General features: G+C 52.7%; 53 protein-coding genes and 1 riboswitch (1 of these 54 running past the window's edge). Of the genes, 44 read left to right on the top strand and 9 right to left on the bottom strand.

The genetic code is table 11. The features are described 5' to 3' along the window. Positions 1-1,444, top strand: a 1,444-nt coding sequence (locus IAE55_RS31025; protein WP_200634769.1) for a hypothetical protein, incomplete at its 5' end; no start/stop codon positions are given. A 130-nt stretch (positions 1,445-1,574) separates the two neighbouring features. Here the strand turns inward: IAE55_RS31025 and IAE55_RS31030 are convergent. After that, positions 1,575-1,961 carry a cupredoxin domain-containing protein gene (locus IAE55_RS31030; protein ID WP_076170696.1) on the bottom strand — a complete coding sequence of 129 codons (387 nt, stop codon included), beginning with the start codon at positions 1,959-1,961 and terminating at the stop codon, positions 1,575-1,577. Between the two features lie 254 nt (positions 1,962-2,215). Between IAE55_RS31030 and IAE55_RS31035 the strand changes: the two genes are divergently transcribed. Then, complete coding sequence (locus IAE55_RS31035) at positions 2,216-3,331, top strand: GGDEF domain-containing protein (RefSeq protein ID WP_200634770.1); 1,116 nt, start codon at positions 2,216-2,218, stop codon at positions 3,329-3,331. A 50-nt stretch (positions 3,332-3,381) separates the two neighbouring features. On the opposite strand, the gene IAE55_RS31040 is transcribed toward IAE55_RS31035, so the two are convergent. Further along, positions 3,382-3,735, bottom strand: a complete 354-nt coding sequence (locus tag IAE55_RS31040; protein WP_076170692.1) for a phage holin family protein — start codon at positions 3,733-3,735, stop codon at positions 3,382-3,384. A 159-nt stretch (positions 3,736-3,894) separates the two neighbouring features. Here IAE55_RS31040 and IAE55_RS31045 point away from each other — a divergent pair, with 159 nt between their 5' ends. From IAE55_RS31045 to IAE55_RS31060, 4 genes are all read left to right on the top strand, one after another. After that, positions 3,895-6,261 carry an endonuclease MutS2 gene (locus IAE55_RS31045; protein WP_145160308.1) on the top strand — a complete coding sequence of 789 codons (2,367 nt, stop codon included), beginning with the start codon at positions 3,895-3,897 and terminating at the stop codon, positions 6,259-6,261. A 38-nt stretch (positions 6,262-6,299) separates the two neighbouring features. Then, on the top strand, positions 6,300-6,728 hold the full coding sequence (locus IAE55_RS31050; RefSeq protein ID WP_145160306.1) for a DUF350 domain-containing protein: 429 nt from the start codon (positions 6,300-6,302) through the stop codon (positions 6,726-6,728). A gap of 103 nt (positions 6,729-6,831) precedes the next feature. After that, positions 6,832-7,410 carry a hypothetical protein gene (locus tag IAE55_RS31055; protein ID WP_200634771.1) on the top strand — a complete coding sequence of 193 codons (579 nt, stop codon included), beginning with the start codon at positions 6,832-6,834 and terminating at the stop codon, positions 7,408-7,410. Positions 7,411-7,488: 78 nt separating this feature from the next. Next, the gene (locus tag IAE55_RS31060; RefSeq protein WP_076170684.1) at positions 7,489-8,709 is read left to right on the top strand and encodes an MFS transporter; all 1,221 of its coding nucleotides are present in this window, start codon (positions 7,489-7,491) and stop codon (positions 8,707-8,709) included. Positions 8,710-8,832: 123 nt separating this feature from the next. Here the strand turns inward: IAE55_RS31060 and IAE55_RS31065 are convergent, their stop codons facing one another. Then, positions 8,833-10,074: an NAD(P)/FAD-dependent oxidoreductase gene (locus IAE55_RS31065; protein WP_200634772.1), complete on the bottom strand. Its 1,242-nt coding sequence runs from the start codon at positions 10,072-10,074 to the stop codon at positions 8,833-8,835. Between the two features lie 171 nt (positions 10,075-10,245). Here IAE55_RS31065 and IAE55_RS31070 point away from each other — a divergent pair, with 171 nt between their 5' ends. The 9 genes from IAE55_RS31070 to IAE55_RS31110 all read left to right on the top strand — a co-directional run bounded on the left by IAE55_RS31070 (position 10,246) and on the right by IAE55_RS31110 (position 15,920). Beyond that, positions 10,246-10,482, top strand: a complete 237-nt coding sequence (locus IAE55_RS31070; protein WP_076170680.1) for a hypothetical protein — start codon at positions 10,246-10,248, stop codon at positions 10,480-10,482. 22 nt (positions 10,483-10,504) lie between these two features. Next, positions 10,505-10,897, top strand: coding sequence for a spore coat protein (locus tag IAE55_RS31075; RefSeq protein WP_076170678.1), 393 nt, complete (start codon positions 10,505-10,507; stop codon positions 10,895-10,897). 248 nt (positions 10,898-11,145) lie between these two features. Then, positions 11,146-11,646, top strand: coding sequence for an Lrp/AsnC family transcriptional regulator (locus tag IAE55_RS31080; protein WP_076170676.1), 501 nt, complete (start codon positions 11,146-11,148; stop codon positions 11,644-11,646). A 13-nt stretch (positions 11,647-11,659) separates the two neighbouring features. Continuing rightward, positions 11,660-12,871 carry an aminotransferase class I/II-fold pyridoxal phosphate-dependent enzyme gene (locus IAE55_RS31085; RefSeq protein ID WP_105441848.1) on the top strand — a complete coding sequence of 404 codons (1,212 nt, stop codon included), beginning with the start codon at positions 11,660-11,662 and terminating at the stop codon, positions 12,869-12,871. A 114-nt stretch (positions 12,872-12,985) separates the two neighbouring features. Next, entirely contained in the window at positions 12,986-13,249 is a 264-nt protein-coding gene (locus IAE55_RS31090; protein WP_076170672.1) for an aspartyl-phosphate phosphatase Spo0E family protein, read from the top strand. Between the two features lie 93 nt (positions 13,250-13,342). Then, positions 13,343-13,885, top strand: coding sequence for a hypothetical protein (locus tag IAE55_RS31095; RefSeq protein ID WP_200634773.1), 543 nt, complete (start codon positions 13,343-13,345; stop codon positions 13,883-13,885). A 77-nt stretch (positions 13,886-13,962) separates the two neighbouring features. Continuing rightward, the gene (locus IAE55_RS31100; protein WP_200634774.1) at positions 13,963-14,532 is read left to right on the top strand and encodes a cob(I)yrinic acid a,c-diamide adenosyltransferase; all 570 of its coding nucleotides are present in this window, start codon (positions 13,963-13,965) and stop codon (positions 14,530-14,532) included. Then, positions 14,529-15,545, top strand: coding sequence for an RluA family pseudouridine synthase (locus tag IAE55_RS31105; RefSeq protein ID WP_200634775.1), 1,017 nt, complete (start codon positions 14,529-14,531; stop codon positions 15,543-15,545). Before IAE55_RS31100 ends, IAE55_RS31105 begins: the two co-directional genes overlap by 4 nt. 15 nt (positions 15,546-15,560) lie before the next feature. After that, entirely contained in the window at positions 15,561-15,920 is a 360-nt protein-coding gene (locus tag IAE55_RS31110) for an arsenate reductase family protein (protein ID WP_116232167.1), read from the top strand. Positions 15,921-16,015: 95 nt separating this feature from the next. Here IAE55_RS31110 and IAE55_RS31115 read toward each other — a convergent pair whose 3' ends face one another. Continuing rightward, on the bottom strand, positions 16,016-16,858 hold the full coding sequence (locus IAE55_RS31115) for a hypothetical protein (protein ID WP_200634776.1): 843 nt from the start codon (positions 16,856-16,858) through the stop codon (positions 16,016-16,018). Between the two features lie 24 nt (positions 16,859-16,882). After that, positions 16,883-17,944 (bottom strand): Gfo/Idh/MocA family protein, encoded by a 1,062-nt coding sequence (locus IAE55_RS31120; RefSeq protein ID WP_200634777.1) that lies wholly within the window; start codon positions 17,942-17,944, stop codon positions 16,883-16,885. Positions 17,945-18,258: 314 nt separating this feature from the next. Here IAE55_RS31120 and IAE55_RS31125 point away from each other — a divergent pair, with 314 nt between their 5' ends. The 6 genes from IAE55_RS31125 (at position 18,259) to IAE55_RS31150 (ending at position 26,447) form a co-directional block, all read left to right on the top strand. After that, positions 18,259-19,119 (top strand): 5'-3' exonuclease, encoded by an 861-nt coding sequence (locus IAE55_RS31125; RefSeq protein ID WP_200634792.1) that lies wholly within the window; start codon positions 18,259-18,261, stop codon positions 19,117-19,119. 171 nt (positions 19,120-19,290) lie between these two features. Continuing rightward, on the top strand, positions 19,291-20,172 hold the full coding sequence (locus IAE55_RS31130) for an ROK family protein (protein WP_192716477.1): 882 nt from the start codon (positions 19,291-19,293) through the stop codon (positions 20,170-20,172). Between the two features lie 601 nt (positions 20,173-20,773). Continuing rightward, on the top strand, positions 20,774-22,240 hold the full coding sequence (locus IAE55_RS31135) for an MFS transporter (protein ID WP_200634778.1): 1,467 nt from the start codon (positions 20,774-20,776) through the stop codon (positions 22,238-22,240). A 61-nt stretch (positions 22,241-22,301) separates the two neighbouring features. Then, positions 22,302-23,930, top strand: coding sequence for a glycoside hydrolase family 43 protein (locus IAE55_RS31140; RefSeq protein ID WP_200634779.1), 1,629 nt, complete (start codon positions 22,302-22,304; stop codon positions 23,928-23,930). Positions 23,931-24,043: 113 nt separating this feature from the next. Continuing rightward, complete coding sequence (locus IAE55_RS31145) at positions 24,044-25,210, top strand: ROK family transcriptional regulator (RefSeq protein ID WP_105441843.1); 1,167 nt, start codon at positions 24,044-24,046, stop codon at positions 25,208-25,210. A 229-nt stretch (positions 25,211-25,439) separates the two neighbouring features. Then, complete coding sequence (locus tag IAE55_RS31150; RefSeq protein ID WP_145160294.1) at positions 25,440-26,447, top strand: HRDC domain-containing protein; 1,008 nt, start codon at positions 25,440-25,442, stop codon at positions 26,445-26,447. Positions 26,448-26,572: 125 nt separating this feature from the next. Here the strand turns inward: IAE55_RS31150 and corA are convergent, their stop codons facing one another. Then, a complete protein-coding gene (corA, locus tag IAE55_RS31155) occupies positions 26,573-27,508 on the bottom strand; it encodes a magnesium/cobalt transporter CorA (protein ID WP_105441841.1) in 936 nt (311 codons plus the stop codon). A 424-nt stretch (positions 27,509-27,932) separates the two neighbouring features. After that, positions 27,933-28,059, top strand: a riboswitch (SAM riboswitch). 122 nt (positions 28,060-28,181) lie between these two features. On the opposite strand from corA, the gene metA reads away from it, so the two are divergent. From metA to IAE55_RS31255, 20 genes are all read left to right on the top strand, one after another. After that, a complete protein-coding gene (gene metA / locus IAE55_RS31160; protein ID WP_145025454.1) occupies positions 28,182-29,117 on the top strand; it encodes a homoserine O-acetyltransferase MetA in 936 nt (311 codons plus the stop codon). Between the two features lie 24 nt (positions 29,118-29,141). Then, positions 29,142-30,326: a PLP-dependent transferase gene (locus IAE55_RS31165; protein WP_076170649.1), complete on the top strand. Its 1,185-nt coding sequence runs from the start codon at positions 29,142-29,144 to the stop codon at positions 30,324-30,326. After that, positions 30,323-31,504, top strand: a complete 1,182-nt coding sequence (locus IAE55_RS31170; protein WP_200634780.1) for an aminotransferase class I/II-fold pyridoxal phosphate-dependent enzyme — start codon at positions 30,323-30,325, stop codon at positions 31,502-31,504. Before IAE55_RS31165 ends, IAE55_RS31170 begins: the two co-directional genes overlap by 4 nt. Before the next feature lie 187 nt (positions 31,505-31,691). Beyond that, positions 31,692-32,825 (top strand): cyclic dehypoxanthinyl futalosine synthase, encoded by a 1,134-nt coding sequence (gene mqnC / locus IAE55_RS31175; protein WP_089545734.1) that lies wholly within the window; start codon positions 31,692-31,694, stop codon positions 32,823-32,825. Between the two features lie 383 nt (positions 32,826-33,208). Beyond that, complete coding sequence (locus IAE55_RS31180; protein ID WP_200634781.1) at positions 33,209-34,108, top strand: putative sporulation protein YtxC; 900 nt, start codon at positions 33,209-33,211, stop codon at positions 34,106-34,108. Positions 34,109-34,518: 410 nt separating this feature from the next. Then, the gene (gene thrS / locus IAE55_RS31185) at positions 34,519-36,459 is read left to right on the top strand and encodes a threonine--tRNA ligase (RefSeq protein WP_145946908.1); all 1,941 of its coding nucleotides are present in this window, start codon (positions 34,519-34,521) and stop codon (positions 36,457-36,459) included. Positions 36,460-36,854: 395 nt separating this feature from the next. Next, on the top strand, positions 36,855-37,400 hold the full coding sequence (locus IAE55_RS31190) for a 3D domain-containing protein (RefSeq protein WP_145161002.1): 546 nt from the start codon (positions 36,855-36,857) through the stop codon (positions 37,398-37,400). A gap of 196 nt (positions 37,401-37,596) precedes the next feature. After that, positions 37,597-37,773 (top strand): hypothetical protein, encoded by a 177-nt coding sequence (locus IAE55_RS31195; protein ID WP_167527201.1) that lies wholly within the window; start codon positions 37,597-37,599, stop codon positions 37,771-37,773. Positions 37,774-37,988: 215 nt separating this feature from the next. Then, the gene (liaF, locus tag IAE55_RS31200; RefSeq protein ID WP_105441834.1) at positions 37,989-39,095 is read left to right on the top strand and encodes a cell wall-active antibiotics response protein LiaF; all 1,107 of its coding nucleotides are present in this window, start codon (positions 37,989-37,991) and stop codon (positions 39,093-39,095) included. Positions 39,096-39,099: 4 nt separating this feature from the next. After that, positions 39,100-40,113 (top strand): sensor histidine kinase, encoded by a 1,014-nt coding sequence (locus IAE55_RS31205; RefSeq protein WP_105441833.1) that lies wholly within the window; start codon positions 39,100-39,102, stop codon positions 40,111-40,113. 44 nt (positions 40,114-40,157) lie between these two features. Then, positions 40,158-40,814 (top strand): response regulator, encoded by a 657-nt coding sequence (locus IAE55_RS31210; protein WP_145946910.1) that lies wholly within the window; start codon positions 40,158-40,160, stop codon positions 40,812-40,814. 135 nt (positions 40,815-40,949) lie between these two features. After that, a complete protein-coding gene (locus IAE55_RS31215) occupies positions 40,950-42,620 on the top strand; it encodes a S1C family serine protease (RefSeq protein WP_200634783.1) in 1,671 nt (556 codons plus the stop codon). Positions 42,621-42,764: 144 nt separating this feature from the next. Beyond that, a complete protein-coding gene (locus IAE55_RS31220; RefSeq protein ID WP_076170639.1) occupies positions 42,765-43,454 on the top strand; it encodes a response regulator transcription factor in 690 nt (229 codons plus the stop codon). 3 nt (positions 43,455-43,457) lie between these two features. Beyond that, positions 43,458-44,918, top strand: coding sequence for a sensor histidine kinase (locus IAE55_RS31225; RefSeq protein ID WP_105441831.1), 1,461 nt, complete (start codon positions 43,458-43,460; stop codon positions 44,916-44,918). A gap of 47 nt (positions 44,919-44,965) precedes the next feature. Beyond that, positions 44,966-45,922, top strand: coding sequence for a 4-hydroxy-3-methylbut-2-enyl diphosphate reductase (locus IAE55_RS31230; protein ID WP_200634784.1), 957 nt, complete (start codon positions 44,966-44,968; stop codon positions 45,920-45,922). Positions 45,923-46,258: 336 nt separating this feature from the next. Next, positions 46,259-47,317, top strand: a complete 1,059-nt coding sequence (aroF, locus tag IAE55_RS31235) for a 3-deoxy-7-phosphoheptulonate synthase (protein WP_145946913.1) — start codon at positions 46,259-46,261, stop codon at positions 47,315-47,317. 260 nt (positions 47,318-47,577) lie between these two features. Continuing rightward, a complete protein-coding gene (gene glnA / locus IAE55_RS31240) occupies positions 47,578-49,002 on the top strand; it encodes a type I glutamate--ammonia ligase (RefSeq protein ID WP_076170635.1) in 1,425 nt (474 codons plus the stop codon). An 813-nt stretch (positions 49,003-49,815) separates the two neighbouring features. Beyond that, positions 49,816-50,904 (top strand): 3-phosphoserine/phosphohydroxythreonine transaminase, encoded by a 1,089-nt coding sequence (gene serC / locus IAE55_RS31245; RefSeq protein ID WP_200634785.1) that lies wholly within the window; start codon positions 49,816-49,818, stop codon positions 50,902-50,904. A 158-nt stretch (positions 50,905-51,062) separates the two neighbouring features. Next, positions 51,063-51,527, top strand: coding sequence for a tRNA (uridine(34)/cytosine(34)/5-carboxymethylaminomethyluridine(34)-2'-O)-methyltransferase TrmL (trmL, locus tag IAE55_RS31250; protein ID WP_076170633.1), 465 nt, complete (start codon positions 51,063-51,065; stop codon positions 51,525-51,527). Between the two features lie 203 nt (positions 51,528-51,730). Beyond that, a complete protein-coding gene (locus IAE55_RS31255) occupies positions 51,731-51,985 on the top strand; it encodes an AbrB/MazE/SpoVT family DNA-binding domain-containing protein (protein WP_076170632.1) in 255 nt (84 codons plus the stop codon). 348 nt (positions 51,986-52,333) lie between these two features. Here IAE55_RS31255 and IAE55_RS31260 read toward each other — a convergent pair whose 3' ends face one another. Both IAE55_RS31260 and IAE55_RS31265 read right to left on the bottom strand, forming a co-directional pair. After that, on the bottom strand, positions 52,334-53,401 hold the full coding sequence (locus IAE55_RS31260) for a phosphodiester glycosidase family protein (protein ID WP_200634786.1): 1,068 nt from the start codon (positions 53,399-53,401) through the stop codon (positions 52,334-52,336). Then, positions 53,398-53,805 (bottom strand): hypothetical protein, encoded by a 408-nt coding sequence (locus IAE55_RS31265; protein WP_234490003.1) that lies wholly within the window; start codon positions 53,803-53,805, stop codon positions 53,398-53,400. Before IAE55_RS31265 ends, IAE55_RS31260 begins: the two co-directional genes overlap by 4 nt. 297 nt (positions 53,806-54,102) lie before the next feature. Here IAE55_RS31265 and IAE55_RS31270 point away from each other — a divergent pair, with 297 nt between their 5' ends. Together IAE55_RS31270 and IAE55_RS31275 are read left to right on the top strand one after the other, a co-directional pair. Further along, positions 54,103-54,759 (top strand): response regulator transcription factor, encoded by a 657-nt coding sequence (locus IAE55_RS31270; RefSeq protein WP_076170630.1) that lies wholly within the window; start codon positions 54,103-54,105, stop codon positions 54,757-54,759. 97 nt (positions 54,760-54,856) lie between these two features. Then, a complete protein-coding gene (locus tag IAE55_RS31275; protein ID WP_200634787.1) occupies positions 54,857-56,080 on the top strand; it encodes an aminotransferase-like domain-containing protein in 1,224 nt (407 codons plus the stop codon). Here IAE55_RS31275 and IAE55_RS31280 read toward each other — a convergent pair. Continuing rightward, positions 56,077-56,853, bottom strand: a complete 777-nt coding sequence (locus IAE55_RS31280) for a DUF2161 domain-containing phosphodiesterase (protein ID WP_200634788.1) — start codon at positions 56,851-56,853, stop codon at positions 56,077-56,079. The two genes, IAE55_RS31275 and IAE55_RS31280, sit on opposite strands and share 4 nt — an antisense overlap. A 288-nt stretch (positions 56,854-57,141) precedes the next feature. On the opposite strand from IAE55_RS31280, the gene IAE55_RS31285 reads away from it, so the two are divergent. Next, positions 57,142-57,671, top strand: the 5' end (the start) of a protein-coding gene (locus tag IAE55_RS31285; protein WP_145160279.1) for a PrkA family serine protein kinase. The gene runs 1,366 nt beyond the window's last position; the window shows 530 of its 1,896 coding nt (coding positions 1-530); its start codon is at positions 57,142-57,144; the stop codon falls past the right edge of the window.

Below are 57,671 nucleotides of genomic sequence, written 5' to 3' on the forward strand. Positions count from 1 at the left end.
GGAGCGCGAAGAGCAGTACGCATTGCTGCAGCAGGAGCTGGAAGAGCAGCGGAAGCAGCAGCAGACGGCCGCTCGGGCGCTAAAGGAACGCGAAGAGCAGTACGTAATGCTGCAGCGGGAGCTGGAAGAGCAGCGTGAGCAGCAGCAGACAGCTGCCCAGGCGCTGAAGGAGCGCGAAGAGCAGTACGCATTGCTGCAGCAGGAGCTGGAAGAGCAGCGTGAGCAGCAGCAGACGATTGCCCAGGCGCTGAAGGAGCGCGAAGAGCAGCATCGAGCCGTACAGCGGCAGCTGGAGGAGCAACGGCAGGAGCACCAAACGACCCGCCAGGCGCTGGAAGACCTCGAGAATCAGTACCTGGAGGTTCAGGAACAGCTCGAGGAACAGCAGGCGGAGCATCGAACGGCCCGCCGGGCGCTGGAAGATCTCGAAGAGCAATATTTAACCTTGCAGCAGCAGAGCGAAGGTCATCAAGAGCAGTATCGTGCGCTGCAGCTCCGGCTGGAAGAACGGCAGGAGCAGTATCACGAGCTTCGGATGGAATATGATGACCACCAGGAGCTGTATCAGGAACTGCAGCAGGCGCATGACGCCAGAGCAGAGCAGCTGGCGGATTTGGAGCAGCAGCTGGAGGACAGCCGGGAAATGATCGGGCGCCTGCGGCTGCAGTCCGAGGAATACGCCCGCGACAACGGCACATTGCGCCAGCAGCAGGAGCAAGCTGAAGCACGGTTTGAAGAGCTGGAGCTTCAAGCCAAGGACGTTCAGGCTCAGTACGAAGAGCTGCAGCGGGTGAACCGGGCAGCTCAGGAGCAAAATGAACAGCTGCGGAGCCAAACCGAAGCCCAGCGCGAACAGTACAACAGCTTGAACCAGCAGTATCAGGGCTTGCAGCGGCAGTATGAGGAGCTGCAGCGCCAGGTGAAGGAGGCGCAGAGCCGCCAGGAGGATACCGAAATCGAATACCTGCTTCTGCTGGAGGAGAAAGAGGCCGCGGTGAAGAAGCTGGAGGAAGCATCGCTGCAGCTGGATGAAGCGGCCGACCGGGAGACCGAGCTGCGCGGACTGCTGCGCAGTGCCGAGCAATCCATGCAGTCTTATCAGGATAAGCTGAAGGATATGATGGACCAGCAGGAAGCCTGGGGCAGCCGGGAGCTGGAGCTGCAAGAGGAGCTTGAGGCTTGGCAGCAGCAGATCGCTGCCGGCGAGCAGCAGCTTACCCGGATCCAGAGCGAGAAGGAGTCAGTCGCGGATGAGCTTCGCCAGGTGGGCGAAAGCTTTGAGCTGGTGACGCATCAATATCGCCTGCTGCAGGCAGAGCATGAGATTCAGCTGGAGAAGACCGGCAAGCTGGAGGAAGAGTACCGCTTGCTCAAGGACGAGTATTCCAAGCTGCAGACCGAATATAACGAGTGGATCGAGCTGATCGAACAGGATCAGAGCTGACTTCTATAGTCCACCCACATTTCACACCTAAAAGAAAATCCCCTCGGAGTAAGCGGCAGGACGGATCATGCATCATCCTGAAGCATACTTCGAGGGGATTTTAACTTTTGGGTTCAAGTCTGCCTAACTTTTATTCCACAATGACTTTGGCAATCATGCCGGAATGTCCCGCTCCGCAGAACACTGAGCACGCCATTTCGAACGTGCCGGCTTTTTCCGGCGTGACGACCGCGGACTTGTTTTTACCGTCAAGCTGAAGCTCAAGACCCGGAATGAGAACGCCGTGGTTTCCCTCATCGTTTTCAAGCGTAATTTTGACTGGTACGCCCTTTTTGAGATGATATTCTTTTTGATCGAATGCATAGTTTGTCGCCTTGATCACCAATTCCTCGCTCGGGGCTACACCGGTTTCGGTGACTCCGCTGCCCGATGCGGAATCGCCGCTCTTGGATTGTCCGCAAGCAGCCAGCACCAGAAGCAGCACGCAGGAAAGGACGACAGCCAGGGTCTTCTTCACTTGTGATCCTCCTTTATGTATACCTTCATCATTTTAATTGGTTCCATGCCTTATCATACCTTAAATTGGATATGTCTGGGCGAGGCTCATTTGAAAAATTGGTGAACGCAGCAGCCGTTGATTTTGCCGCGCCCAGGAAAAGGATCAGCTGGAAAAAAGATAGTTCTTATCTTGGATTTAAGATATAATGAGCATTGACGATGTACGAAACCCGCAAATATTCTTGTTTAGAAGATTAGGGGAATGACATTCCAATGAATCGCACGGGGTTGATTTTGGAAGATTTATGGCATCGCAAAATATTGAACGCCTATTGGATTGTGACGCTGATGTTTTTCGCGGCAGAGGTGGTTCTGCTGCTGCTGGGCTGCATTCCTTCCGTGACCGCCGGGGGCGGGCCGGAGGACTGGCTGCGTCTGGGCATCCCGGACGGCTGCATCCTGCTGCTCATGCTGGCGGCACAGACCTGGCTGCGATTCGAACCTAAATACCGGAAGCAGGTTGTGGTCGGCTGCGGATTTTTGCTCTCCTACCTGTTCTATTTCATCATTCAGCCGATCGTGGACGGGGCACAGATGGCGCTCCTTCTGCCCGTTCTGATTTCCGTCGTTTATTTTGACCGCAAACTTCTATATGGCTTTGGCTCGTTAACGATCCTCCTGTACTGTCTCATCTATCTCACCGAACGCTCCCTTTATCAGAAACCCATTCAGGAATTCATCCAAATCCAAAGCGTGTTTATTGTCAGCATCATGATTGGTCATACGATTTTGGTCCGGGTCAAGGAATTTATGCGCCATCTGGAATCGGTCATGAAGTCGGAGCAGCAGCTCCTGGTGGAAAGAACGATATCGGACAAGCTGCTCAAAATCGATGCACTGACCGGGCTATACAATCACAAGGCGTTTCACGAATACCTGGAGGCTCTGCTGGAGCAATGCGAGAAATATCAGCTTCCGCTGCAGCTGGCAATTATCGATATCGATAATTTTAAAAAGGTCAACGATAATTACGGGCATCGGGTGGGCGATGTCGTGCTGAAAGAGGTTGCTTCGAAGGTGATGTCGACGATGACGCCGAATGATTTTGCCGCCCGTTATGGCGGAGAAGAATTTGCCATTATAATGGCGGATAAGACATTGGAAGAAGCAGAACGCATGGCTGAGCAGCTGCGTGAACGGATCGCCAGAACCGAGCTGCCGCATACGGTGAAGCCGGTTACGGTGAGCATCGGACTTTGCAATTTTCAGCAGGGGGACGACAAGGAATCATTATTTCGAAAAGCGGACATGGCGCTGTATCAGGCCAAACGTACGGGAAAAAATAAAGTGGTGACCGCGAGTGAAGACGCAGCCGATTATGCCGGATAAAAAAGGAAAGACCCCTGTCCTTAGGCAGGGGTTTTCATTCGGGAAACGGTTTACCGCTTGTCCCTTCCGGCATTAAATGCGGACACCGGGATAAACAGGTCGATAATACCGATGACGAGGGCGGCGAGAATGGCGCCAAGGATGGTAACTTCTACGCCGCTGACAATAAATTGGGCGATGTATATGACGAGGGCACTGACGATGAAGCCGACGATCCCGCGTCCAAAGGGAGTAACCCTTTTGCCGAAGATTCCTTCAATAATCCACCCCAGCAGTGCGATAACCAAAGCGAGCAGCAGAGCGCTCCAGAACCCTCCGACGGAAAACTGGGGAACGATCCAGCCTACGATCAGCAGGACGATGGCAGACACGATAAAGCGAACGACATGACCCAGAAAATGCATGCAACTGGCCTCCTTTACACATGGTTACTGTGTTATGCAAACCTTATTGTATTCAATTTTCGCCATGTTATGTATGGAATGATTTAGGGCTGCAAATGGCGAAGCGGCAAACATTTCGTATATAATAAAGGCATTGCACGAGAGGAGTAGTGAATACTGTTGGACGACAAGATTTTGCATACGCTCGAATACCGCAAGATTTTAGATAAATGCGCTGCCTATACCCAAACCTCGATGGGGAGGGGAGCGGCCGAGTCCTTGAAGCCCGATACCGATCTGGAATCGGTAAAGCGTTTGCTTCAGGCAACCGACGAAGCGTATACCGTGGACCGTCTGAAGGGAAATCCGTCCTTCGGCGGCATCACAGACATCGCCGCTCCGCTGAAGCGCGCCAGAATCGGCGGCACCTTAAGCCCGCATGAGCTGCTGGCCATCGGCAACACCGTGAACGGATCGAGACGGATCAAGCGGTTCATCGCGAATGTTCACGAAGACGAGCCGATTCCCCTGCTGGAGGGGATCAGTGAAAATTTATCCGAGCAGAAGCCCCTGGAAGATGCCATTAAAGCATGCATCGACGAAAGCGCCGAAGTGCTTGATTCTGCCAGTCCCGGGCTTGCCCAGGTTCGGCGGGAGCTGAGATCCGGCGAAGTGCGGATCCGGGAGAAGCTCGATTCGATGATCCGTTCCTCCAGCGTGGCCAAAATGCTGCAGGACCAGCTCATAACGATCCGGGGGGACCGGTTTGTCATTCCGGTTAAAGCGGAATACCGTTCGTATTTCGGCGGGATCGTGCATGATCAGTCCGGTTCGGGAGCGACGCTCTTTATTGAGCCGGAATCGATTGTGGCGATGAACAACAAGCTGCGTGAAACCCGGATGAAGGAAGAACGCGAAATTGAAATTATTTTGCAAAAGCTGACGGCGCTCGTCGGTGAACAAGCGGATCTTCTTCTGCTCGATATCGACCTGCTGGGACAGCTCGACTTTATTTTTGCCAAGGGGCGTCTGGCGCATGTCATGAAGGCCAGTCAGCCGAGAATGAACGACCGTGGATACTTGAAGCTGAAGAAAGGACGCCATCCGCTGATCGACATGGAGAAGGTTGTGCCGATCGACGTGGAATTGGGCAACTCGTACACTTCCATTATCGTGACCGGGCCGAATACCGGCGGCAAGACCGTCACGCTGAAGACGATCGGATTGCTGAGCCTGATGGCGATGTCCGGCCTGTTCGTTCCCGCGGAGGAAGGAAGCCAGCTCTGCGTGTTCGACGCCATTTACGCCGATATCGGGGACGAGCAGAGCATCGAACAGAGCTTGAGTACGTTCTCCAGCCATATGACCAATATTATCCGTATTTTGAACCATATGACGCCGAAGAGCCTGGTGCTGCTTGACGAAGTGGGGGCCGGGACCGACCCGGCGGAAGGCTCAGCGCTTGCTATTTCCATTCTGGAGCATATCCACAGCCTGGGCTGCCGGATGGTGGCTACTACCCACTACAGCGAACTCAAGGCTTATGCCTATGAACGCAAAGGCGTCATCAACGCCAGCATGGAATTTGACGTGAACACGCTGAGTCCGACTTACCGGCTCCTCGTCGGCGTTCCCGGACGAAGCAACGCGTTTGCGATTGCGGAGCGGCTCGGACTTCCGCATGTGATCCTGGATTATGCCCGCGGGGAAGTGAAAGAAGAAGATCAGCGCGTCGAGCATATGATCGCCTCCCTCGAGGAAAATCGGCTGGGCGCCGAAAGCGAGCGAGAAAAGGCCGAGAAACTGCGCCAGGAAATGGAGCAGCTCCGGAGCCGGCATCAGCAGGAGCTCGAGAAGCTCGAGGAGCAGCGCGACCGGCTGATCGAGAAGGCCCGGGCCGACGCCAAGGAAGTCATTGCCAAAGCCCGCCGCGAAGCGGAGCAGATCATCGCCGATCTGCGGCAGCTGGCCAAAGAGGAAGGGGCTTCGGTCAAGGAGCATAAGCTGATCGCCGCCCGCCGACAGCTGGATGAGGCTGAACCGCAGCAGCGCAAGAAGGGAGCGGCCAAACCGAAGGCCAAGGCCCCGCGCCAAATCGAGCCCGGCGATGAAGTCATGGTCTACAGCCTGAACCAGAAGGGCCATGTCGTGGAGCTGTCCGGCGCGAAGGAGGCTGTGGTTCAGCTTGGTATCATGAAGATGAAGGTCAGCCTGGACGACCTCGAGCTGGTGAATGCGAACAAACCGGCCGAGAAGCAGGTGCAGCGGCATGCGACTACGGTCAAGCGCACGCGGGATGACAACATCCGCAGCGAGCTGGATCTGCGGGGCGCGAATCTGGAAGAGGCGCTGATCGAAGTCGACCGTTTTATCGACGAAGCGTTTTTGGGCAACCTCGGCCAAGTATACCTGATTCACGGGAAAGGCACGGGAATTTTGAGACAGGGAATCTCGGAATATCTCCGCAAGCACAAGCATATTAAAAGTTACCGTCTGGGAAATTACGGCGAAGGCGGAACCGGCGTGACGGTGGTTGAGCTTAAATAATATGGGTGTGAGCCTGAATTTCGGCCGGGAACAGGGGGATGTTGGGAGTGAAGAACGGGGCTGATTTGCTGTTGGCCTATCCGATCGGTACGCTGATTGGTTATTTTTCGGTAGCGATTCTGGGCTTGATCGTCTTTCTGTACTGTTTTGAAATCTTGGCGAGGTACAAGTGCTGGGATGAAATCGGACGAGGCAATATTGCCGCCGCTTTGGCTACCGGAGGCAAAATATTCGGCCTTTGCAATGTGCTGAGGTACAGCATCGAGTCCAAAACGTCGATCTATGACATGATGAAGTGGGCCTTCTACGGCTTTCTGCTGCTGTTTATCGCCTACCTGCTGTACGAATTTTTAACCCCGGTGTTTTCCGTGGACGAAGAAATTAAACGGGATAACCGGGCGGTCGGCCTGATCTCTATGCTGATCCCGGTGTCCCTTTCATATGTGATTGGAGCCTGTTTAATGTAGGAGGAACACATGAAAAATTTGGCGAGGATTTTGTTCGTCGCTGCGGTCGCCTTCTTTGTTGTGGGCGTCGTATATTTGATGAAACATTAAGGAGATGGATCATATGGAAACCACGGTTTGCCCTTGGTGCCAGACGGAAATCGTATGGGACGAGGAACTGGGCCCCGAGGATGAATGCCCTTACTGCCACAATGAGCTGAAAGGTTACCGGACGCTGAGCATCCAGCTGGGTGCGGATGAAGAGGAAGCGGACGTAGACGAAGAGCATGAGGGAATCGAAGGTACGGATTGGGAGCTTCCTGAGGATGACGATAAAGCCGTTCCTTTTTGGAATGAGGAAGACATGCAGCAGCTGCCGCCGTCGATCCGGACGCTCGATAAGTATGAGGACAGCCACGACCTCATGAACTACGAGGAGACAGTGGAGCAAATTCTGGATGAGCAGGAGGAAGTGCCGGAATGCCCGAAATGCCGGGATTACATGGTGCTTGCCGGCACGCATCAGGTGGCCGACCAATTTCAGCCCGCAGCTTTCGGCGTGCTCCAAGGTCCGGTATTGACTCCGCCTTTTCAAGTTCAAATGTATATTTGCACGGGATGCTTCCATGTCGAATACAGTCTGGCTGAGGAAGACCGGCTGCGGATGGTCGACCACTTGAGCCAAGAGAAGAAGAATTCGTAAAAAAAGCAAACCGATCGATGATTTACCCCCTTTTAGGGAATTACTAATGAGGTAGACCCGGATATGAAGGGGGTAATTATGAAATCAAAATCATCTGCGCGGCTGAATCGGCAAACGATACTGCTGCTTGCCGTTAACGGGCTGATCGTTTTATCCGGCGCCTTGTCGGGCACGTTTCTCAACGTATATTTATGGAAAAGCAAGCAGGATTACGCGATGATCGGATGGTTTACCGTCGCCCAGCAGCTGGCCGTCGGGCTCACCTTTTGGCTGGCAGGCAAATGGGTGAAGGAGTATAACAAAATGAACGCCCTCAGGCTGGGGATCGGGCTGACGGGCCTTTTTTATTTGCTGGTTCTGTGGGTTGGGGAAAAGGCAATTTATTATATATGGCCGCTCGGGATACTGCTTGGGATTGCGATCGGGCTGTTCTGGATTGCTTTTAACGTGGTGTATTTCGAAGTCACCGATCCTGAGAACCGGGACCTGTTTAACGGGTGGGTCGGCCTGCTCGGCTCCATTACGGGCATTGTCGGGCCCTGGTTTTCCGGCCTGCTGATTTCCATGCTGAAGGGCGACAGGGGATATCGGATCATTTTTACGACGTCCCTGATCATTTATGCGCTCGGCGTGGTGCTGAGCTTCTTTTTGAAAAAGAGGAAAAAGGGCGGAACCTATGCCTGGCTCGAGCCTGTGAAGCAGCTGAAGGACAAAGGCAGCCCCTGGCGGCTTATGGCCCCCGGTCTGGCGGCGCAGGGGATTCGGGAAGGGGTGTTCGCCTTTCTGATCAATCTCCTTGTGTTTGTTGCCACGAAACAGGAGTCGAAGCTGGGGCAGTTCTCGCTCATTACGTCCGCGGTATCGCTGGCGACGTACTGGCTGGCTGGCAAATGGTTTAAACCGGCTTACCGGAGCGCGGGCATGCTGGTGGGCGCCCTGCTGCTGTGGGTGGTCATGGTGCCGCTTATCTGGAAGGTCAATTATTTCACCCTGCTGCTGCTCGGCATAGGTACGGCTATCTTTATGCCGCTGTACATCCTGCCGATGGTCTCATCCGGCTTCGACTTGATGGGGACCAGCGACGAAAACGTGGAAAAGCGGGTCGAGCTGGTTGTTCTGCGTGAGCTCAGTCTGATGGTCGGCCGCCTTCTCGGTACGATAATATTCATCATCGTGCTGTCCTTCAGCAAAGACCAGAGCACCATTACCGTGCTGATGCTCGTGCTCGGCGCATCACCGATCCTCAGCTGGATCTGCGTGAGACGGCTGCTTAAGCCGGGGAAATCGGCACGCACTTGAACAATCGCGTTACACAACAAATCCCCTGATTCCTTCATTCGGAGTCAGGGGATTTTTCTGTAGGGAAGAGATTGAACTTACGGAAGCCCAACCTGGCTGCAAGGTTTAAGGTTTATCTGCCAATCAGGAGCCGGGAACCTGAGCATTGGGGGACGGTTTGGAGGTCCGCTCCAATGAGAAAATTTCCAGCTCGGGGCGCGTTTTCCCGCAAAGAACATCGCTTAGTAGATCCGCCGCAATCATGCAGTAGACGGTCCCGTTGCCGCCATAGGCTTCAATAAAATAACTATGAGGAAACCGGGAATGAGGACCGATCATGGGCAGTCCGTCGTGGGTGAGCCCGAAAAGGGAAGCCCATGCATAGTCGGCTTGGATGCCGGCGTAACGGGGAAAAAGGGCTTTAATCTCGTTTAGCAGCATTTCGCTTTTATGCCGGATCCGGCCTTCCCTCTCCTCCGGAGCGACCGGGTGCTCGTCCAGGCCCCCTGCTACGATGCGGTTGTCCACGGTGGTCCGCATGTAGAGATACGGCCGGGCCGTCTCCCAGATCAGGCAGCGCTCGTGCCATCCGGTAAAATCGGGTACAGGGCTCGTGACGATCGCATAGGTCGTCTGAAGCAGCGCATTGCGGTCCGGTTTCTCTTCCTGTGTTTCATAGCCGCTCGCATGGACGACTTTACGGGCGAAAATCCGGCCGGTGCGCGTATAACAAACCACGCCGTCTTCTTCATATTCCAAATGAATGACCGGGCTGTTTTCGTACACCCGTACCCCATGATCCGCCGCGTATTGAACGAGGCCATGAACGAACCGGAACGGGTTGACTTCAGCATCGCCGGTCGTATACAACGCCGCGGGTTTGGAGAAGGGGAACCGCGATGCGATATCGGCCTGATCCCAATATGACGTTTCAAAACCGTGCTCGCGAAGGGTTTCATATTCCTCTTTCAGGTAAGGCACGTCCTCGACGCTGCTGGCAAAATATAGGCTGCTGCGCGGAATTAGCTCGGGTTCCAGCTTGAGCCCGCCGGCTGCTTCCTTGAGCTTACGCATCGCGTCCCTGCACATTTGGTAAAAGGTGATGCCGGTCTGTTCGCCAAACGTATGGATAATGGAGGTCAGCGATTTATCGTTGGAGCTTTGAAGCAGTCCGGTGTTGGCTGAAGAGCTTCCTTCAGCGATCCGTCCCTTCTCGAGCAGAACGGTTTGAAGATTGGCCCCGGACAGCTTGTGGGCGAGAAGGGCTCCACCCATGCCGCCGCCAATGATCAGTACGTCGCAGGAGAGATCCTCCGCAAGCTCCGGATAAGCGGGTGCCGGCTTCAATGTAGACGGCCATGCCAAGTTCCCTTTATTCAGAATCATATGTGTGTTTCGCCCCTTATCGGTAGTATTCAAAGTATTTGCTCCGCATGCACAATTTATAGCTGTTCCGGCAGATCGGCCGGTGGAAGAGACCATGCCTGACAATACATAGAAAACCTTCCCCGGGACATAATACGGATGGAGTTAGAGATATCCAGAGGAGGAATACCGATGCAGTCCAATCAAATGCAGGCGATTACCGGCAAGGAGCTGGAATATATCGTCGATTCGATTTCCAATGAGGATCTGCTGATCAAGCAGTGTGCGGCAACAGCCGCTGCTACGCAGAACCCGACGATTCAGCAGGCGTGCCAGCAATACATCCGGTCGCTGGACCACCATATCGATTTGCTCGTACAGGCCATTCAGCAGCACCAGCCGCTGGCGCCGACGAGTCCCCAACAATGATAGCTTAGGAGGCATTTGCGCAATGTATTATCAAACTTCCAATAACTCGCAATTCATGCAGGACGAGGACCTCTTGTACACAATCCTGGCCGATCTGAAAAGAACGGTCCGCGAATACACCACGGCAACGACGGAATCCTCCTGTCCGACCGTGCGGCAATTGTTTACGCAGCTGACGAACGATACGCTCCGCATGCAGGGAGAACTGTACAATCTGATGAAGCAGCTGAATATGTACTCCACGTCATCCAAGGCGCTTCGCCAAGATGTGGACAAGTCGATTCAGGATGCGCGAAATTTGCAGCAAAAGAACCGTCAGTTCGTGCAGCAAAAAACAAGCAGCATGGGCCAATATGCCCAGGCATCCAATCCGTACCAGCAGCAGCAAAGCTCCCAAAACCCATATTACATGTAATTTGCCGGAGTTGCAGGCGCCGTTTAGTTCTCATGTGTGGCGTCACCAAGCGGATAACAATAAGTACCCAAAATCCTGCTTCTATGAAGCATGGACCCATTTTGCCGTCTCCATTTCGGCCCACGCCGGGGAGACGGTTTTGCTTTGCATGCATGATAATTTCATGTAATATTAGTATTAATCTCGAACCCGGGTCCTTTGTCGTAATAGTGAAGAAGGCCCGTGGAACAAGCGCTGGAGGATGCTGTATGAAACAACTGACGGATTTGAAACTGAAGGTCCTCGACCTGTTGAACGAAGACGCGAGACGGTCCCCGGCCCTGCTGGCAACGCTCATCGGCGTTGAAGAGGAAGCGGTCAAGGAAGCGATCGCGGAGCTGGAACAAGACCATGTCATCGTAAAATATGCGGCGGTCGTGAACTGGAGCAAGATTGAAGACGAGACGGTAACCGCCTTGATCGAAGTGCAGATTACGCCCGAGCGCGGGCGGGGCTTTGAAGGGATCGCGGAGCGGATCTATTTGTATCCGCAGGTCAAATCCGTGTATCTCATGTCGGGAGCCTACGACCTTCTTGTGGAAGTGGAAGGGCGCAACCTGCGGGAAGTGGCCAACTTCGTTTCCGAGAAGCTGTCGCCGATTGACTCGGTATTGTCGACGAAGACGAATTTCATTTTGAAGAAATATAAGCAGGACGGAATTATTTTTGAAGACCGTGAAGAAGATAACCGTCTCATGATCTCACCGTAAAGGAAGATGTGTCATGATCGTGAATGAAGAAACGAAGAAACAGCAGAATTCGAAATCGATGCAATCGTATTTGGCTCCTTTGGTCCGCGATATTCCGCCATCCGGAATCCGCCGATTTTTTGACCTGGCCGAAGGAAGCAAGGACATTATTACACTGGGCGTAGGGGAACCGGACTTCACGACTCCATGGCATGTGAGAGAAGCCTGCGTATATTCCCTTGAGCGGGGGCGCACGGCCTACACCTCCAACGCCGGGATGATCGAGCTCCGGGAAGCTATCGCCCAGTATTTGTATGACAGCTTTCAGGTCTCCTATCAGCCGTCCAATCAGATTCTAGTGACCGTTGGCGGCAGCGAGGCGATCGATCTGGCGCTGCGTGCGCTGATCGTGCCTGGGGACGAAATTCTCATTCCCGAGCCCTGTTACGTATCCTATTCCCCGATCACCTCGATCGGCGGCGGGGTCCCGGTTGGCATCGAGACGTTCGCAGAGAACGACTTCAAGCTGACGGCAGAGGCGCTTGAGGCCAAAATCACGCCGAAGTCCAAGGTGCTGATTTTATGCTACCCGAGCAATCCGACCGGCGCCATCATGACGTATGAGGACTGGCTGCCGATCGCCAAAGTGGTGGAGAAGCATGATTTGATCGTCATTTCCGACGAGATCTATGCCGAACTGACGTATACGCAAAAGCATGTCAGCTTTGCCTCGATCCCGGGCATGATGGACCGGACGGTTCTGGTCAGCGGCTTTTCCAAGGCGTTCGCAATGACCGGCTGGCGTATGGGCTATGCCTGTGCCCATCCCGACCTGATCGCCGCCATGCTGAAGATTCACCAATACACAGTGATGTGTGCACCGGTGATGGGGCAGGTGGCCGCGCTGGAGGCGCTGACCAACGGGCTGGAAGAGAAGGACCGGATGATCGATTCCTACAACCAGCGGCGCCGTTTGATCGTGCAGGGCTTCGTCGATATCGGACTGCCGTGTCATGAGCCGCAAGGTGCCTTTTATGCCTTCCCTAGCATCGCTGAGACCGGGCTGTCCTCGGATGAGTTCGCCCAGCGCCTGCTGATGGAAGCAAAGGTTGCCGCAGTGCCTGGAACGGCCTTCGGACAAGGGGGAGAAGGCTTTCTCCGCTGCTCGTACGCTACCTCCGTCGCCCAGCTGACTGAGGCTCTGGAGCGCATTGGAGAATTTGTCCACAAACTGAAAACCAGCTGAACAATAATTCCCTGTTTCTAGTAGAATTTAACATAAATTTCACTTTTATTTATTTATTTGTATGTTATAATTCTATTTTGGGAGCAAAAATTGACTTGCCAAGGAGGGATGACCTTGTTTTGCGCTGAATACGATTTGCCTGCATTCCGCGGACATTACGCAGCTGAAGGCAGCAATAATGTAAAATGGTCAACCAAAACGACAGATCAGACGAAAACTTTATCCTTGGAAGACGAAATCATGATGCTCCGCAAAAAAATGGAACAGATCTTTATGCAGGAACAGTCTTTTACATCGGAAATCGTAATCGAAATCAGCAGTTTGCTGGATTTGAAAATAAACGAATATATGAAAAGCTGCCCGAAGAAGAAGTCTTAATCGGCAGGCGGAAGACCCCGGAACGGGGTCTTCTTTTTTTCTCTCATCAGGTTGTGATATATTGAACCTATCGGAGAAAAGGGGGAGCAGGAGTTGAAGGTATACGGGAAGCTGGCGCTGCTGGTTGTCTTTGCCGTTTTATTGCTGACGGGCTGCGGCAAGGGAGATAAAAACGCGTTATCGGTCTTTATGATTGACAATCAATCCGATCCGTCTCAGGTGTATGAGAAGGTGCAGGACAAGCTTCAGGAAGTGATGGGGCCCGACCTGAAGGTCAAAGTATCGGCAAGTCCGATTTATAACCCGGAGAAGCTGATGGTTGAATATGCTGCCGGCGGGCATGACATCATTTTTCTGCCGGAAGACGATATGAAGAATTACGCCAAAATGGGCGGTCATACCGTGCTGGATTCGTATTTTGACCCGAAAAAATATCCGGATGGCGTGTTCGCGAGCAACGAGGAAAAAGAAGACGGTACGACGGATACGACCGAGCATCTGTACGGCATACCCGTTCGTGAAATGAAATTTTTCAAGGACCAGAAATACGTTCCGGAGAAGCTGTATGCCACGATTCCGATCTCGACCAAGTCGGTCGACAACGCGGTAAAGGCGCTCAAGGCATTGACGGAGTAGAGAAGCCAGCACAGGGGACGCGGCTTCCGCGATTCCTTTGATGAATGATAATACGCGATAAAGGGGAGAAGAAGCCCGTGAGAATCTACACACGCACAGGCGATGAAGGCGAAACGTCGGTCATTGGCGGGCGCGTTCTGAAGGACGACCTGCAGGTCGAGGCCTACGGCACGATTGACGAGCTGAACTGCTTTGTGGGCCAGGCGATCAGCCTGATGGAAGCGGAGTCATTGCAGGACCTGAAAGAAAATATGATCGAGATTCAGCATGAGTTGTTTGACTGCGGCTCCGATCTGGCATTTGTGAAGCTGAGCGAGAGCAAATACAAGGTCGGTCCCGACAAAGTGATGCGGCTCGAGCAGTGGATGGATGCTTACATGGAGGAGACACCGGAGCTGGAGCGCTTTATTCTGCCTGGAGGCACCCTGCTCGCATCCACGCTGCATGTATGCCGCACGGTCTGTCGCCGCGCAGAGCGCAGAGTCGTGACGCTGGGGCGGGAGAAAGAAATTAATCCCGACGTGCGCAGGTATTTGAACCGTCTGTCGGACTACTTCTTCGTGGTGGCCCGGACGGCCAACGCCCGCAGCGGCGTGGCGGATATCGAATACGTGCGCAGCAAAAAGGTATTCGGACGAAAAAAATGAGCGAATACTATCCCCCGATTTCATATACCGTCCCGCCTTCGGAAGACGGATGGCTGCTGAAGACGATTCTGCAGAAGAGACTCCACGTATCCCGCAAGCTGCAGTCCCGCCTGAAGCTGACGGAACAGGGGATCACCGTGAATGGCCAAAGAGTGTACATCAGCGTTCCGGTCAGGGATGGGGATGTGGTGGAAATCCGGATGGAGAAAGAAATTTCGGATGATATTCTGCCAGAGCCCATTCCTTTTCGCATTTTGTACGAGGATGAGCACCTGCTGATCGTGAACAAGGAGGCCGGCATCATCGTGCATCCGACGCACGGACACTATACGGGAACCTTGGCGAACGGCGTGGTTCACTATTGGCGGGACAAGAGCGAGGCGTTCCGCTTCCGAGCCGTGCACCGGCTGGACCAGGAAACGTCGGGCGTCATCGCTATCGCCAAAAATCCGTATGTCCACCAGCATATTTCGGAGCAAATGATCGCAAACGAGGTGGACAAAAGGTACCTGGCCCTCGTTCATGGTGTTCCGTCTCCGGAAGAAGGGGAGGTGGACGGACCGATCGACCGCGACCCGGAGGAGCCGCATCGGCGTATCGTCACGCCTGACGGGTATCCGTCGCTGACGCGGTATAAGGTCGTTGAGGCGTACGGCTCGTCTTCTTCGCTCGTCCAGCTGAAGCTGGAAACAGGCAGAACCCACCAGATCCGCGTCCATATGACCAGCATCGGCTGCCCGCTGATCGGCGATAAGCTGTACCGGCATCCGGTTTACCAGGTGCTTCCGCCTGAGGAACAGGGGGCCCCGGAGACCGTTCTGCCGCAGGGATTAACCCCATCCGAGCGGACCGTGGTGCTGCTGGATCACAGCATTTCGCGGCAGGCGCTCCACGCCTGGGAGCTGTCCTTCCAGCATCCCGTTACCCGGGAGCGGATGACCTTTCAGGCACCGCTGCCGCCCGACATGACCCACCTGATTGCCGAGGCGAAGCAACATGAACTTGATCAATGAAAAGAGTGAGTAACGATGAGCAAATTGAAAGTATACCATTATCCCAAATGCGGTACGTGCCGCAGTGCGGTTAAATGGCTGGAAGCGCACGGTCACGAGCTGGAGCTCCAGCATTTATGGGAGGAGCCGCCGGCTCCGGACGAGCTGTCCCGCTTGGTCGAGAAGAGCGGGCTTGATTTGAAGAAGTTTTTTAACACCAGCGGAGAGGCGTACAAGGAGCTGGGTCTGAAGGACAAGCTGCCGGCCATGAGCCGGGAAGAGCAGATCAAGCTGCTGTCCAGTAACGGCCGGTTGATCAAACGTCCGATCGTAACCGACGGAAGCAAGGTGACGGTCGGCTTTAAAGAGGACATGTACGAGGAGAACTGGGCGTAGCCTGGGATTCCGTAAAAAACGGTGGCATGACCGACAGGGGAGGGGCCTAGCATTTCCCTGCGGCTATGTCACCGTTTTGTTTTGCGTTCGAGGATCTATTCCGAAGGAAGCTCTACCCATTGATAGGGCGTTTCCATCGCCTTGAAGCCCTGTTCGATGATCGTGATGATTGCTACGGTCTCGGCCGGATCGACAGGCGGAACGCCGGTTTCGAAGAAGCGGACGAGCGCCCCAGCGAACAGCCCGAAATAATCGGAGTCCGCTTTCAGCATGTTCGTCTCACCGGATGTATAGCTGACCGTCAGCGAAAAGGGACATCCCCCGCCGAGATGATGGATCTCGGCCTGGCGGCCCCCGCTGAATCCGATCAGCCACGATGGGGCGTGAGGCGTTCCGGTATACATCATCCGGCGGACGCCGGGGCCCAGCAGCGAGACGATCGGTTCGATCTGGTGGATCGAATAGTTGTCGTACCGCCCCGGCCCGAAGCTGATGATGTTCTCGATGCCGGCGCGCTCGGCCCCGGCGTACTCCGCGGCGAAGCGAAGCGCCGAGCTGGAGAACAGCGGCGTCCCGTGCTGCTCAGCTAGGTTGAACAGGCGACGAGCGGTCTGGCGGTCCGGGGCAAAGGTTTTGTCAATATAGGTAGGCTTGCCGGATTGAAGCGGAAGCTGGGCGAGCGGCTCGTGGTACTGCGGATGGTCGGGCGAAAGGACAATGATGTAATCGCTTCGATCCACGACCTCGGCAATCGAAGGGAGCAGCTCGATCCCTTTGTCTTGACTCCACTGTACGTTGGTGCGCCCAGAAGGCGAATCGGCTATTCCATAGGCATAGGCCACCTTCATGGTGCCGCCTGATGCCTGTTCAATCCACTTCGGATAATGCTCGGCATGCCATTCATCGAGGTAATAATCGATAAAACCGATCGTTTTCAACTAGCAATCCCCCTCAGTCGCTTATTACAGCTCGATTTCCCTGCGCTGCTCGGAAGAGTCGTAGATCGCCTGAATCATCTTGGAGGTGACGATGACGGTATCGATATGGGACGGCAGCTTTACGCCGGTCTGGATGCATTCGAGAAAGCCGTTGATTTCGTTTTCGAAATGGTCGCTCGATGAATACTTGGGCTTCGTTTCCAGCAAAGCTCCGTCCTTGGCCCCGTAAATGGTGAAGTCGCCTCCGTATTGTAGGCGGATCCCTGCTTTGTTGCCCAGAAAATCGATGTAGGTTTCGGGCGTGCCGATGTTCTGCGCCCAGGCGCCGTTGATCGTAATGCCCGGCCCTTCGGTGCGGATCATGGCCGTGACAAAGTCATCGACATCATACGTACCGGCGTAATTCGGGGGCCCTGCCCACATGTTCAGGTAGGCGTAATTCGGCAGGTCCCGCCCCAGCTTGGAGTAGGCCTGGCCGGATACCGTCAACGGACGCGGATCGCCGGCGCAGTACATGACGATGTCCAGATAATGGACGCCCCAATCGATAAGGACGCCCCCGCCGGCAATTGATTTGGTGGTAAACGCTCCGCCAAGTCCCGGAATGGAGCGGTGAGCGCGGAAGCTAGCATAGATATGGTACAGTTCGCCAAGCTCGCCGCTTTCGATCAGGTTTTTGATCATGTTCACACTTTTGTTGAACCGGTTCACGACCCCGATATTCAGCACTTTGCCCGTTTCGTGCTGCACTTTCTGCATCTCCAGCGCTTCCGCGTAGGTGCGGGCCGCAGGCTTTTCGCACAAGACATGCTTGCCCGCCCGCAAAAAATCGATGGAGATGGCGGCATGAGCATCGTTAGGGGTACATACGGAGACGGCATCGATCTCGGGGTCGTCCAGAATGTCACGGTAATTTTCCACGGCGGTGCCGCATTCATAATCCTTGACCGCCTGCTCCGCCTTCTTCTTGTCCGTGTCGCAAAAATATTTGATTTCGGCGTCCGGATGTTTCAAATAGTTGGGGATATGCGCCGCTCTGGCAATGGTCCCGCAGCCGATGACAGCAACCTTGATCGTTTTTCCCATATTCATTCCTCCTGCTTGTTAGGTGGGTTTATCCTTTTCAAGATTCGATATTTGGAGAATAACTCCTGCTGCGTAATTCAGGATGAAGGGAGATCTTCTTCACAAATTTTATGTTACAGGCTGTCTGGTTTATGACTTGAGCGGGCGGGACAAAAAGGCAGGAATAAGCCGGGAATGGTGATATCAGGAAGGGCCTCATGCCCTGGCGGATATGCTATACTAGAGGGAGCAGTGCCGAACCTTGGAATCCAGGGGAAACAGGCAGACAAGGGGAGAAACAAGAAGTGACAGCAAATGAACAACGCCAATCCGTGATGCTGGTGGATGGCATGGCCTTATTATTCAGAGCTTATTTCGCGACCGCGTCCAGCGGCTACATTCGCCGCACGAAGGCGGGGGTTCCGACAAACGCGATCTATGGCTTTATTCGTTATTTTTGGGATGCAGTGCAAACGTTTAATCCGACCCATGTGGTCTGCTGCTGGGATCTCGGCGGCGGTACGTTCCGCGGACAGCAGTTTGCCGCTTACAAAGGCAACCGTCCGGACGCCCCGGATGATCTGATTCCGCAGTTTTCGATGATCCGCGATGTGATGGACAGCCTCGGCGTTCCGAATATCAGCGCGGAAGGGTATGAAGCGGACGACTGCATCGGGACGCTGGCCGACCAGTTCGGACGGGAGATGGATGTGATGGTCCTGTCCGGCGATAACGATTTGCTTCAGCTCGTCAGTGATCGGACGACGGTCATTATTATGAAAAAAGGGCACGGCAATTACAAAGAGTATACACCGGAATCCCTATATGAAGAGAAGCAGCTGCGCCCGCGGCAGATTATCGACGTGAAGGCGCTCATGGGCGATACGAGCGACAATTACCCCGGCGTGAAGGGCATCGGCGAGAAGACGGCGATCAAGCTTGTGCAGGAATACGAATCCGTTGAAGGGATTCTCGAAAATCTGGACCAGCTGTCCAAGAGTGTCCGCGCCAAGATCGAGGCTGACCTCGACATGCTGCACCTGTCACGCAAGCTGGCCGAGATTCACTGCTGCGTGCCCGTCGCCTGCTCGCTGGATGTGTGCCAGTTGTCGCTCGATCACCATCAGGTGATCAGCAAGTTTGAAGAACTCGAAATGAAGAGCCTGTGTTCTCTAATGGGACTGGCCATCGGCTAACGAGTGCAGAGTGCTGGCGTTTATAGAAGCGCCGGCTCTTTTGTGCTCTATTCGATTGACTTTCAAGGATTAACTGGGCTATAATGCCCGTGATTGTTTTGATATAAAGATAGAAGGTATATGGCATTTATACAGGGCTGGGGAGGCCCGCTGCAGGAGGGAACGACTACGATGAGTCTATTAGGAGCAATTGAAGCAGGGGGAACGAAATTCGTATGCGGAATCGGCCAAGAGGACGGTACCGTTGTGGAACGGATCAGCTTCCCGACAACGACACCGGAGGAAACGATGGCCCAGGTGGTCGATTTCTTTAAGGGCAAAGACATCGCGGCGATCGGAGCAGGTTCATTCGGGCCGATTGACCCGGTGAAGGGAAGTCCTACATACGGACGGATTACGACGACGCCGAAACCTTATTGGAGCAATTTCGATATGGTCGGACATTTGCATTCGCACTTCGATCTGCCGATCGAATTTGATACCGATGTGAACGGGGCCGCCTTGGGCGAAGCGACTTGGGGAGCAGCCCAGGGGCTCGAAAGCTGCCTGTACATTACCGTTGGCACGGGCATCGGCGCCGGTGCGGTTGTGGGCGGCGAGCTGATCCATGGCCTGTCCCATCCGGAAATGGGACATATTTTGGTCCGCCGTCATCCGGAGGACAAATTCGAAGGCTTCTGCCCATATCATGGGGATTGCCTGGAGGGGCTGGCAGCCGGACCTTCCTTGTCCAAACGCTGGGGCGTTCCGGGTGCGGAATTGACGCCGGACCATCCGGCTTGGGCGATGGAAGCTTACTATCTCGCTCAGGCGTTGATGAACTACATTTTAATCCTGTCTCCGCAAAAAATCGTCATGGGCGGCGGCGTCATGAAACAGCTGCAGCTGTTCCCGCTGATTCATGCCGAGCTTCGCAAACAGCTGAACGGCTACGTACAGGTTCCAGCCATCATGGACGATATCGAGAATTACATCGTTCCGCCGCAGCTTGGCGACAATGCCGGCCTGTGTGGCGCGCTCGCGCTCGCCAAGAAGGCGCTGGCTGCGGGTTAAGATCAAGGCTCAGACCGAATAGCGGGCTTTCATGTGATGGCTTGCATCAAAAAAAAGGAAAGAGGGCTGAATAGCCCTCTTTTTTCGCATGTATGATATTAAGATTCATCCCTGAATCATTTCGGCCATCGTCGTTCATGGAGCGATCGCATTGACCCGTATGCCTTCGCGCCGTATTCAATCGCAGCCGTTTGCCAAAAATTGGTCCGAGGGTTTTTTTACCTAGTGGAAGAATAACAGAAATTACAAGTTTGAGACCCGTAATTGTAAATAATTACGGTTTTTTTTTATGTTTCCTGAACGGATACAGATGGGTGAAACTGGACGCGTTATGTCTAAATCATGAAGTTGATAATTGATAATTATTATGTTAAATTTATATTGGTTAGTTTGATGGACGAACTAATATCGGTTTTCAAAAGTAAACCCAGGGGAAAAAATAATGAGCCGGATGATTTGTGAAAATGTAAGGGCTTTTATTTGGTTTCGTATAATTTTTCCCCTACGAATTGAGAAGATTAACTTGAGTTTAGAAGTTTAGTGAAGTGAAAAGCAGATCTAATGTGTTGGTAAAATTTACATCTTAGAAGGAGTTTTCATCATGAGTGATAACACAAATGAAGTTCAGCAAAATGAGTATCACAAGCTTAGTCTTGCTGAACGTCTTGGCTATGGTTTTGGAGACTTTGCTCAAAACCTTGTCTTTGGTACAGTTGGAGGCTTCCTTGCCCTCTATATGACGACGGTCAATGCTATGGGTACAGCAACAGCAGGTTTTATCTTCGCCATAGTCCGGATCATCAATGTTATCTGGGATCCAATGGTCGGTACCTTTGTCGATAAACGCACATCAAAAGCAGGCAAATATCGTCCTTGGCTACTTCGTGCAGGCATTCCGCTCGTTATTTTGGCTGCGCTGCTGTTTGCGCCGATTCCTGGGATTCGCGACTCTGTGCCCTATGCCTTCATCACTTATCTCTTGCTTGACCTGGTTTATTCCGTCGTCAATATTCCTTACGGTTCGTTGAACGCTTCATTGACCCGCGATCCTAAATCTGTTGACCAAATCACAACGACGCGTATGATGCTTGCAAACGGTGCCAATCTTCTTGTCTATACATTGTTCCCGATGTTTGTTCAAATGGCTGCACCTAAGGACCGCGAACTCAAAGACACCGGTTTGTTTGGGCTAAAACTTCATATGGGAACTTATACGGACCCTTCTGCAGGTCATGCTTGGTTTGGTGTTTATGCCGTTTATATGGTTATTGGGGCCATTGCGCTGTTCCTTTGCTACAAGCTGACGAAAGAACGCGTTGTCGCCAATGCTGAACAATCGGCACATGTTAAAGTCTCCGATTTCTTTGTTGAATTTAAGAATAATAAGCCATTGGTTATTTTGGGAATATTCTTCATGTTGGCATTTACATTTATGTTCTTCATGAATACGGTTAACGGATACTTTAACCAATACACAGTCGACCACTCGGAGTGGATGGGTGCTGTGGGGCTGATTGCCTCCATACCTGGTATCGCTTTTGCAGCATTCTGGCCAAAACTTAAGAAAATATTCGGTAAAAAGGGCTTCTTCTATTTCTTCCTCGGTATGTTTGTGGTCGGCGAAATACTGACTTGGGTCTGGAGTCTTGACGGTATGCACGATCAACTTTGGTTGGCTTATGTTTCGACTTTCATCAAACAGTGGGGTTTGACTTCGGCGACTGGTTTCATGTGGGCCCTTGTTCCTGAAGTGGTTTCATATGGCGAATTGAAGTCGGGTAAACGTAATGCGGCTATTATCAACGCGATTATGGGGCTGTTCTTCAAGATTGGCTTCACGATTGGCGGTGCTGTTCCACTGTGGTTCCTTGCTGCTTATGGATTTGACGAACATGCCCATCACCAAACCGCTCTTGCCATTTCAGGAATTAATATAACTGCTATTTGGATACCTGCTGCTCTTGCTGTTGTTTCTATGATTGTGATGAAGCTCTATCCACTGTCTGATAAGGACGTTGACAGCATCAACAAACAACTTGACGAAAAACGCGCTGAAATGAAAGCGTAAAAGGTGATTTTGAACACGATTTCACGAAATGATAAATTGAATAGATCAGGGGGATACTTGTATGCAAATCGAAAATCCGGTATTAAAGGGGTTCAATCCGGACCCGTCCATCGTAAGGGTTGACGATACGTACTATATTGCAAGCTCGACGTTTGAATGGTTTCCGGGCGTGCAGATTCATGAATCGAAGGATTTGGTGAATTGGAGGCTGATTACCCACCCGCTCTCCACGAGAACGCTGTTGGATATGAAAGGGAACAAGGATTCGGCGGGCATTTGGGCACCGGATCTGTCCTATGCTGACGGAAAGTTTTGGCTTGTTTATACCGACGTGAAAGTGACGGAGGGCGCCTTCAAGGACATGACTAATTACTTGACGACCGCCGAAAGCATTGAAGGTCCTTGGAGCGACCCGATTAAGCTGAACGGTGTAGGGTTTGACGCCTCGCTATTCCATGACGACAACGGAAAAAAATACCTGGTCCAAATGGAATGGGATCATCGAGAGTATCGCCATCCGTTTAACGGCATAAAGCTAGCGGAATACTCGGTTGAGCAGCAAAGACTGCTTCCGGAGACGGCAAAAATCATTTATAAAGGGACCGACGTTAAGCTGGTGGAAGGCCCTCATATTTATAAATTATTTGGGTATTATTATTTGTTTTGCGCGGAAGGCGGTACGGTTTATACCCACCAAGAGGTGGTTGCCCGTTCGACAGAACTGTTCGGCTCCTACGAAACGCAGCCTGGCGACGTATTCCTGACGGCGTTTGATTCCCCTGACGGGGAGCTGCAAAAATGCGGGCACGGCTCATTGGTGGACACGCCGTCGGGCGAATGGTATTTCGCGCATTTGACGGGACGCCCATGGCACCGCGAGACGGAATCGATCCGCGATCCGCGCGGCTGGTGCACGCTGGGAAGAGAAACGGCGATTCAAAAAGTGGAGTGGAACGAGGAAAAATGGCCGTATATCGTAGGAGGCAAGCAGGGAAGCCGGTTTGTCGAAGCTCCTAAAGGCTGCACGGAAACGAAGTATGCGCCGACCTATCCGGAAACGGATCATTTTGATTCCGCGGCATTAAATATCAATTTTAGTACGCTGCGCGTTCCGTTTGATGAGCAGATGGGTTCTCTGACGGAAAAGCCGGGGAACCTGCGCTTGTTCGGCAAAGGTTCCTTAACGAATGAACACGAGCAGTCGCTTGTCGCAAGACGCTGGCAGTCCTTTTATTTCGACGCTCAGACGGCAGTTGCGTATTCGCCTTACACCTTCCAGCAGATGGCCGGACTCGTGAACTATTACAATACGGGACATTGGTCGATGATCCATGTGACATGGAACGAAATCAATGGACGAGTTATTGAAGTGACGCAAAATGACCGTGGCGTTCTGACGAGCTTTCTGAAGGATAAAGCCGTTAAAGTTCCCGAACATGCGGAATACGTGCATTTTAAAGTGAAGGTCCGGAAAGAAACGTATACCTACGCCTATTCCTTCGACGGCGAGCAGTGGACGGATATCGACGTAACGCTGGATGCCGCGATTTTGTCCGACGATTACGTGGTACAGTCCTACGGCGGCTTCTTTACGGGAGCGTTTGTCGGGATGGCTAATGTTGATTATTCCGGTTATGATTTGCCGGCTGATTTCGATTATTTTATGTATAAAGAGCTTGAAAATAAATAATTATGATCCCAGAAAGAGCTGGAAGAATATGACTTCCGGCTCTTTCTTAGTAGTAATGTGAATTAATATGCTATACTTCTAAGTACGATAACATTTGAAAGGGATTACAACAAATGATTATGAAAACTGATCAGGATGTTATGAGAGAAAATAACAAAAAGTTGGTATTAAAAGCTCTATTTAATACTGATCAGACGTCTAGAAGTTCAATAGCCGAACAAATCAATCTTCAAAAATCCACGGTTTCTTCTATTGTACGTGAGCTTCAAGACCAAGGTTTGATTGAAGAGCTAGGCACAGGAGAAGCATCCAACATTGGCGGGCGTCGGCCCAATTTAATACGCTTAAATCGTAAGTTTGGGTTTGTATTGGCGTTTGATATGGGCGTAAATTATTTAAAATATTCCGTCAATTATATTAATGGCGAGCTTATTCATCATGTGTCCTTAAAATTATATACGAACAAAGTAAAAGAGATTTTTGCATTGATGAAAAATGTGATTTTGAATTTGGAAAAGTATGATACGATCAACGGATTGGTCGGAATCTCCATTTCGCTTCACGCACCGGTATTGGACAATCAGATCCTGTATAGTCCTTTCCTGGACTTTCAATCCTTAAATTTAGTCGATGCGTTGAAGGAACTGATCGACGTTCCCGTTATCATCGAGAATGAGGCCAATCTCACGGCGATTTATATCCGGGATTTTTACCGTCATAGCGAGGATATTCAATTCGATAACATTCTGGCCTTAAACATTCATAACGGAATAGGCGTAGGAACGATTATCGAGAGACGCCTGTATAAAGGCTTAAACGGATTGTCCGGCGAAATAGGACGATCCATTATCATGTCGGAAAATAAAAAAATTTGGCGTTTAGAAGAGATCTATTCCGAAAAAGCGGTTCTTGACCGGATCGGCAAATTGAAAAACAGACCAGGATTTACGTTAGAGGATTTTATTCTTTTAATGGAGATAAAGGATGAACAAATTGCGGCTATCATGGAGGAATGGGTCATAGCCATTGCACAAATCACTTATAATTTAATCCAATACAGCGCTCCGGATGCTGTGTTTCTTTCCTCGCGATTTATCGCCTTTTTCCCATGTCTACTAGACGAGATTATTAAAGAATATTCTTCTCTTGATCCGCTTGGGTCCACGCAAATTATTTCGCTTGACCATCATATTCATGAATTAACGCTCTTTGGCGGAGTTGCCTTGGTTTCCAGAAAAATTCTCGGATTGGAATCGTATGATTTATTTTTTACCAAGTAATCCGGGCATTTACGATGAACCGGAATGAAATGTTTTTGGCATAAGTCTCATCTGTAATCATCCCATTTGAATCCAATTTGGCGAATAACCCATTGACCATTTTACATAATATGGTATGATCAACTATAACAGCACATCTGCACGAATGGGGAAGCACCTCTCTTAACTCAAGAGAGGTGCTTTTTTGCGTTGTGCTGATTACCCTACGTGGATGGAGGAATTGGTGAACATGCAAATCGTTTTTATGAACCGGCTTGTGAAGGATGCGGGAAGCGAGGGAGAAAAGCTCGCGCAGGTATGGATCGGCGAAGAGGAGGGAACCTGGCATCTCGGATGGAGGGATCTGGAGATGACTGGGGAAGCCATGGATACCGCTTGGTATGAAGGCGGATCCTGGAATGAGATGCTGTACATTTACAGACACGGCCTGGCGGTCAAGCTCGGCGAAGGATTCCGCCCGTTGATCGACGGCACGTTCCATGAGGAAGAGGAGCTGAAGGGCCGCAGCCATGCTGTACAGAAGCTGTACTGCTACAGCGAACTGCACAACAACGAGGAGCTGTACGCCGAACTCACCGCTTGGCGGAGAAGGAAGGCGGCCAGCGAACGCAAGGCTCCTTATTTTATCGCCAGCAACCGGGTGCTCCGTCTGATCAGCGCCTTTGTGCCGCATACCATCGAAGAGCTGCTGCAGCTTCCGGGCGTCGGGGAGAGCAAGGCGTCGGAGTACGGAGCCGATCTGATCGAGATTGCGGGAACGGTGCAGCGCAGCCACGAATTTCCGCTGGATTGGGTGAATGACGCCCTGGACGACCAGTCATATCTATCGTGGACCTACAAGCAGAAGGAGCATAAGTACAAGCAGGACCTGGATAAATACCGTACCCGGCGCACCATGCTGAAGGGAATTTATGAGGGGATGAACCTGCAGCAGCTGGAACAGGAATGCGGTCTGCCGCGCAGAGATTTGGTGGAGGCGCTGGAGCAGCTGGAGAAGGAAGGGTATGATACCGAGCGGCTGATCCAAAGCGAGCTGGAGGAGGTGCCGAACGAGGAGCAGGAGCGGGTGTGGGCCGCGTTGGAGGAGCTGGGCGATGCGCTCTTGAAGCCGGTGCTGCTGCAAGTATACGGAGAGGATGCCGCCGCCGGAAGCGGTATGGAGCAGCGTTATGAGCGGATCCGTCTGATCCGCATCCGGTTCCGCCGGCAGCCCGGCAGCCGCAGAAGCGTGGGGTGAACGGGGGGCTTCCCCGCCGGAGTTACGGATGGTGACCATGCAAAAAGGACGAAGGCTCTAACCGCATGCGGCCGTCTCCTTCGTCCTGTTTTCCAATGAATGATGATGGGGTGATGCGCTGACTTTCAAATCCAGTCTTTTTTCTTGAAAATGACAACCATGCCGAGACCAAGGACGAGCATGATGCCGAGGATCATGAAATAACCGTATTTCCAATGAATTTCCGGAATGTTATCGAAGTTCATGCCATAGATTCCTGTAATGATCGTCAATGGCATGAAGATCACGGTCATGGCCGTAAACACTCTCATGATCTCGTTCGCGCGGTTGGCGATACTTGACTGGTAGGCCTCGCGCAAGTTGCTCATCAGATCGCGGTACGTGTCGAATGTTTCGGAAATTTTGACCGCATTTTCGTAAATGTCGCTGAAATATTTTTGCAGCTGATCGTCAATCAGCCGGAGGTCTTTTTTATTTAACGTATTGATGACATCCTTTTGCGGACCCAGCACTTTTTTCAGCCACAGAATCTCGCTTCGCAGACCGATAATTTCGTTCAAATGGGACTTTTTCGTGTGCATGAGAATGTCTTCTTCGAGCTTCTCGATTTTGGCTTCGATCCGGTCGCCGACCACAAAGTAGTTGTCAACCACGAGGTCGATCAACAGGTACAGAAAACGGTCCGGTCCGCTGACTTCCTGTTCCCACAGGATCGGCTTCAACGACCGCAGCTCGTTGATTTTCTGTTTCGTCACCGTAATGATGAAGTGTCTTCCGAGGAAAACGTTCAGTGCGCGCAGAAAAATCTCCTCGTCGTCAAACCGGATGCTGTTGACCACGATAAAATAGTGGTTTTCGTAAATTTCGATCTTCGGGCGCTGCTCCTCGTCGCTGAGACAGTCTTCAACCGCCAGATCATGCAGCGAAAACAGCGGCTGCAGCTCCGCGAGGTCGTCGACGTCGGCGTCGATCCAGTAAAAGCCGGCCAAAGGGGGGGTTAGTACAGTTTGCAGGTCATCGATTGGAGTAAATACTCCTTCGTTTACCAACCGGATTTTCATATGACTTCACTCCTTGCTCAAGATGTTTGAGCATAGAAAAGAAATCAGCGCTGCCGGTCAGCGGGATTTGGGGGAGTACTGAATAAACGTACGGGCATGAAAACGAAAACTTCCCTCTGCCGGCAAGCTGATCTCAGGTCTATGCAGTTGTGTTTTCCATGCATTCAGCTTCGGGCTCGGGTCGCCTTCCATCTTTCATGTCACCTCAGTCATATCGGGGTATGAAACACTTGTCTAGTATAACGCCGGGTTTTATTCCTTTCAAGAACAAAATGGCGGCCGGCAGGTCCCGATAACAGGGTATGGAAGCGACCTTCGATCGGTGCACGAAATGCTGCCGAAAATGACAAATCCGCGTCTTGACGAAGGATGGGCTTATGATTTAAAGTAAGGAACAAGACAATGAAAAATTGAATACAGCGAAATCTTATCAAGAGCAGGTGGAGGGACTAGCCCGATGAAACCCGGCAACCGGCGGTATTTACGCACGGTGCTAATTCTTGCAGGAGCATGGCAGCGGCCTTTAGGCGTTGTCTCCTGACAGATGAGAGAGGCGCGGTAATGAGCGTGTAATGACCTTTCTCTTTTGTGTGGGAAAGGTCATTTTTGTATACTCGGCTTCTTCTCAAGCTACGATTTTCGCGGTCTTCAGAAAAAAGGAGAGATGATAACGATGCCGATCAAGATTCCCGACACTTTACCGGCGAAAGAAGTTCTTACCCGGGAAAATATTTTCGTCATGGACGATACCAAAGCGTATCACCAGGACATCCGTCCGCTGCGCATCGCGATTCTCAATCTGATGCCGACCAAGGAAACGACAGAAACCCAGCTTCTCCGCCTGCTTGGGAACTCGCCGCTGCAGGTCGACATTGTGCTGCTTCATCCCGGCTCCCATATTTCCAAGAACACGCCTTCGGAGCACCTGAAGTCGTTCTACAAAACGTTCGATGAAGTGAAGCACCGCCGTTTTGACGGTATGATTATCACCGGCGCGCCGGTCGAAAAAATGGATTTTGAAGACGTGAACTATTGGGATGAGCTCCGCGAGATTATGGACTGGACCAAAACGAACGTCACTTCGACGATGCATATCTGTTGGGCCTCCCAGGCCGGATTGTTCCACCACTACGGCATTCCGAAGTGGGACCTGAAGGAGAAATGCTTCGGCGTATTCCCGCACCGGGTGATGAAGAACAACGTGAAGCTTCTCCGCGGCTTCGACGATGTATTCTATGTACCGCACTCCCGCCACACCGAGGTGCGGCGCGAGGATATCGAGCATGTGGAGGAGCTGGAGATTCTCTCGGAGTCAGAGGAAGCCGGCATTCATATGGTAGCAAGCAAAGACGGCAAGCAGATCTTTGTGGCAGGCCACTCCGAATACGATCCGGACTCGCTGAAATGGGAGTATGAGCGCGATATCGCGAAAGGCATGGACATGAAAATTCCAGTTAACTACTACCCGAACGACGATCCGAATCAGGCTCCGCTCGCCATCTGGCGCTCGCATGCCAACTTATTATTCGCAAATTGGCTGAATTACTATGTATATCAGGAGACTCCTTATGATATCGGGGAGAGTCTTGAAGTCTGGCCGCAAATTTAGTCGACCCTACAGGAGGATACGCACATGGAAAAGGAACCATGGAAAATTGAAAGCAGATTGGCCCAAATCGGCTCCGTCGAAGAACCTGTGACCGGAGCGGTAAACTTCCCGATTTATCAGGCAACCGCCTTCCGCCATCCGAAGCTTGGGCAAAGCACCGGTTTTGATTACGCCCGGACCGCCAGCCCGACCCGCAAAGTGCTCGAAGCCGCGGCAGCGAAACTGGAATCTGGGGACGCCGGCTTTGCCTGCAGCTCAGGCATGGCTGCGCTGCAAACCATCTTCACCCTGTTCAGCCAGGGCGATCACCTGATCGTTTCGCTGGACCTTTACGGTGGTACATACCGCCTGCTGGAAAGAATCCTTTCCAAATACGGGGTTACCGCAACGTATGTCGACACCAACAATCTGGACGAGCTGGAACAGTCCAGACGCCCGAACACGAAAGCGGTGTTTATCGAGACCCCGACGAATCCGCTCATGATGATTACGGACATCGAAGCCGTCTCCAATTGGGCGCACCGCCACGGCTTGCTGTCCATCGTGGACAATACGCTCCTCACGCCGTTCTTCCAGCGTCCGATCGAGCTCGGCGCGGATATCGTCGTGCACAGCGCGACCAAATATTTGGGCGGACATAACGATGTCCTTGCAGGCCTGATCGTGACCAAAGGCAAAGAGCTGTCCGAGGAAATAGCGTTTCTGCACAATTCCATCGGGGCGGTGCTCGGGCCGACGGATTCCTATCAGCTCATGAAAGGAATGAAGACGCTGGCCCTGCGGATGGAGCGCCATGAAAGCAACGCAACAGCGATGGCCAAGTACCTCCAGACACATCCGGCGGTTGCCGAAGTATTCTATCCGGCGCTTCCGGACCATCCCGGACATGACATCCAAAGCCGGCAGTCCCGGGGGAATACGGGGATCTTCTCCTTTAAAGTGAAGGACGCCCGTTACGTAGAGCCCGTGCTTCGCCACATCCAGCTGATCGCCTTTGCGGAAAGCCTTGGCGGCGTCGAGTCGCTGATGACCTACCCGGCCGTTCAGACGCATGCCGATATACCGGAAGAAATCCGCAAAGCCGTCGGCGTCGACGACCGCCTGCTCCGTTTCTCTGTAGGCATCGAGCATATCGATGATCTGATTGCGGATCTGGGCGGCGCATTGGATGCCGCAATCAAGGAAGTGGAAGGGAGCAGCCAAGGATGAGTGATTTGGGCAAAGGACATCAGGACAATGGCAAGCAGGAGCGGAAATTCGCGACCAAGCTGCTCCATTTCGGCTCGGAAATCGATGGTGCGACGGGAGCCTCCAGCGTGCCAATCTATCAGGCGTCTACGTTCCACCATGCAGATATCTTCAATCCGCCGGTGCATGATTACAGCCGTTCAGGCAATCCGACGCGCCAGGCGCTGGAAGACTATATCGCCCTGCTTGAAGGCGGAGTGCGCGGGTTCGCCTATTCGTCGGGCATGGCGGCCATTTCGAGCACGTTTATGCTTCTGTCGGCCGGCGACCACATGATCGTGACCGAGGACGTATACGGCGGAACCTACCGCCTGCTTACGAGCATTTTGAACCGGCACGGCATTGAGAGCACTTTCGTCGACATGACCGACCTGGATCAGGTGAAGGCTGCGCTGAAACCGAACACCAAGGCCGTATATATGGAAACCCCGTCGAATCCGACGCTGAAAATTACCGATATCGAAGCTGTCACCAAGTGGGCCAAGGAGCATGATCTGCTCACCATGGTCGATAACACGTTTATGACGCCGTATTACCAGCGTCCCATCGAGGTGGGTGTGGATATCGTACTGCACAGCGCCACGAAGTTCCTTGGCGGACACAGCGATGTGTTGGCCGGTCTGGCCGTCGCCCGTACCGAGGAAATCGGCCGCCAGCTGAAGCAGCTGCAGAACGGCCTGGGAACGGTGCTGGGCGTGCAGGAGAGCTGGCTGCTGATGCGGGGCATGAAAACATTGCAGGCACGCATGAAGCACAGCGAAGAGAGCGCGGCCGTACTGGCCGCTTGGCTCAAAGGGCGCCAGGATATTACACAGGTCTTTTACCCGGGGCTCATCGATCATCCCGGCAGAGAAATTCACGAGAAGCAGTCCACCGGTTACGGGGCCGTCGTCTCGTTTGACGTGGGCTCCGGCGAGCGGGCCAAGCAGGTGCTGAACCGCGCGCAGATCCCGCTCGTGGCCGTCAGCCTGGGCGCAGTGGAGAGCATTCTGTCCTATCCGGCGATGATGTCCCATGCGGCAATGCCGGCAGAGGTTCGGCTGGAGCGCGGCATTACTGACGGACTGCTCCGCTTCTCGGTCGGCCTCGAGGACGTCGACGATCTGATCGCCGATCTGGATCAGGCGCTTCAAGGTTAAATCATCAAGCAGGCACCGCTTCCGGCGGTGCCTTTCCTCCGTCCAGCCCGCGACGTCCGCGTCAGCCCACGTTCGGCCAACGGATTCTATGAATTTCGTTTGCCCTGTGCGCCAATTGTGTTAAGATGGTATTGGTCATGTTTTAATTTATGTTACAAAATTCACATATGATAGGAGGCTGCCAAATATGAGTGCGGTTGACCGTATCCTGGATAAAGCACTGCGGGGCGAACGCCTGAATTTGGAAGACAGCGTGACATTGTTCGAAAGCAACGAAGTGGAGAAAATGGGTCATGCTGCCGATATCATGATGAAGAGGGTTCATCCCGATCCAATTACGACTTTCGTCATCGGACGGAACGTCAATTATACAAACGTGTGCGATACATACTGCACATTTTGCGCATTTTACCGTGTCCCTGGGCACAAAGAAGGGTATACCTTGCCGGACGAAGTCATTTTCCAAAAAATCAAGGAAACCGAAGACGTCGGCGGCACGGAAATTCTAATGCAGGGCGGAACGAACCCGTACCTGCCGTTCGATTACTATACGAACCTGCTGAAGGGCATCAAGCAGCGGTTCCCGAACATCACGATGCACTCCTTCTCGCCGGCGGAAATCCGCAAAATGGTGGAAGTGTCGGGACTGTCTCTGGAACAAGTCATGCGCGAGCTGAAAGCAGCGGGACTGGATTCCCTGCCGGGCGGCGGCGCCGAAATCCTCGACGACCGGATCCGCTCCAAGATCAGCCGGCATAAAGGAACCTGGCGCGACTGGATGGACGTCATGCAGATGGCGCACAAAATCGGCATGAACACGACGGCCACGATGGTCATCGGCTTCGGTGAATCGATGGAAGAGCGCGCCCTGCACATGCTGCGTATCCGCGACGCGCAGGACGAATGCATCGCAAACGGCTACGACTCCAAAGGCTTCCTCGCCTTTATTCCGTTCACGTTCCAGCCGGACAATACGGGCTTGAAGCGGGAACGCGAAACGCCGGAAGCGTATTTGAAGACGGTGGCGATCGGCCGCCTGGTGCTGGACAACGTGCCGAATTTGCAGTCCTCCTGGGTCACGATGGGACCGGAAGTCGGCAAATTGTCGCTCAGCTACGGCTGCAACGACTTCGGCAGCACCATGATGGAAGAGAACGTCGTGTCCTCCGCCGGTGCGGTGCACAAGGTTAACATCACTTCCATCCTGCAGCTGATCCGCGAAGCAGGTAAAATCCCGGCGCAGCGGAACACGAGATACGAAACGCTTCGCGTCTTTGAAGAAGGTTCCCAGGTGGAACGCGACTTCGTCATGCAGAACTAGAACGGATCTCATATATTTCTTGATACGACCGGCCGCCTTGCTTATGCGAGGCGGTTTTTTGTTGTTGTACAAAAGACCAAGGGTACGTACCCCTGCCGGGCAATGCACTGCTCGTAAAGGTCAAGGCTGTGGGCCGGCTGGCTTGACAACCCATCGATTTCAGATATGAATAGGGGCCTCTTCCTTTGTTGTTCAAAGGGGGAGGCCCTTTATTATTTCCCGGCAAAAGGCACCTTTTTTATTCAGCGGAAACGCCCGTTTACCAAGCATTTCATGTCGATTTTAACTGAGAAATGTTAGCCTGTTTTCCATCGATCCCTCCCGTATATCCCCCCGGCTAAAACATATACTTTGTAAGAAGGAATTTGAAAGGAGTGTTCTCCATGGAACTGTTCAGCATAGCAGCCCGAACCTTTAGTCCGCGGGAAGCGGAGGAATATAAGCGCATGGTTTCGGAAGCGAACCAGGTTTTACATAACAAGTACAAATCACTCGCAATCAGCTGTACGGTCCATGAGGATATGATGCTGTGGAGCTGCCGGGAGGACGATCCGCGATTCTTTAAGGAGCATCATCTGCAGCAGGTGTACGCCGCTGCCGCCAAGACGGTGGCCCATTACATTTTGCAGGAAAAAGAGCAGCGGCTGATCGAGAAGATTCTGGCTGATGATTTCGATTTTCCCGATCCGGAGGAAAAAGAGCAAATTTTGAAGCACTGCCGGATGAGCCTGGAAAAAAGCTCCGAAGGGGGCTCATGGTCCCGCCGTTACGATATGCTCGTTCGCGGCATCAAGCAGTGCCTGAGCGAACGGCCGCTGCTCCATGTCGACGGATTTCTGACCTTTCGTGCCGCTGCTTACATTAAAGAGCTGAAGGAAGTAGTGGAGTACGCGGTGGATGAGTTTTTGATGGACCGGCAGTATGAGGAGTTTGTCAGCATTCTGAAATACTTCGTCTATTTCCAGCAGCCGCAGGTGCCGATCGCCCATGTCATTCATAAGGGAGGTCAGGATTTGCTCGTGCTGGACGGCGATTTAAGGCCGCTCGAGTACCGTCATGACGAAGGCGTTGTGGTGGAGCGTCTGGACCAGCAGGACCTGCAAATGGAGGATACGGTCGTCACGACGCTGATTTCCGTGTCCCCTGCCAAAATCGTCATTCATACGCGGGAACCGCATATGACCGTCGTTCGCACGCTGATGCAGATTTTCGATGAGCGGGTGGAAATTTGCCGTTACTGCCCGGATTGCCACGCCTATTTCCGCGAAACAGGGAAGATATAGCTTGACTCGCCGCTGGACAGGGATTTATAATTACACATAATTCGATAAAAGCGTCGACAGAGACATGGACCTGAAGATACGGACGGTCAGAGAGAGGGAACTTGGCTGAAATTTCCTCACGAATTCCGGCTTCGGTCTACCCCTCTACAGCTGCGGTTTGGAACCTGTTTACCCGGATTCTTGATCAGTCGGGGAAGCTCAGTATAAGCCGCCGGGTCATTCCGTTATCTGATGCTGAAGGACAGCAATCTCGTATTCACTTGGAACAGGGAATATGGAGGGCTGTCGAAGTTGGGTGGAACCACGGGTACAAACACTCGTCCCTTGTATAGGGATGGGTGTTTTTTTGCGTTGCCTGTACGATTTTGAAAAGGGCGGCTGTCCGCCGAAATGCCAAGGAGGAATACAACGTGTCAGTAAGCATTAAACTGCCAGACGGCTCGGTTCGCGAATATGCGGACGGAAGCACCATTGAAGACGTCGCCGCTTCGATCAGCAGCGGCCTGAAGAAAAATGCGGCCGCAGGGAAATTGAACGGTATCGTGGTCGATTTGTCCACCCCGCTCGTGGAAGGAGCCGCGGTGGAAATCGTTACGCTCGATTCGCCGGAAGGCCTCGAAGTGATGCGCCACAGTACGGCGCACTTGACGGCCCAAGCCGTGAAGCGCCTGTTCGGGGCCAAAGAGGTCAAGCTCGGCGTCGGACCTGTCATCGAGGACGGATACTACTACGACATGGATCTGGAGCATCCGCTCAATCCGGAAGATCTGCAGAAGATCGAAAAGGAAATGGAGCGTATCGTAGGCGAAAACCTGCCGATCGTCCGCAAGGAAGTCAGCCGCAAGGAGGCGTTGGACATTTTCGGCGAGCTCGGGGATCCCTACAAGCTCGAACTGATCAACGCGCTGCCTGAGGACAGTGTCATTACCATTTATGAGCAAGGCGAATTTTTCGACCTGTGCCGCGGACCGCATTTGCCTTCCACCGGCAAGATCAAGGTGTTCAAGCTGATGAGCGTGGCCGGTGCCTACTGGCGCGGTGACAGCAAGAACAAGATGCTGCAGCGGGTCTACGGAACCGCTTTTGTCAAGAAAGCGCAGCTGGATGAGCATCTTCACTTCCTCGAGGAAGCCAAGAAGCGCGACCACCGTAAGCTCGGTAAAGAGCTCGAAATCTTCACGTTCTCCCAGCTGGTGGGACAAGGCCTGCCGATGTGGCTGCCGAAAGGCGCCAAGCTGCGCCGCACCCTCGAGCGCTACATCGTGGATCTTGAGGAAAGCCTGGGGTACCAGCATGTCTACACGCCGGTTCTCGGTAACGTAGAGCTGTACAAGACCTCCGGCCACTGGGAGCATTACCAAGAGGACATGTTCCCTAAGATGGAGCTCGACAACGAAGAGCTGGTGCTCCGTCCGATGAACTGTCCGCACCATATGATGGTGTACAAGAGCGAAATGCACAGCTACCGCGATCTGCCGATCCGGATCGCCGAGCTTGGCATGCAGCATCGTTACGAGATGTCCGGGGCACTGACAGGATTGCACCGCGTACGCGCGATGACGCTGAACGATTCCCACATTTTCTGCCGTCCAGATCAGATCAAGGAAGAATTCCTGCGTGTTATTCAGCTGATCACGAAGGTGTATGAAGACTTCGGCATCCACGATTTCCGTTTCCGCTTGTCTTATCGCGATCCGGAGGATACCGAGAAGTACTTCCCGAACGATGCCATGTGGGAAATGTCCCAGCGCATGCTGCGCGAGGTTGTGGAAGAGACAGGCATCCCGTTCTTCGAGGCCGAAGGCGAAGCCGCTTTCTACGGTCCGAAGCTCGACGTGCAGATCCGCACCGCCCTTGGCAAGGAAGAAACGCTGTCTACCGTCCAGCTGGACTTCCTGCTGCCTGAACGTTTCGAACTGGAATACGTAGGCGACGACGGGCAGAAGCACCGTCCGGTGGTCATCCACCGCGGCATTCTGGGCACGATGGAACGCTTTACGGCCTTCCTGCTGGAGAATTTCGCGGGCAACCTTCCGCTGTGGCTGTCTCCGGTGCAGGTCAAGGTCATTCCGGTCTCCATCGCATTCGAAGGCTATGCCAAGGAAGTGGCTGAGAAGCTGAAGCTTCAGGGCGTATCCGTGGAAGCGGACGTGCGCAATGAGAAGCTCGGCTATAAAATCCGCGAAGGCCAGCTTGAGAAAGTACCGTACATGTTCATCGTCGGCGATAACGAAATGAACGCGGGAACCGTGTCGATCCGCAAACGCGGCGAAGGCGACATCGGGGCCAAAACCGTGGATGAGGCGATTTCGCTGCTCCGTGAACAAATCGCCAAACGCGAAATTTTCTAAGACACAAACTCGTGTAAAACGATAACTTGATAAGCTTGCACAATCCTCTGCAAAGTGAGACGACTTCACTTTTACATGTATAAACGCCGGAACATATGGACATCCTCGCAAGTAAAGGGGGAGGATTTTATATGAACAAGGTGAAAACATGGCAGAGGATTTTGTGTTGTATGTTTCTGTTTGGCATGCTTGCAGGGGCGCCCAAGATGTATGCGGCATCCTTCTCGCTGCTGGAGAGTGACGGGGTTACGGGGAATGGAAGTGCAAAGAGTCCGATGCTGGCGGCTAATGACTATTATCAAAAGCCGTTAAAATATGCAACGAAGCCGGAAATGTTTCAGGTGATTGATTTGAAAAAGCGGGCGGAACAGAACGTATTTAAGCAAAATGAGTTCATGCCCAAATATACGGCCAAGGCGGCTGTTCCCGCGATCGGCAAAGCCGAGGTTAAACCGCAGCAGGAGGCAGGTGCCGTTAAGGAGCCGTCCATGCCGGTCTTGATGCCGCGTCAAGAGCAGGTCATCCGCAAGGTCAAAGTCACGGCGACTGGATACACCGCGGGTTATGAATCCACGGGCAAACATCCGAGCCATCCGTCATACGGCATCACGTATTCCGGCGTAAAGGTGCGAAGGGACAAAAATACGATTTCGACGATCGCGGCCGACCCGAAATGGTTCCCGCTCGGAACGATCCTGTATGTGCCAGGCTACGGTTATGGTGTTGTTGCGGATACCGGTTCGGCCATCAAGGGCCGTAAGATCGACCTGTATTTCTCCACGACCAAGCAGGTGTATAAGGAGTGGGGAAAAAAAGAGGTGGACGTGTTTGTAATCAAGCGGGGGAACGGCAAATGCAGCGAGGAAATGCTGAAGACGTTGGGGAAAGCGATCCAGACGTATAAGACCGTCCCGGCTTCGCTGCTGGATGAAGCGGTTTAAACTTAATAAGGAAGCCCTGGGCCCGAAATGCGGCGCTCCAGAGCTTTTATTGTTTTCCGATACCATTTATGTATCGTTTTCCATTCTTCAAATTTGCCGTAGAACGGTATAAATTCCAGGAGGCTTCACATACTACGACAGGGGTAAAGCGATGCTTGGATCCCCGGCCAGACAAGCTACAGGGAGGTGAAACCAAATGCAAAAGAAACAAAGCAGCAACTTTAAAACGCCAAACCAAAAGTTTGACGAGGAGTTTGCCGAAATCGGAAACGAAAGCGCAACTTCCACGCAAAAGCAAAAAGTACAAAGCAGCAACTTCAAAACACCTAACCAAAAGTTTGACGAAGAATTCAAACAAAACGATCAACAATAATCATTCTTTCGTCAATTTTTCTAAAGCACCCGCTGAAAAGCGGGTGTTTTATTTTATATGGAAAAAAAAGTAATGTGCCTCGGTCTGGGGACCGAGAACAGGATCATTCCGCCGCCGCTGTCGGCCTGGCCGCCAATATTGTACACTGATATCAGATTCGCAAGCGAAGCGAAACTTTATAGGATATGAACAATGGAGTTAAAGGAGATACGGTTATGCAAAAAAAATGGGTGGACCGCCTTTTTGGAGGCCTGGTGCTGATCGCGATCGGAGTTGTGTTTTTGTTGAATCAGCTCGGATATATCGACGTCAGCTTCTGGGGACTGGTCGGAGACTACTGGCCGGTGATTCTGGTTGTTTTGGGGCTCAAAGAGCTGGCCAAGGGCCGGCGCTCATTCTTTGGCGGGGCGATCCTGCTCCTTATCGGGGCTTATTTCCTGGGCCGTAATCTGGGATGGCTCTGGATCTCGCCAGGCAATCTGTTTAAAATCATCATTCCTGCGCTGCTGATTATCGGCGGGCTGTATGTCATTTTCAAACCGAATGACCGGACCCCTCCGCCAGCCGACAAACGCCGTCCCGAGGAGCCCGTGTTTACGCCGGAACCTCCGGTGCCGCCGGAGCCGGTTGAGCTTGACGGTTCGTCCCTGGACCGGCAGTTCGAGGAGAAATTCGGCATTCCGTACAGCAAGGAGAAGGGACCGCAGGGCGTTCCGCCGAAATCCTCCTATGAGGAAGAGGTTGATATGGACGATTTTGATTCGGACGATGACGACGAAATGGACCGGATGAAGAAGCACTACAAGAACAAGTACAAGCGGCACTACAAAAGATACTACAAGCACTACGCCAGAGAGGAAGCCCGCCGGGGCGGACCATTCCGTGGACCGGATGATCATGATTGGGACCACCATGGCCCGTTCAGCGAATCCGACCACGACAAGAAAATCAACAAGTCCTCTTTTATCGGGGATATTTATCTCGGACACGATTCCTTCCAGCTGAAGCCGACCAACTTGTCCCAATTTATCGGAGACACGGTACTGGACCTGACCCGGGCGCATATTCCTTATGGGGAGACCAAAATCAACATCTCCGCGTTTATCGGCGATATCAAGGTGTACATCCCGGACGATACCGATCTGGGCGTCACGGTGAACTCAAGCTCCTTTATCGGGGATATGTCGGTGCTGAACGAATCGCGGAGCGGATTTGCAGGCAACGTTTCGACCCGTACGCCGTATTACAAGGAGGCGCGCAAAAAAATAAAAATTAACGTCAGCGCGTTTATCGGTGATATTAAAGTAAACAAAGTAGGTTGATCGGATGAAAAGTATCATGAAAAATACCAAATGGATGCTGCTGTTTTACTTCCTGCTGACCGGCCTTCTGATGACGGCGATTTTCTATATCGGCAGCGACAGCGGATATCTCGTTATTAAAGGAACCTGGGTATGGATTTATTCCTGCCTGGGGTTTCTGCTGTTGTCGATCATCATCGGATACATGGCCGGACAGCGGATTCAGAGGCGCATCGATGTGCTGGAGCTTAACATGCTTCAGGTTTCCAAAGGGAATCTGTCGGTACGGATCGGCGAAACCGATGACCCGACGTTTGCCCGGCTCTATCATGAGTTCAACAATGTGATGGATTCGATTGAAAAGAAAATGGAGCTTCTGCAGCGGATGGGCGAGCAGGAAGTCATCGAAAAGGAAAAAGCCGCGGAATCGGCTGTTATCGAGGAGCGCCGGCGGATGGCCCGGGATCTGCACGATACCGTCAGCCAGCAGCTGTTCGCTATTCATATGTCGGCGTCGTCGCTGCCGAGGGTGCTTGAACGAAACGAGGAGCAGGGCAAAGTCGTTATGGAGCAGCTCATCACGATGTCCCAGATGGCCCAGAAGCAGATGCGGGCGCTGATTGCGCAGCTTCGTCCCGTCGAGCTGGAGGGCAAGAGCCTGGCTGAAGCGCTGGAAGTTTGGTTCCCGGACTACTGCCGCCAGAACGGCCTCAAGGGCATGAAGGAGGTCGAACTGAAGGGCAGCCTGTCGGAAGCGATCGAGCATCAGCTGTTTCTGATCATTCAGGAAGCGGTGGCGAATATTGTGAAGCATGCCCACGCCAGACTGGTCAGCATGTCGCTTCGCGAAGAGAGCCGGCAGGTGGTGCTCAGCATCAGTGACGACGGCCAGGGATTTGACTCGATTCCGCACAGACCGGGATCGTACGGACTTTCAACGATGCGGGAGCGGGCCGAGAAGCTGGGCGGACAGGTCGAAATTATGAGCCGCCAAGGTTCGGGCACGACCATCCGTGTACATATACCGAAGTTTACATAAGTTTATCTTGAACGGTTCATCAATACAGGCAGGGGGAAATCGAAATGGCAGAGAGCGTGAAGGTGGTCATCGTGGATGATCACGATATGGTCAGAATGGGACTGAAAACATATTTGATGCTGGAGCCTTCCTTTGAAGTGATCGGGGAAGCGGGCAATGGCAAAGAGCTGCTGGACTGGCTGGACCAGCGGCCGCAGGAGGAGCATCCCGATCTGGTGCTGATGGATCTAATGATGCCGGTAATGAACGGTGCCGAAGCGACGCGGGCCGTTCTGGCGAAATACCCTTCGATCAAAATCGTCATTTTGACGAGCTTTCTCGAAGACGACCTGGTGGTGGACGCGGTGGAAGCCGGAGCTGTCAGCTACGTGCTGAAGACCGTCTCGGCCGACGAACTGATCTATGCGCTGCAAGGGGCCAACCGGGGCATGCCGGTCATGACGGGGGATGTGTCCCAGGCGCTGACTAGAGGCATCCGCCAGCGGACCGTTCAGGGGGATTCCACCGGGATGACCGAACGCGAGAAGGAAGTGCTGCTGCTCGTCGCCGAAGGCAAAAGCAATAAGGATATCGCTGAGGAGCTGCATATCAGCATCAAAACAGTTAAGACCCATGTGAGCAACCTGCTGATGAAATGCGAGCTGGAAGACCGGACGCAGCTGGCCATCTACGCCCACCGCAAAGGATGGGTGCAGTCATAGCCTTTCCCGACATGTTTTATCTGCTTTTTAATTGTTTTTAATCTGTCATTAAGGTTTATAGTACATGATATAAACAGTTAAACAATATCCCTTACGGAACGCTATAAATCAGGGAAAGCAGGAGGCATGAATCACATGGACGAAAGAAACAGATTTGGCCAGCCGGAAGATTCGTTTGATCAAGAGCCAACAAAGCGTGAACAGCCGTCTTCCGATTCGAATAATTCATCTTATTACTATTCCTACGGGCCGTTTAAGTCCCTTGGAAAAGACAACAATACAGAGCATCCAGGCAGTGAATCCTCCGACAGGCCGCACTCGGAGGAAGTGGAGATCACTCCTCCGAATCCGGTCAGACAGCTTCCGGTAACCTCCAGCCAGTACCACAGCTCCGGCGAGTCCGGCAGCCCCGGACGCAGCGGAGGTTCGGGTGGCGGTAGCGGTAACAATGGCGGCGGTAACGGCAGTAATTGGCAGTTTAACCAGCGTCCGAAGACATCGGTTAAAACAGTGCTGATTTCCTTCCTTGCCGGCATGGTTGTCATCACCGGGCTGATGTTTACGGCGGATCGCATGAATCTTTTTACGCCTAACACGTCGCTCACGTCCGAACAGGCTGCCACGACAGTATCGGCTGCAGCCGATAACAGCGAGACTACTGGCAAGGCGAATACGACTTCGCTGCCGCTTTCAAAGCCGACGGATGTATCCGGGGTAGTACAAGAAGCGGGCCCGGCGGTCGTTAAAATTGAAACGCTCGTTAAACAGAGTAGCCGTACCAATTCTCAAAGTAATCCTTACCTGAATGATCCGTTCTCCTACTTCTTCGGAGACCAGTTCGGCGGCGATTCGGGTTACGGCGGATCGGGATCGGATTCCCAATCCCAAGGCTCGGGTTCGGGTTCGAATTCTTCGCAGCTCGTTCCTTACGGCATCGGTTCCGGCTTTATCTACAACAAGGAAGGTTATATCCTGACCAATCAGCACGTGGTCGAGAACGCCGACGTCATTCAGGTAACCATCGAGAACGACGAGAAGACCTACGAAGCGAAGCTTCTGGGCAGCAGCAAAGATCTCGACCTTGCCGTTCTGAAAATCGAAGGCAACAACAACTTCCCGACAGTACCGCTCGGCGATTCTTCGAGCCTGAAAGTCGGTGAGCCGGTTGTAGCGATCGGTAACCCGCAGGGCTTTGACCATACGGTAACGACAGGCGTACTGAGCGCCCGCGAACGTTCCATCGATATCAGCGAGGAATCGGGCAGCGGCACACGCAAATATCAGCATCTGCTGCAAACCGACGCTTCGATCAACCCGGGTAACTCCGGCGGACCGCTGCTCAACCTGAGCGGCCAAGTCATCGGCATGAACGTAGCCGTCAGCGCCGATTCCCAAGGCATCGGCTTCGCGATCCCGACAAGCACGATCAAGAATGTCGTCGACAAGCTGGAGAAAAACCAGGAAATTCCGAAGGATCCGGTTCCATTTATCGGTGCGTCCTTGATGACGATGACTGAAGAAGTGGCTAAGCAAATGGATTCCGATGTTAAAGAGGGCTCTGTCGTCGCCGAGGTTGTTTACAAATCCCCGGCTTACGAAGCAGACCTCCGCCCTTACGACATTATTACCGGCGTGAACGGTACGGCCTATAAAACCAATTCCGATCTGACCGCATTTATCCAGAAACAAAAGGTCGGCACGAAAGTGACGCTGAACATCGTCCGCAACAACAAGAAGATGGACCTGCAGGTCACCATCGGCGACAAAAATAAATTCACGGACAACAACGCGGTCAGCGGCCAGTAAACCATACGCTACGAGATGACAGCGGAAGGGAACTCCCTTCCGCTGTTGTCGTACCATGGTGCAAAGGAAAATGTTCACTGCTACAATAAGAAGCAGAGGCTTGTGCCATGATACAAGATAAAGAGATAAAGGAGTAGTCCGTTAATGCGATCGAAAATTTTGATTATTGACGATGATGAAAAGATCATTTCCATGCTGCGCAGGGGGCTGGCATTTGAAGGGTACGACGTCATTACCGCTAACAATGGGGCAGAGGGACTGAAGGTCATTTTGAACGGGGAACCCGATATCGTCGTGCTGGACGTCATGATGCCGCAGGTGGACGGATTTGAAGTGTGCCGCAGGCTTCGGGAAGGCGGCAGTCAGGTGCCGATCCTGATGCTCACCGCCAAGGATGAAATCGAGCACCGGGTCAAAGGGCTTGACCTTGGGGCGGACGATTATCTCGTCAAGCCGTTTGCACTGGAAGAGCTGCTGGCCAGAGTGCGCGCGCTGCTGCGCCGGAAGCCGGGGCAGGAGGAAGCCGGCGACCACCGGTTGACCTATGAGGACATCGTGCTGGACGTCGACTCCCGGGAAGTGCTGCGGGGCGGCAAGCGCCTCGAGCTGACGGCCAAGGAATTTGAACTTCTTCATTTATTCATGCAAAATCCGAAGCGGGTGCTGTCCCGCGACTTAATTATGGATAAAATCTGGGGTTACGATTACAGCGGTGAGTCCAACGTGCTAGAAGTGTACATTGCGATGCTCCGTCAGAAGACGGAAGAACACGGAGGGAAGCGTGTCATTCAAACGATCCGCGGCGCAGGTTATATCCTGAGAGGGGATTCATAAGAGATGTCCATAAGATTGCGTTTGACCGCCTGGTACACCGCCATCTTGGCCGTAACGCTGATCGTGTTCGGTTCGGCGGTCTATGGGGTCGTTCATTTTAATACGTATAACTCCGTAAGGGACCGGCTGGCTCAGCAATTTGATAAAATCAAGCCGGCCGTAGTTTTGAACTGGAATGATCGCAACGGTAATTATTTGAGTTTCTCGGCGCCTTCCGATTTGGCCTCGCAAACTTACGTACAGATGATTGATTACGTGAATAATAAATTATCCGTATCCGAAAATCTGGGGGCTTTAAATATCAAATTTCCTTATCCCGACTACGACCATGCGGTGAAACAGCAGGGTTTTAAACCCGCGTATATTCAGGGAAATCCTTTTTACTTATATCAGCGCACCATTACGGAAAGCAATACCGGTCAGGTTATCGCAATGCTTCAGGTAGCCATTTATACGGGACATGAAGTGGAACTGTTGACCCTGCTGCGGAATATTCTGGTCATCAGCGCAACGATTATGATCATTGTGGCCTCCTCGCTCGGTTTGTTCCTGGCCCGCAAATCGATGAGCCCGATCGGCAACGTTATCGAGGCGGCGAGCCAGATCCAGAACGGTCAGGACCTCAGCGTCCGCATTGATTATGACGGACCCCAGGATGAAGTCGGGCAGTTGATCGACACGGTCAACAGTATGCTGGGGCGCATGGAAGGCTTTTATAAAAATCTCGAGGAATCTTACGCGACGCAGCGCCGGTTCGTATCCGACGCTTCGCATGAGCTGCGGACACCGCTGACGACAATTCGCGGCAACGTGGACCTTCTGGAGAAGATGTGGTCGGACGAGGAAGGAGACCGTCCGAAGCTGGACGAAGCGACACTGAAGCAGATGACCCGGGAGGCCATCAGCGACATTGCCGACGAATCCAAGCGGATGAGCCGACTCGTCGGCGACATGCTCTCTCTGGCCCGGGCCGACACGGGACGGACGTTTGACAAGCAGCCGATTCCGCTCGAAATCCTCGTGGAGGAAGTGGCCAGAAGGGCCCAATTCCTGCCGCGGCAGGCCGATTGGATTACCGGTGATTTTTCGATCCTGAACGGCGTATATGTCAACGGCAATAAGGACTATATGCAGCAGATGCTGTTCATTTTTATTGAAAACGCATTTAAGTATACGCCTGAAGGGCAAGTGACGTTTGACGCATTGCTGTATGAAGATCAGGTGGGCATCCGGATTGCCGATACGGGCATCGGCATGGACAAGGACGAGGTACCATATATCTTTGACCGCTTCTATCGTGCGGATCAGTCCCGCGGCATGACGGAGGGCATCGGGCTGGGCCTGTCCATCGCCAAATGGATTATCGACGAGCTGAACGGCTCGGTCGAGGTCGTTACTCGTCAAGGAGAAGGTACCACCTTCATTATCTGGCTGCCGGTCGTCTTTCCCGTCCCTTTGGAATAGGGTATAATGGTTAGGATAAGGCATGCCAGAGAAAGCAGGTGAAAGTCATGGAAGTGATTAAAATTTCGCCCCGGGGGTACTGCTACGGCGTGGTCGATGCCATGGTGCTGGCGCGCCAGGCGGCCCAGAACCTGGACCTCCCCCGGCCGATTTATATATTGGGCATGATCGTTCACAACAGTCATGTCACGAATTCTTTTGAAGACGATGGTATCATCACGCTCGACGGACCGAACCGGGTGGAGATCCTGAACCAGGTGGACAGTGGTACGGTTATCTTTACCGCCCACGGCGTTTCGCCGGAAGTCCGGAAGCTGGCCCGGGACAAAGGTCTTACGACCGTTGACGCGACTTGTCCGGACGTCACCAAGACTCATGACCTGATCCGCGAGAAGGTGGCGGAAGGGTATGAGGTGATTTATATCGGCAAGAAGGGCCATCCCGAACCCGAAGGCGCCATCGGCATTGCGCCGGATCACGTTCATCTGATCGAGAAGGAAGACGAGGTTGCCAATCTGCGCATATCCGCCTCCCGCATCATTATTACGAACCAGACGACGATGAGCCAATGGGACATTAAGGCCATTATGAAAAAGCTGCTGGAGCTGTACCCGTCCGCCGAGGTTCACAATGAGATCTGCCTGGCCACCCAGGTGCGGCAGGAAGCGGTCGCGGAGCAGGCTGGACAAGCGGATCTGGTGATCGTTGTCGGCGACCCGCGGAGCAACAACTCCAACCGGCTGGCCCAAGTCTCCGAAGAAATTGCCAACGTCAAGGCTTACCGGATTGCCGACATTACCGAGCTGAAACGCGAATGGCTTGAAGGCATATCCAAAGTGGCTGTCACTTCCGGCGCCTCCACGCCGACCCCGATCACCAAGGAAGTGATCGCATATTTGGAACAATACGATCCGGAGAATCCGGATACGTGGGAAATCAAGCGCACGGTCAATATGAAGAAACTGCTTCCGCCCGTAAAAGCGGCAGGTAGCACCAAGGCGTAATAACGAATGAGATGAAGCAGGCTTCCTTTAATGGGAGCCTGCTTCTTTTTTGTTTCTAGACCATGGTGATTTGCTGTCCCTGATATGAACTGGCCCTACAGAAGAAAATAGACCAGATCGGCAGGGGATGATGCCCATTTTAGATTTAGGGTTGACGGATAGGTGGATTTCCGATATAGTTGCTTTAGCGGATAAAAGCTTAAAAGCGAAAACGCGTTTAAGCGTATTAGTGAAGTGAGAGGCGAGAACGGTAGACCAGATAAAGATACCGAATCATTTGAAAATATACTAGAAGCGTACGCTGAAGCGAGGCGCTTCACAGGAGGAATGATAGCCATGATCGTAATTACATCCAATACGACTCCGGAAGAACAAATTGCGGATATTGTGCGTGTGATTGAGAAGGAAGGACTGCAGGCTTCTGTTTCCAAAGGCGCAGACCGGACGGTCATTGGGCTGATCGGTCAGGTCAACCCGCAGCTTGCTGAGCACCTGCGTCAAATGAAGGGAGTAGAGAATGTAGTGAAGATTACCAAATCATACAAATTGGCAAGCCGTGATTTTCATCCGGAGAACACGGTGATCAAGATAAAAGGCGTGGAAATCGGCGGCGACGAGCTCGTCGTCATGGGAGGACCCTGTGCGGTTGAATCCCCCGAGCAGATCGACGAAATTGCGGGCTTGGTGAAGGCTGCCGGCGGACAGGTGCTGAGAGGTGGGGCCTTCAAGCCACGGACAGGACCATACAGCTTCCAGGGGATCGGTGTCGAAGGTCTTATTATGATGGCTGAAGCCGGACAAAAGCACGGCCTGCTGACTATTACGGAAGTCATGACACCGGAATACGTGGATATCTGCGCCGAATATGCTGATATTTTGCAGGTGGGTACGCGGAATATGCAGAACTTTGACCTGCTGCGCAAGCTGGGAACTTGCGGTAAACCGGTACTGCTCAAGCGCGGTTTCAGCGCCACCTACGATGAGCTGCTGAATGCGGCGGAATACATCCTTGCTGGCGGCAACCCGGACGTCATGCTCTGTGAGCGCGGAATCCGTACATTCGAAAGCTATACCCGCAATACGCTGGATCTTTCGGCTATTCCTGTCCTGCAGCAGCTGAGCCATCTGCCGGTCATTTCCGATCCGAGCCATGGCACGGGCCGCAGAGAGCTGGTTGAGCCTATGTCCAAAGCCTCGGTTGCAGCTGGGGCTAACGGACTGATTATCGAGATGCATACAGACCCGGACAACTCGATGACCGGAGACGGCGTGCAGTCGCTGTTCCCGGACCAGTTCGCCGCGCTTCTTAAAGACCTGGAGAAGCTGGCTCCGCTCGTCGGGCGCACATTCAATACGTCCAAGGCGCCTGCTGAAGCCTTTAAAGTAGGGGTATAATATTTCCCCGGTAATACCGTATCGACATCTAAGCCTGCCGGCTGATTTTCCCCAGAAAATCGGTCCGTGCAGGCTATTTGCAATTAGTGCAAATAAAGTGTTGAAAAGTGTAAGGATACCTCACACCATTTTTAAAAATACCTTACATACATATTGACGATGTCAGGTTTGAAGTTTTATAATGACGACATAAATCATTAGATACTGAACGTTTACGTTTTAAATGCGGGGAAATGTTCGGAAATTGGGAGGAAGAGAGCATGTCGGTTGAAAACGTATTAAAAACAATTCAGGAGAAAGCAATTGAGTGGGTGGATTTCCGTTTCGTAGATTTGGCTGGCCGTGCGCATCACATTTCTTTGCCTGCCTCTGAAGTGGATGAAGAAACGTTCGTGAACGGGGTTGCGTTCGACGGCTCTTCCATCGCCGGTTTCCGGGGAATCGAAGAATCGGATATGGTTATGATGCCAGATCCGGAATCGATTTTTGTCGATCCATTCACCGCTCATCCGACACTGAACATCATGTGTAACATCAACACGCCGGACGGCGAGCGCTATGAGCGCGATCCGCGTAGCATTGCAGCCAAAGCCGAAGAGTATCTGCAACAGTGCGGCGTTGGTACGGCAGCCTTCTTTGCACCTGAATCCGAATTCTTTATTTTTGACGACGTCCGTTACGAAAGCGGCATGAACAGTTCTTCTTACTTCGTGGATTCCGAAGAAGCTTCGTGGAACACGAACCGTAAAGAAGAAGGCGGCAACCTTGGCTTCAAAGTACGCGTGAAAGGCGGATACGTTCCTGTTGCACCAGTCGACACCCAACAAGACATCCGCAGCGAAATGTGTCGTTTGCTGGAAGAAGCCGGCCTCCGCATCGAGCGTCATCACCATGAAGTGGCCACTGCTGGCCAAGCGGAAATCAATTTCCGTTTCGATACCCTGAAGAAAACAGCGGATAACCTCTTGCTGTACAAATACATCGTTCATAACACAGCCCGTCAATACGGTAAAGTGGCTACTTTCATGCCAAAACCGATCTTTGGCGACAACGGAAGCGGCATGCACGTTCACCAGTCCATCTTCAATGGCGACGAGCCTTTGTTCTATGAAAAAGGCGCTTATGCGAACCTGAGCGAAATGGCGCTGAACTACATCGGCGGTATCCTGTATCATGCTCCGGCCTTGATCGCCATCACGAACCCGTCGACAAACTCCTTCAAGCGTCTGGTTCCTGGCTACGAAGCACCGGTTAACCTCGTGTTCTCGAAAGGTAACCGTTCGGCAGCGATCCGTATTCCAGTCGCCGCTGTTACGCCTAAAGGCTGCCGCATCGAGTTCCGTACGCCGGACTCCACAGCGAACCCTTACCTGGCCTTCTCGGCTATGCTGATGGCCGGTCTGGACGGTATCAAGCGCAAAATCAATCCGGTTGAGCTCGGATATGGACCGATGGACAAAAACATCTATGAGCTCTCCGACGATCAAAAAGCGGAAATCCGCAGCGTACCGGGCACCCTGGACGAAGCATTGGACGCTCTGGAAGCTGATTACGACTTCCTTCTGGAAGGCGGCGTATTCACCAAAGAATTCATTGATAACTTCGTTAGCCTGAAGCGTGCTGAAGCGAAAGCCGTTTCGATCCGCGTGCATCCGCACGAGTACGGTCTGTACTTCGACTGCTAATTCGTATCAAGAAATGGCTGCCCTCTCCGGTCAGGGATGACTGGAGGGGCAGCCTCTTTGTTTGGGGGACGCTGCGCGTACTCCGCATTCCTCCACTCGCGTGTTGGTGTGGGGGACGCTGCGCGTACTCCGCATTCCTCCACTCGCGTGTTGTTTTCCCGTTTCTTGAACTTAGTCGCTGTCCGCGGTAGAAACGGGAAAACAAAGGCGACCGTTCCACTGTTCCGGAATTGCGGTGTCCGCTCCGCTGGGTGGAGGAGTAAGTGTGGGCGGCTCAGGGAAGCAGTTGTGTTGGTGCTCAGGGAGACAACACGTCAGCAGCCTCTATGAAGAGGGGGATGTATCTGCCAAGGAGAGCCAAGCCTGCATGCGGCAGCATATGCCATGCCGGGCCAGCGTTCGCGTCCACCGCATTCCTCCACTCGCGTGTTGTTTTCCCGTTTCCTGAATTTAGCCGCTGTTTGCGGTAGAAACGGGAAAACAAAGGCGACCGCTGCGCTGCTCCGGAATTGCGGTGTCCGCTCCGCTAAGCAGAGGAGTAAGTGTGGGGCTACTCAGGGAGGCAATTTAGGACTGTTGGGAAAACTCCGGTGATGACGGCTATCGGGCTGGTTCTGCCGAAAGCTGTCGACTTTTGATCTGCCATTTCCTGCAGCGCTTTACTCCGTTAAATAAATTGTGTTAAAGTAATAGATAAAAACAAACGTCCGCAAGGCGTCATACTATGTGCTTTTTTGTACTTGATGGCCCTTGGGAATACTGCTATCATTGCCATATTATCATTTGCGATAAGAGAGAGGATGGGGAGTTGTTTTGACAAAGAGAGCATACAATTTTAACGCCGGCCCTGCTGCATTGCCGCTGGAAGTGCTGGAACGCGCACAAGCTGAATTCGTGGATTTCCGGGGGACAGGGATGTCCATCATGGAGATGTCGCACCGCGGCAAGGTCTACGAGGAAGTCCATAACGAAGCGCAAAGCCGTCTGCTGTCTCTCCTGGGCAATCCTTCGGGATACAAGGTGCTGTTTCTGCAGGGGGGTGCCAGCACCCAGTTTGCGATGGTGCCAATGAACTTTCTGACAGCCGGCAAGACCGGAAGCTATGTCTTGACAGGCAACTGGGCCAGCAAAGCGGAGAAGGAAGCGCGCTTGATCGGGGAGACGCATATTGCCGCTTCTTCGGAGAACAATAAGTTTATGTCGATTCCGGATCTGAGCAGCATCGAAATTCCGGAAAATGCCGCATACCTGCACGTAACGTCCAATGAAACGATCGAAGGCAGCCAGTACCAGCAGTATCCGGATACAGGCAGCGTACCGCTGATTGCGGACATGTCCAGTGACATCCTGTGCCGCGAGTTCGACGTCAATCAGTTCGACTTTATCTATGCGGGAGCGCAAAAGAACCTGGGACCTTCCGGCGTAACGGTCGTCATCGCCCGGGAAGAGCTGCTGGCCGAGTCGCCGAAGCATATTCCGACGATGCTGCGCTACAGCACGCATGCGGCGAACAACTCTCTTTACAACACCCCACCATCCTTTTCGGTATACATGGTCAACGAAGTGCTGAAGTGGATCGAAGAACAAGGCTCTCTAGCCGGAGTGGAGAAGATCAACCGGGAGAAAGCCGGCTTGATTTATGGTACAATAGATAGCAGCGAAGGCTTCTACCGCGGACCGGTAGAGGCGGGCAGCCGCTCGATTATGAATATTACATTCCGTCTTCCTTCCGAAGAGCTGGAGAAGCAGTTTATTAAGGAATCGGAACAGGAAGGTTTTGTAGGTCTGAAGGGACACCGCAGCGTCGGCGGTCTGCGCGCTTCGATTTACAACGCCGTTCCTTACGAGAATGTTAAAGCACTGGCTGATTTTATGAACCATTTTCAAAAGAATCATGGGTAATGAAGCCTGAAGCCAGAACATCCATGAGTGAGCGCCTTTCGCCGTTATTCGGCGAGAGGCTTTTTAAACTTTAACAATATAATTTGAACTAAACAGAAGAAGCAAGATTAAACCTTAGTTCATTTTGTATAGAAAATGAATGGAGTGGAAAACGATCTATGGCATTGCACATCGTACTTGTTGAACCTGAAATTCCCGCTAATACCGGAAATATCGCCAGAACCTGCGCAGCGACGGGAGCTCACCTGCATCTCGTGAAGCCGCTTGGTTTTCGCACCGATGACGCGACGTTGAAGCGCGCGGGTCTGGATTACTGGTATGCGGTTCATATTGAATACCATGAATCTTTTGCAGAGGTGCAGGAGATGTACGCCGGCCGGCGTTTCTTCTATGCGACGACAAAAGCCGACAAACGATACACGGACTTTCAGTTCCAGGACGAGGATTTTCTCGTGTTCGGCAAGGAAACGAAGGGACTTCCGGAGGAACTGCTTGCCGCCAACCCTGATACGTGTATGCGCATGCCGATGACGGATAAGGTCCGGTCATTGAACCTGTCCAATTCGGCGGCGATCATCGTGTATGAAGCGCTGCGGCAGCTCGATTATCCGGGGATGGAATAAGGACTGTATTTAGATACAATACACGGAAAAATTCAGCTTCTAAAATAAAGTAATAAAATTTTAATCCGGAGCAGGATTCGACATCGTCACATCGAACTATTAGAAAAGACCCATATTTCTGGATTGGAAAGTATGAATAATGATCACAGGGGGTACTTTCTAATCACTTTACATTCGATTAGTCATAGGGAGAGGTGTTGAACATGAAACCTGCCGGTGTTGTACGCAAGGTAGATCAGCTCGGAAGAATCGTCCTGCCGAAGTCGCTTAGAAAACGTTATCAGATGAACGAAGGAGATCCTGTCGAGATTCTGGTGCAGGGGGACCACATCATTCTGGAACGTTACCGTCCGAAATGCGTGTTTTGCGGTTCGATGGACGAAGTGACGGAATTCAAAGAGCGGTATATTTGCGGCCAGTGTCAATCCGACATGCTGCAATTGCAAAAGCATGCATAACTTTCATTTGGGCATCACGAGTTTTTCGTGGTGTTTTTCTTTTATAGCCATGTCTGTTTATAACTTCGCTTTTATGGATCAGGTTTCCATGAAAAAAGGCTTCCTATACAGGAAGCCTCTTCGGCCTTACAGTCCTTTAGTTTTATCATCGTTATAAGCTGCGGTTAGGATGCCGACCAGGAACATTAGCAGCACCACCATACAAATCCAAAAAGTTAATGAGAACGACATTTAAGGCCACCTCCCGCTGAACTACCATTGCTCAATAAGCCTATTATACCCACACTTGCTGGAAAAATAAATGAATTCGTCATTTTGTTCATAATTTTTTTGCAGCTTAAGGATACATTATTTATAAAATAAAAAGTTGGTCGGGACCGGGCGCATGCTGCCGTCCGACGGGTGGTTGACCACCCTGCCGTTCAGCACCAGGGTCGAAGAGCCCCCGCCATCCAGATTATAGGCATCGATTATGCCGAGATGGAACATTTTACTCTGCAGCTCTTGGAGGGTGGCTCCCGAACTGCCGTTTTCGTTGCGCCCATCCACGACGATGATCAGCAGCTGGTCGTCTTTGTATTTGCCGATCACGGTCCGCGGCGCACGGTTGGGAGACTGCTTCCATTTGAGCGGGATTTCAACGGGCTGGCCGTTTTTAAGCAGCATGGGCACGAAGGTCGCCCCGAATTTGGGCTGCAGGCGGTCCAGTTCGGACTGATTCTGGAACTTGCCGCCGATAAGCTTGCCGGATTTGTTCAGCCCCACGAAGAAGAGATCCTTGAAGCTGGACTGGAATCCCGTAAGATACTCTCCATTCATGACGGTGGTGCTGAGCGGATAACGCTTGCCGCTGGTGTCGGCAAATCCTCCGGCATTGATCCCGGCCACGGCGCCGTGCCGGCTTACGGCCTGCAGCGTCGTTTCGGAGCTTCCCAGCTTGTCCTTGGCAAGGCTCATGCCCATGGCAGAGGGATCCTTGAGCTTCACCTTCATGGCATATCCATTATACACACCCGGGTTGACCTTGTAGAGCTCGATCCGGATTCGGTCGCTATCGACGCGTTCAATAGGGACGCCGAGCTTGGACGTAATCCGTTTATTGTAGATGAACTCGGGACGTCCGGCTTGTGTCTTGGCCGTCGCTTCGATGGCATTCATCGCTGAAGTCGTCTGCTTGTATAGTCTGGACGTCTTGCTGATGGACGAAATGGTTACTTTCACGGTTTTGTCGGCCTTGTCCAGCTCCTTCAGCAGCGAGTCGGTATGCGGCTTGAGCGTATCTGCCGGAACGTACGCTGCGGTATCGACCTGGATATGTAGGGAACCTAGGCTGAACAGCAAATAGATGAACAATCCAACGAACGGAGCGGTCACGAGCAGAAAAAATCGGTTGATCTGTTTGATGCTTACATTCATTTGAGCAGATCCATCTTTTTCTGCAGCGTGTCCAGCTGTTTCTTCACTTCGTTCAGCTGGGTGTACAGCTTGTTGCTGTTATCGGTTTTGCTCGTGGCGTTATCCTTAGTGAACGTCAGCAGTTCATTAAAGGACTGCACCTTGCTCTCCAGCTCTTTAACTTGCCCCGCCAGTTCGTTAAACTGAGCCTCGTAACTTTTTTTCAAATCGTTCATCTGGTTTTCCGTACTTGCCTGAAGCTGCTTTATCATTTCCTGTTTCACATGATTGCTATATAAATAGGCAGCGCCGATGCCCAGTACAATCAGCAGTATCCATATCAGGAGCACGAACTTGACGGAGGGCTGCTTCTCCCTCTTGGGCTGGTTTCCGAATGGTGCGGAAGGCCCTGTCGAAGTTTGCAATGTCATCACCTCGGTTTTCGTAGAATTTTTTCCAGTCCCCATTCTATCATTACCCTATTATTTTCGCAAAAATGAATACAAGTCATAAAAATACCTAAAAATAGATTGCACGAAATAATAGGGGTGCGATACAATCTGTTTAAGACTGATAGATTTAGGTAATACATAACCGTTTAGCTTGCCTTGATATGAAAATAGAAACGTCTTAAAACAAGCGTTTAACGCGCTTGTTAGCGGGGGAGAAACGCTGCTGTACTTTATATTCAATACGATCAGTACCAGGAGGTTACCATTGAAATGACGAGAGTTTGGCGGGTTGTGATTATCGATAGCCACCCCACAAGTATGCTGGGCACCAAGTTGATACTGGAGGAACGGGAGAATCTGAAGGTAACGGGGATGGCCTCAACCTGGGACGAAGGATTGGTGCTGGTGATCGAGCACCAGCCCGATTTGGTTCTGTTGGACTACCAGATGCCCGAGGGAACGGCGGAACCGCTGCTGGAGAAGCTGAAGAGCAGTTCTCCGGAGAGCCATGTCCTCATCTTGACGGATCATGACGGTTTGAAGCTGCTGCATCCGATCATTCATCACGGGGGGAGCGGGATTTTGTCGAAACAGGCCTCTGCCTCCCAGCTCATGCTGATGATCGACGGGCTGCGCGAAGGTTTTGCCGCCCTGCCGATTGAATGGCTGAAGCAGGGGATCTGGCAGATGCAGGCGGCTCCCTCGGCGGAAGGGATGTTTGATCTGACCGAGACGGAGATTTTTATTATGGAACGGATCGTACAGGGGATTACCTACGATAAGATCGCAACGGAAATTACCGTCAGCCGAAGATCCATCGATAACTACCTGCGCAAAATTTACGTCAAGCTGGGGGTGTCCACACGGGCCCAGGCCATCGAAAAATTTGCGCTTCATTCACGCCAGAAGCGAGCGATGTACATTTGAATACGGCATAATTCCATGCGTCTCTGAATACATACTTTAGGGTTGTAAATTATATAGAGAGACCGAACCCAATAAGAGATAAATGGGAGGAGAGACCATGCAGTATTCCTTTGCAGCCCGTACGGAGGTCATGCTGTCGTCACCGCTTCATCTCATCCGGTCCTTGGCAAATCGGGAATCCTTCATTTCTTTTGCAGAGGAGCTTCCGGCCGAAGAGTTATTTCCCGTATCTTCCCTGGAGGCAGCAGCGGCAGCAGTGATTTCGAATAGTCCTACGGCACTTCAGTATGGGGAGCCGCAGGGCTTTTTGCCGTTGCGCGAATGGTTGTCGGAGGATTGGAAGCGCACGAAGCGCATCGATGTGGGCCCGGATCAAATTCTGCTGACGACCGGCGTGCAGCAGGCGATGGATCTGCTGGCCCGCGTCTATGTGGAGCCGGGGGACCGCGTGCTTGTGGAAAGTCCGGCTTCGCCGGGATACTTGCAGGTGTTCAAAATGCAGGGGGCCATCGTCATTCCGGTGGACAGCGATCAGAATGGCCTGATTCCGGAACGTTTGCTGGAACAGATTGAGCGGACGCAGCCGAAGCTGCTGGTAGCCTCACCGAATTTCTCCAATCCGACGGGGGTCCTATGGAGCTTAGAACGGCGCAAGGAAGTGCTTGACCTGTGCAGGGAGCACAATATCCTCATTATAGAAGACAATTCATACGGGGATCTACATTTTGAAAAGTTATCGCAGCGGGAATTCACCAGTCTGTATCCCTCCCTGTTTGCGCTGGACGGCTCGGGCAGCGGACAGGGGGTGCTCTACATCGGTTCGTTCAGCAAAACGATCGCTCCGGCGCTGCGTACGGGCTGGGCCGCCGGAAGCCGGCCGCTGATCGATATGCTGGCCGCCGCCAAGCAGCTGGCCGATTGGCAGTCCAGCACGCTGAACCAGCGCTTCCTGCACAACATGCTGGAATCCTCCGCTTTCGATATTCATGAGCATATCAAAATGCTGAACCGCGAATACGACACCCGCCTGAAGCTGATGAACGGGCTGCTGCAGCGGCCGGCATGGCAGGATGCCAGCTACGTCATCCCCAAGGGGGGGATGTTTATCTGGCTTCAGCTGCCGGATGGGCTGGACAGTCTGGCCCTCTTGAAATGCGCCTTGGGTAAGGGCGCAGCTTTTCTCCCCGGCACGCTGTGCTACCCGGACGGGCGGGGAAGCGGCTGGATTCGGCTGAATTTCACCCACCCCGGCCGTGATGAGCTGCTGCTGGGCATGAGTCTGATCGGCGAAGCGATCGGCGAATTTACGGCGCGCAGCTAAGTCTTTTTGCGACGTGAGGCGCGCGCCGGCGTGGCCGCTTCCACAAGAGCGGGCAAACTGGATGCCCCCGTCTCCAGGATGCCGGCATAGCGCTCCAAATCGGCGGTGCCTGCCGGCGTCAGGAGGTAGCGGCCACGGGAGATCCGCTGGAACCAGCCGTAATAGTTGTTCTGCAGGATGGCCGCCGCATTCGGCACGCCGCTTTTCTCCCGTAAATGCGCGGGCGACAGGCCGCCTTCCGGTGCGCCTGCGAGGGCACCGGCGACGCGAAGCGCTTTTTCCCGGTAAGCCGTCATCAGCTTCGCCCGGGTGGTGCCGCCGACGTTATAATCGCCGCTGCGTTCGCGGAATTCGTAGAGCAGCCGGGACTTGCGGACTTTCATCCTGCGGGTTGGCACGTAAGGCGTTCCCGGCTCGCAGAGCACCTCCACCAGTGGCTTCTTGGTTTTATAGAAGGTGACGGTGATCAGACCGACGCCCAGCCTGCGGCATAAACCGGTGATGTCATCCCAGCGCTGGTTCACGGCACCCCGCTTGCTGCGGTTGCGCTCCACCGCCAAATATACATGAGGACTCAGCTTGAGACGTTCGACTCCCTGCAGCAGCAGGGAGAGGTTGAACGTCTTTTTCATTTCCACGATCAGCGGCTCTTCCTCGTCCGGATGCAGGCCCACCAGGTCGCAGTGGCGAACTTCGCCTTTGACCTCGTAGCCCTGCCGCTCAAAAAAAGCCTTCAATGGCTCGTAAAGTTCGGTTTCATGCTGGACGGACATGTTCAGGCTCTCCTTCTGCGGTGATCCGCTTCTGAATTCTTTGTTCATTATATCATTTCAAATGAAGAACCCGAATCCTAAGGGCAGATATCCCGCCGGGAAAGTCGCAGCACCCTTGCTTTTATAGAAAAAGACAATCTGACATGGGCGAAAAAAGAGGTCAACTAATCCCACGGTCCCGCATAGGTATGTAATACACTTTTTAAGAATCGATGGGAGCAGTTGACCCTTGACGCATTTTGTAGGAGTAGCTTGCGATTTCATAACCGAGTCATAGGAGGTACTTGCATGGATATTTTCGAACGCGTAGCGGCATATCGGGCAGAGAGCGATCAACTGGCATGGAATGGCACCTTTAAAGAATACATCGACCTTCTTCGTCAGGACCCATCACCGGCGATGACGGCGCATGCCCGCGTCTATGACATGATCAAATCATACGGCGTGGAAGAGGTCAACGGCCATAAACGTTATAAATTTTTTGAGCAGGAAATTTTCGGCCTGGATCGTGCCATTGAAAAGCTGGTGGAGGAGTATTTCCACTCCTCGGCCCGGAGGCTCGACGTCCGTAAACGGATTCTGCTGCTAATGGGGCCGGTCAGCGGCGGGAAATCGACGATTGTGACCCTGCTGAAGCGGGGCCTTGAGAAATTTTCAAGAACACCGCAAGGCGCGGTATATGCCATTGACGGCTGCCCGATGCATGAGGAACCGCTTCATCTCATTCCGCTGGAGCTGAGGGCAGAAGTGGAAAAAGAACTGGGTGTGCGGATCGAAGGCAATTTATGCCCTTCCTGCCAAATGCGCCTGAGGACCGA

Source organism: Paenibacillus sp. S28 (assembly GCF_016624415.1).
Lineage (GTDB): Bacteria > Bacillota > Bacilli > Paenibacillales > Paenibacillaceae > Paenibacillus_AQ > Paenibacillus_AQ favisporus.

What these genes read in the sequence shown, in the direction of transcription:
- IAE55_RS31035 (WP_200634770.1), top strand. Translation starts at nt 2,216, where the DNA reads ATGAATCGCACGGGGTTGATTTTGGAAGATTTATGGCATCGCAAAATA.
- IAE55_RS31040 (WP_076170692.1), bottom strand. Translation starts at nt 3,735, where the DNA reads ATGCATTTTCTGGGTCATGTCGTTCGCTTTATCGTGTCTGCCATCGTC.
- IAE55_RS31050 (WP_145160306.1), top strand. Translation starts at nt 6,300, where the DNA reads ATGTTGGGAGTGAAGAACGGGGCTGATTTGCTGTTGGCCTATCCGATC.
- IAE55_RS31055 (WP_200634771.1), top strand. Translation starts at nt 6,832, where the DNA reads ATGGAAACCACGGTTTGCCCTTGGTGCCAGACGGAAATCGTATGGGAC.
- IAE55_RS31060 (WP_076170684.1), top strand. Translation starts at nt 7,489, where the DNA reads ATGAAATCAAAATCATCTGCGCGGCTGAATCGGCAAACGATACTGCTG.
- IAE55_RS31065 (WP_200634772.1), bottom strand. Translation starts at nt 10,074, where the DNA reads ATGATTCTGAATAAAGGGAACTTGGCATGGCCGTCTACATTGAAGCCG.
- IAE55_RS31070 (WP_076170680.1), top strand. Translation starts at nt 10,246, where the DNA reads ATGCAGTCCAATCAAATGCAGGCGATTACCGGCAAGGAGCTGGAATAT.
- IAE55_RS31075 (WP_076170678.1), top strand. Translation starts at nt 10,505, where the DNA reads ATGTATTATCAAACTTCCAATAACTCGCAATTCATGCAGGACGAGGAC.
- IAE55_RS31080 (WP_076170676.1), top strand. Translation starts at nt 11,146, where the DNA reads ATGAAACAACTGACGGATTTGAAACTGAAGGTCCTCGACCTGTTGAAC.
- IAE55_RS31085 (WP_105441848.1), top strand. Translation starts at nt 11,660, where the DNA reads ATGATCGTGAATGAAGAAACGAAGAAACAGCAGAATTCGAAATCGATG.
- IAE55_RS31105 (WP_200634775.1), top strand. Translation starts at nt 14,529, where the DNA reads ATGAGCGAATACTATCCCCCGATTTCATATACCGTCCCGCCTTCGGAA.
- IAE55_RS31110 (WP_116232167.1), top strand. Translation starts at nt 15,561, where the DNA reads ATGAGCAAATTGAAAGTATACCATTATCCCAAATGCGGTACGTGCCGC.
- IAE55_RS31120 (WP_200634777.1), bottom strand. Translation starts at nt 17,944, where the DNA reads ATGGGAAAAACGATCAAGGTTGCTGTCATCGGCTGCGGGACCATTGCC.
- IAE55_RS31125 (WP_200634792.1), top strand. Translation starts at nt 18,259, where the DNA reads ATGCTGGTGGATGGCATGGCCTTATTATTCAGAGCTTATTTCGCGACC.
- IAE55_RS31130 (WP_192716477.1), top strand. Translation starts at nt 19,291, where the DNA reads ATGAGTCTATTAGGAGCAATTGAAGCAGGGGGAACGAAATTCGTATGC.
- IAE55_RS31135 (WP_200634778.1), top strand. Translation starts at nt 20,774, where the DNA reads ATGAGTGATAACACAAATGAAGTTCAGCAAAATGAGTATCACAAGCTT.
- IAE55_RS31140 (WP_200634779.1), top strand. Translation starts at nt 22,302, where the DNA reads ATGCAAATCGAAAATCCGGTATTAAAGGGGTTCAATCCGGACCCGTCC.
- IAE55_RS31145 (WP_105441843.1), top strand. Translation starts at nt 24,044, where the DNA reads ATGATTATGAAAACTGATCAGGATGTTATGAGAGAAAATAACAAAAAG.
- IAE55_RS31150 (WP_145160294.1), top strand. Translation starts at nt 25,440, where the DNA reads ATGCAAATCGTTTTTATGAACCGGCTTGTGAAGGATGCGGGAAGCGAG.
- corA (WP_105441841.1), bottom strand. Translation starts at nt 27,508, where the DNA reads ATGAAAATCCGGTTGGTAAACGAAGGAGTATTTACTCCAATCGATGAC.
- metA (WP_145025454.1), top strand. Translation starts at nt 28,182, where the DNA reads ATGCCGATCAAGATTCCCGACACTTTACCGGCGAAAGAAGTTCTTACC.
- IAE55_RS31165 (WP_076170649.1), top strand. Translation starts at nt 29,142, where the DNA reads ATGGAAAAGGAACCATGGAAAATTGAAAGCAGATTGGCCCAAATCGGC.
- IAE55_RS31170 (WP_200634780.1), top strand. Translation starts at nt 30,323, where the DNA reads ATGAGTGATTTGGGCAAAGGACATCAGGACAATGGCAAGCAGGAGCGG.
- mqnC (WP_089545734.1), top strand. Translation starts at nt 31,692, where the DNA reads ATGAGTGCGGTTGACCGTATCCTGGATAAAGCACTGCGGGGCGAACGC.
- IAE55_RS31180 (WP_200634781.1), top strand. Translation starts at nt 33,209, where the DNA reads ATGGAACTGTTCAGCATAGCAGCCCGAACCTTTAGTCCGCGGGAAGCG.
- IAE55_RS31190 (WP_145161002.1), top strand. Translation starts at nt 36,855, where the DNA reads ATGCCCAAATATACGGCCAAGGCGGCTGTTCCCGCGATCGGCAAAGCC.
- IAE55_RS31195 (WP_167527201.1), top strand. Translation starts at nt 37,597, where the DNA reads ATGCAAAAGAAACAAAGCAGCAACTTTAAAACGCCAAACCAAAAGTTT.
- liaF (WP_105441834.1), top strand. Translation starts at nt 37,989, where the DNA reads ATGCAAAAAAAATGGGTGGACCGCCTTTTTGGAGGCCTGGTGCTGATC.
- IAE55_RS31205 (WP_105441833.1), top strand. Translation starts at nt 39,100, where the DNA reads ATGAAAAGTATCATGAAAAATACCAAATGGATGCTGCTGTTTTACTTC.
- IAE55_RS31210 (WP_145946910.1), top strand. Translation starts at nt 40,158, where the DNA reads ATGGCAGAGAGCGTGAAGGTGGTCATCGTGGATGATCACGATATGGTC.
- IAE55_RS31215 (WP_200634783.1), top strand. Translation starts at nt 40,950, where the DNA reads ATGGACGAAAGAAACAGATTTGGCCAGCCGGAAGATTCGTTTGATCAA.
- IAE55_RS31220 (WP_076170639.1), top strand. Translation starts at nt 42,765, where the DNA reads ATGCGATCGAAAATTTTGATTATTGACGATGATGAAAAGATCATTTCC.
- IAE55_RS31225 (WP_105441831.1), top strand. Translation starts at nt 43,458, where the DNA reads ATGTCCATAAGATTGCGTTTGACCGCCTGGTACACCGCCATCTTGGCC.
- IAE55_RS31230 (WP_200634784.1), top strand. Translation starts at nt 44,966, where the DNA reads ATGGAAGTGATTAAAATTTCGCCCCGGGGGTACTGCTACGGCGTGGTC.
- aroF (WP_145946913.1), top strand. Translation starts at nt 46,259, where the DNA reads ATGATCGTAATTACATCCAATACGACTCCGGAAGAACAAATTGCGGAT.
- glnA (WP_076170635.1), top strand. Translation starts at nt 47,578, where the DNA reads ATGTCGGTTGAAAACGTATTAAAAACAATTCAGGAGAAAGCAATTGAG.
- trmL (WP_076170633.1), top strand. Translation starts at nt 51,063, where the DNA reads ATGGCATTGCACATCGTACTTGTTGAACCTGAAATTCCCGCTAATACC.
- IAE55_RS31255 (WP_076170632.1), top strand. Translation starts at nt 51,731, where the DNA reads ATGAAACCTGCCGGTGTTGTACGCAAGGTAGATCAGCTCGGAAGAATC.
- IAE55_RS31260 (WP_200634786.1), bottom strand. Translation starts at nt 53,401, where the DNA reads ATGAATGTAAGCATCAAACAGATCAACCGATTTTTTCTGCTCGTGACC.
- IAE55_RS31270 (WP_076170630.1), top strand. Translation starts at nt 54,103, where the DNA reads ATGACGAGAGTTTGGCGGGTTGTGATTATCGATAGCCACCCCACAAGT.
- IAE55_RS31275 (WP_200634787.1), top strand. Translation starts at nt 54,857, where the DNA reads ATGCAGTATTCCTTTGCAGCCCGTACGGAGGTCATGCTGTCGTCACCG.
- IAE55_RS31280 (WP_200634788.1), bottom strand. Translation starts at nt 56,853, where the DNA reads ATGTCCGTCCAGCATGAAACCGAACTTTACGAGCCATTGAAGGCTTTT.